At 55.6% G+C, this 57,671-nt stretch carries 42 protein-coding genes, 5 tRNA genes and 1 pseudogene (2 of these 48 cut by a window edge); 17 read left to right on the top strand and 31 right to left on the bottom strand.

Features of this window, described 5'->3' with window-relative positions:
• Both Poly41_RS20110 and Poly41_RS20115 read left to right on the top strand, forming a co-directional pair.
• Positions 1 to 668: the final stretch of a DUF1588 domain-containing protein gene (locus tag Poly41_RS20110; protein WP_146528516.1), read on the top strand. It extends 1,705 nt beyond the left edge of the window; 668 of the gene's 2,373 nt are visible here — the last part of the coding sequence; its start codon lies beyond the left edge, outside the window; its stop codon occupies positions 666 to 668.
• 91 nt (positions 669 to 759) lie between these two features.
• Positions 760 to 2,112 carry a DUF1552 domain-containing protein gene (locus Poly41_RS20115; RefSeq protein WP_146528517.1) on the top strand — a complete coding sequence of 451 codons (1,353 nt, stop codon included), beginning with the start codon at positions 760 to 762 and terminating at the stop codon, positions 2,110 to 2,112.
• Positions 2,113 to 2,257: 145 nt separating this feature from the next.
• Here Poly41_RS20115 and Poly41_RS20120 read toward each other — a convergent pair whose 3' ends face one another.
• From Poly41_RS20120 to Poly41_RS20135, 5 genes and pseudogenes are all read right to left on the bottom strand, one after another.
• Entirely contained in the window at positions 2,258 to 3,001 is a 744-nt protein-coding gene (locus Poly41_RS20120) for a hypothetical protein (RefSeq protein WP_231615799.1), read from the bottom strand.
• A 6-nt stretch (positions 3,002 to 3,007) separates the two neighbouring features.
• Positions 3,008 to 3,253 (bottom strand): annotated as a pseudogene (locus Poly41_RS35740) (M56 family metallopeptidase); the annotation flags it as partial.
• A gap of 515 nt (positions 3,254 to 3,768) precedes the next feature.
• Complete coding sequence (locus Poly41_RS20125; RefSeq protein ID WP_197231474.1) at positions 3,769 to 4,713, bottom strand: CobW family GTP-binding protein; 945 nt, start codon at positions 4,711 to 4,713, stop codon at positions 3,769 to 3,771.
• Positions 4,710 to 6,356 (bottom strand): uroporphyrinogen decarboxylase family protein, encoded by a 1,647-nt coding sequence (locus tag Poly41_RS20130; protein WP_146528520.1) that lies wholly within the window; start codon positions 6,354 to 6,356, stop codon positions 4,710 to 4,712. Before Poly41_RS20130 ends, Poly41_RS20125 begins: the two co-directional genes overlap by 4 nt.
• Before the next feature lie 46 nt (positions 6,357 to 6,402).
• Positions 6,403 to 7,461 (bottom strand): ThiF family adenylyltransferase, encoded by a 1,059-nt coding sequence (locus tag Poly41_RS20135; protein WP_146528521.1) that lies wholly within the window; start codon positions 7,459 to 7,461, stop codon positions 6,403 to 6,405.
• 19 nt (positions 7,462 to 7,480) lie between these two features.
• Between Poly41_RS20135 and epmA the strand changes: the two genes are divergently transcribed.
• Together epmA and Poly41_RS20145 are read left to right on the top strand one after the other, a co-directional pair.
• Positions 7,481 to 8,455: an EF-P lysine aminoacylase EpmA gene (gene epmA, locus Poly41_RS20140; RefSeq protein ID WP_146528522.1), complete on the top strand. Its 975-nt coding sequence runs from the start codon at positions 7,481 to 7,483 to the stop codon at positions 8,453 to 8,455.
• 111 nt (positions 8,456 to 8,566) lie between these two features.
• The gene (locus Poly41_RS20145) at positions 8,567 to 9,046 is read left to right on the top strand and encodes a hemerythrin domain-containing protein (protein WP_146528523.1); all 480 of its coding nucleotides are present in this window, start codon (positions 8,567 to 8,569) and stop codon (positions 9,044 to 9,046) included.
• Positions 9,047 to 9,074: 28 nt separating this feature from the next.
• On the opposite strand, the gene Poly41_RS20150 is transcribed toward Poly41_RS20145, so the two are convergent.
• Positions 9,075 to 10,442 (bottom strand): BNR repeat-containing protein, encoded by a 1,368-nt coding sequence (locus Poly41_RS20150; protein WP_146528524.1) that lies wholly within the window; start codon positions 10,440 to 10,442, stop codon positions 9,075 to 9,077.
• Between the two features lie 459 nt (positions 10,443 to 10,901).
• Between Poly41_RS20150 and Poly41_RS20155 the strand changes: the two genes are divergently transcribed.
• Both Poly41_RS20155 and Poly41_RS20160 read left to right on the top strand, forming a co-directional pair.
• Positions 10,902 to 11,321, top strand: coding sequence for an RNA recognition motif domain-containing protein (locus Poly41_RS20155; protein ID WP_146528525.1), 420 nt, complete (start codon positions 10,902 to 10,904; stop codon positions 11,319 to 11,321).
• A 114-nt stretch (positions 11,322 to 11,435) separates the two neighbouring features.
• A complete protein-coding gene (locus tag Poly41_RS20160) occupies positions 11,436 to 12,347 on the top strand; it encodes an aldo/keto reductase (protein ID WP_146528526.1) in 912 nt (303 codons plus the stop codon).
• Positions 12,348 to 12,470: 123 nt separating this feature from the next.
• Here Poly41_RS20160 and Poly41_RS20165 read toward each other — a convergent pair whose 3' ends face one another.
• The 4 genes from Poly41_RS20165 to Poly41_RS20190 all read right to left on the bottom strand — a co-directional run bounded on the left by Poly41_RS20165 (position 12,471) and on the right by Poly41_RS20190 (position 18,323).
• The gene (locus Poly41_RS20165; protein WP_146528527.1) at positions 12,471 to 13,739 is read right to left on the bottom strand and encodes a Kelch repeat-containing protein; all 1,269 of its coding nucleotides are present in this window, start codon (positions 13,737 to 13,739) and stop codon (positions 12,471 to 12,473) included.
• Between the two features lie 412 nt (positions 13,740 to 14,151).
• Positions 14,152 to 15,258: a hypothetical protein gene (locus Poly41_RS20170; protein ID WP_146528528.1), complete on the bottom strand. Its 1,107-nt coding sequence runs from the start codon at positions 15,256 to 15,258 to the stop codon at positions 14,152 to 14,154.
• Positions 15,259 to 15,308: 50 nt separating this feature from the next.
• Positions 15,309 to 17,930, bottom strand: a complete 2,622-nt coding sequence (locus Poly41_RS34215; RefSeq protein WP_197231476.1) for a hypothetical protein — start codon at positions 17,928 to 17,930, stop codon at positions 15,309 to 15,311.
• 3 nt (positions 17,931 to 17,933) lie between these two features.
• The gene (locus Poly41_RS20190) at positions 17,934 to 18,323 is read right to left on the bottom strand and encodes a fluoride efflux transporter FluC (RefSeq protein ID WP_146528531.1); all 390 of its coding nucleotides are present in this window, start codon (positions 18,321 to 18,323) and stop codon (positions 17,934 to 17,936) included.
• Between the two features lie 313 nt (positions 18,324 to 18,636).
• On the opposite strand from Poly41_RS20190, the gene ilvB reads away from it, so the two are divergent.
• Complete coding sequence (ilvB, locus tag Poly41_RS20195) at positions 18,637 to 20,412, top strand: biosynthetic-type acetolactate synthase large subunit (RefSeq protein WP_231615801.1); 1,776 nt, start codon at positions 18,637 to 18,639, stop codon at positions 20,410 to 20,412.
• Positions 20,413 to 20,798: 386 nt separating this feature from the next.
• Complete coding sequence (locus Poly41_RS20200) at positions 20,799 to 21,131, top strand: hypothetical protein (RefSeq protein ID WP_146528532.1); 333 nt, start codon at positions 20,799 to 20,801, stop codon at positions 21,129 to 21,131.
• 46 nt (positions 21,132 to 21,177) lie between these two features.
• Here the strand turns inward: Poly41_RS20200 and Poly41_RS20205 are convergent, their stop codons facing one another.
• Both Poly41_RS20205 and recG read right to left on the bottom strand, forming a co-directional pair.
• Positions 21,178 to 22,173 (bottom strand): adenosine kinase, encoded by a 996-nt coding sequence (locus tag Poly41_RS20205; RefSeq protein ID WP_146528533.1) that lies wholly within the window; start codon positions 22,171 to 22,173, stop codon positions 21,178 to 21,180.
• Between the two features lie 87 nt (positions 22,174 to 22,260).
• Positions 22,261 to 24,420 (bottom strand): ATP-dependent DNA helicase RecG, encoded by a 2,160-nt coding sequence (gene recG, locus Poly41_RS20210; protein ID WP_146528534.1) that lies wholly within the window; start codon positions 24,418 to 24,420, stop codon positions 22,261 to 22,263.
• A gap of 325 nt (positions 24,421 to 24,745) precedes the next feature.
• Between recG and Poly41_RS20215 the strand changes: the two genes are divergently transcribed.
• On the top strand, positions 24,746 to 26,791 hold the full coding sequence (locus Poly41_RS20215) for a M13 family metallopeptidase (protein WP_146528535.1): 2,046 nt from the start codon (positions 24,746 to 24,748) through the stop codon (positions 26,789 to 26,791).
• Positions 26,792 to 26,877: 86 nt separating this feature from the next.
• Here Poly41_RS20215 and Poly41_RS20220 read toward each other — a convergent pair whose 3' ends face one another.
• Complete coding sequence (locus tag Poly41_RS20220) at positions 26,878 to 27,210, bottom strand: hypothetical protein (protein ID WP_146528536.1); 333 nt, start codon at positions 27,208 to 27,210, stop codon at positions 26,878 to 26,880.
• Between the two features lie 315 nt (positions 27,211 to 27,525).
• Between Poly41_RS20220 and Poly41_RS20225 the strand changes: the two genes are divergently transcribed.
• On the top strand, positions 27,526 to 31,437 hold the full coding sequence (locus Poly41_RS20225) for a serine/threonine-protein kinase (protein ID WP_146528537.1): 3,912 nt from the start codon (positions 27,526 to 27,528) through the stop codon (positions 31,435 to 31,437).
• Here the strand turns inward: Poly41_RS20225 and rplK (Poly41_RS20230) are convergent.
• The gene (rplK, locus tag Poly41_RS20230) at positions 31,434 to 31,862 is read right to left on the bottom strand and encodes a 50S ribosomal protein L11 (protein ID WP_146528538.1); all 429 of its coding nucleotides are present in this window, start codon (positions 31,860 to 31,862) and stop codon (positions 31,434 to 31,436) included. The two genes, Poly41_RS20225 and rplK (Poly41_RS20230), sit on opposite strands and share 4 nt — an antisense overlap.
• Before the next feature lie 250 nt (positions 31,863 to 32,112).
• A complete protein-coding gene (locus Poly41_RS20235) occupies positions 32,113 to 32,586 on the bottom strand; it encodes a transposase (RefSeq protein WP_146528539.1) in 474 nt (157 codons plus the stop codon).
• Between the two features lie 464 nt (positions 32,587 to 33,050).
• Between Poly41_RS20235 and Poly41_RS20240 the strand changes: the two genes are divergently transcribed.
• From Poly41_RS20240 to Poly41_RS20250, 3 genes are all read left to right on the top strand, one after another.
• Entirely contained in the window at positions 33,051 to 34,004 is a 954-nt protein-coding gene (locus Poly41_RS20240) for a DUF1573 domain-containing protein (protein ID WP_197231477.1), read from the top strand.
• A gap of 671 nt (positions 34,005 to 34,675) precedes the next feature.
• Positions 34,676 to 35,671, top strand: coding sequence for a hypothetical protein (locus Poly41_RS20245; RefSeq protein WP_146528541.1), 996 nt, complete (start codon positions 34,676 to 34,678; stop codon positions 35,669 to 35,671).
• A 154-nt stretch (positions 35,672 to 35,825) separates the two neighbouring features.
• Positions 35,826 to 36,926, top strand: coding sequence for a hypothetical protein (locus Poly41_RS20250; RefSeq protein WP_146528542.1), 1,101 nt, complete (start codon positions 35,826 to 35,828; stop codon positions 36,924 to 36,926).
• Here the strand turns inward: Poly41_RS20250 and rplK (Poly41_RS20255) are convergent.
• The 15 genes from rplK (Poly41_RS20255) to Poly41_RS20325 all read right to left on the bottom strand — a co-directional run bounded on the left by rplK (Poly41_RS20255) (position 36,923) and on the right by Poly41_RS20325 (position 48,983).
• Positions 36,923 to 37,348, bottom strand: a complete 426-nt coding sequence (gene rplK / locus Poly41_RS20255; protein WP_146528543.1) for a 50S ribosomal protein L11 — start codon at positions 37,346 to 37,348, stop codon at positions 36,923 to 36,925. The genes Poly41_RS20250 and rplK (Poly41_RS20255) overlap by 4 nt on opposite strands.
• Positions 37,349 to 37,436: 88 nt before the next feature.
• The gene (gene nusG / locus Poly41_RS20260; RefSeq protein ID WP_390621456.1) at positions 37,437 to 38,111 is read right to left on the bottom strand and encodes a transcription termination/antitermination protein NusG; all 675 of its coding nucleotides are present in this window, start codon (positions 38,109 to 38,111) and stop codon (positions 37,437 to 37,439) included.
• Between the two features lie 192 nt (positions 38,112 to 38,303).
• The gene (secE, locus tag Poly41_RS20265; protein ID WP_146528544.1) at positions 38,304 to 38,747 is read right to left on the bottom strand and encodes a preprotein translocase subunit SecE; all 444 of its coding nucleotides are present in this window, start codon (positions 38,745 to 38,747) and stop codon (positions 38,304 to 38,306) included.
• 89 nt (positions 38,748 to 38,836) lie between these two features.
• Positions 38,837 to 38,909 (bottom strand) — tRNA-Trp (locus tag Poly41_RS20270).
• A gap of 131 nt (positions 38,910 to 39,040) precedes the next feature.
• Entirely contained in the window at positions 39,041 to 40,237 is a 1,197-nt protein-coding gene (gene tuf / locus Poly41_RS20275) for an elongation factor Tu (protein WP_146528545.1), read from the bottom strand.
• 423 nt (positions 40,238 to 40,660) lie between these two features.
• Positions 40,661 to 40,732 (bottom strand) — tRNA-Thr (locus Poly41_RS20280).
• An 83-nt stretch (positions 40,733 to 40,815) separates the two neighbouring features.
• Positions 40,816 to 40,886: transfer RNA gene (locus tag Poly41_RS20285), tRNA-Gly, on the bottom strand.
• A gap of 72 nt (positions 40,887 to 40,958) precedes the next feature.
• Positions 40,959 to 41,040, bottom strand: a tRNA-Tyr gene (locus Poly41_RS20290).
• Between the two features lie 223 nt (positions 41,041 to 41,263).
• Positions 41,264 to 41,336, bottom strand: a tRNA-Thr gene (locus Poly41_RS20295).
• Between the two features lie 231 nt (positions 41,337 to 41,567).
• Positions 41,568 to 42,269 (bottom strand): class I SAM-dependent methyltransferase, encoded by a 702-nt coding sequence (locus Poly41_RS20300; RefSeq protein ID WP_146528546.1) that lies wholly within the window; start codon positions 42,267 to 42,269, stop codon positions 41,568 to 41,570.
• Between the two features lie 82 nt (positions 42,270 to 42,351).
• Complete coding sequence (locus Poly41_RS20305) at positions 42,352 to 43,308, bottom strand: lysophospholipid acyltransferase family protein (protein WP_146528547.1); 957 nt, start codon at positions 43,306 to 43,308, stop codon at positions 42,352 to 42,354.
• 54 nt (positions 43,309 to 43,362) lie between these two features.
• Positions 43,363 to 45,342: a M48 family metallopeptidase gene (locus Poly41_RS20310; RefSeq protein WP_146528548.1), complete on the bottom strand. Its 1,980-nt coding sequence runs from the start codon at positions 45,340 to 45,342 to the stop codon at positions 43,363 to 43,365.
• Between the two features lie 11 nt (positions 45,343 to 45,353).
• On the bottom strand, positions 45,354 to 45,959 hold the full coding sequence (locus tag Poly41_RS20315) for a LemA family protein (RefSeq protein ID WP_197231478.1): 606 nt from the start codon (positions 45,957 to 45,959) through the stop codon (positions 45,354 to 45,356).
• 161 nt (positions 45,960 to 46,120) lie between these two features.
• Positions 46,121 to 46,945, bottom strand: coding sequence for a carbonic anhydrase (locus tag Poly41_RS20320; protein ID WP_146528549.1), 825 nt, complete (start codon positions 46,943 to 46,945; stop codon positions 46,121 to 46,123).
• A gap of 238 nt (positions 46,946 to 47,183) precedes the next feature.
• Entirely contained in the window at positions 47,184 to 48,983 is a 1,800-nt protein-coding gene (locus Poly41_RS20325) for a phosphoenolpyruvate carboxykinase (GTP) (RefSeq protein ID WP_146528550.1), read from the bottom strand.
• 228 nt (positions 48,984 to 49,211) lie between these two features.
• Here Poly41_RS20325 and uvrA point away from each other — a divergent pair, with 228 nt between their 5' ends.
• Complete coding sequence (gene uvrA, locus Poly41_RS20330) at positions 49,212 to 52,064, top strand: excinuclease ABC subunit UvrA (protein WP_146528551.1); 2,853 nt, start codon at positions 49,212 to 49,214, stop codon at positions 52,062 to 52,064.
• Between the two features lie 123 nt (positions 52,065 to 52,187).
• Entirely contained in the window at positions 52,188 to 53,087 is a 900-nt protein-coding gene (locus Poly41_RS20335) for a dienelactone hydrolase family protein (protein WP_146528552.1), read from the top strand.
• 63 nt (positions 53,088 to 53,150) lie between these two features.
• Here the strand turns inward: Poly41_RS20335 and Poly41_RS20340 are convergent, their stop codons facing one another.
• On the bottom strand, positions 53,151 to 54,188 hold the full coding sequence (locus Poly41_RS20340; protein ID WP_146528553.1) for an aldose epimerase family protein: 1,038 nt from the start codon (positions 54,186 to 54,188) through the stop codon (positions 53,151 to 53,153).
• A 186-nt stretch (positions 54,189 to 54,374) separates the two neighbouring features.
• Here Poly41_RS20340 and Poly41_RS20345 point away from each other — a divergent pair, with 186 nt between their 5' ends.
• Together Poly41_RS20345 and amrS are read left to right on the top strand one after the other, a co-directional pair.
• On the top strand, positions 54,375 to 55,439 hold the full coding sequence (locus Poly41_RS20345) for a tRNA dihydrouridine synthase (protein WP_231615803.1): 1,065 nt from the start codon (positions 54,375 to 54,377) through the stop codon (positions 55,437 to 55,439).
• 135 nt (positions 55,440 to 55,574) lie between these two features.
• Positions 55,575 to 57,671, top strand: partial view of an AmmeMemoRadiSam system radical SAM enzyme gene (gene amrS / locus Poly41_RS20350; protein WP_146528554.1) — the 5' portion only. Its footprint extends 1,062 nt past the window's final position; the window shows 2,097 of its 3,159 coding nt (coding positions 1-2,097); its start codon is at positions 55,575 to 55,577; its stop codon lies off the right edge, out of view.

The following is a 57,671-nucleotide window of genomic DNA, read 5'->3' on the forward strand; positions in this document are numbered from 1 at the left end:
CGTTTTATGGTGACGCTTGGAAGCCAGCCGAATCCGCTGGCGCGCCGCTGCGGCGAAGTGTCAGCGATGCGGACATGCACCTCGGCGTGCTGAACCATCCGCTGCTAATGAGCGGGTTGGCCTACTTCAAAACGACTTCGCCTATCCATCGCGGCGTTTTTCTGAATCGTTACATCTTAGGTCGGACCTTGCGGCCTCCCAATGCTGCGTTCGCTCCGCTGAATCCCGATTTACACCCTAATCTGACTACGCGTGAACGCGTCACGCTGCAAACCGAAGATGTGAATTGTCAAGTTTGCCACGTACGAATCAATGCGCTCGGTTTCGCCCTTGAAAACTTTGATGCCGTGGGGCGATGGCGAGCTGAGGAGAACGGGCGAGCGATCGACGCAAGTGGCAGTTACGTGACTCGCGAGAGCGAAACCGTCAATTTCGAGGGAGCCGCGGACTTGGCGAACTACTTGGCGGATAGTGCGGATTGTCACCGTGCGTTTGTGGAAGCCGCGTTTGAGTATTTTACGAAACAACCGGTGTCCGCTTACGGAGCCGAAACATTGGACCACCTGACCGATCAATTTCACCGCAGCGGGTTCAAGGTCCGCGATTTGCTTGTTCAAATTGCAGCCACCGCAGCCTCGGAACCCCTGATGGCCACCGAAGAAACCTAGAGGGCGAGTTGACTTAAACTTTAGGGCAACCGATTCCATCCCCTGTCGAACGCAGACCCGTTTTTTTAAACAAGCACCTGGAAGCACGACGATGAATACTCTCCGATCTCGCCGCGAATTTCTGAAGAAGTTGGGCGTTAGCTATGCAGCGGCGCATTTCTTGTTTGGCTTGCCGAGCTTGGGTTGGGCTGCGTCGCAATCGCGAAGAAAGCGGCTCGTTTTTCTGTTTAGCCCTAACGGTGTGATTCCCAAGCATTTTTGGCCGGAGAAGGAGGGACGCGACTACGACATCAAGCGAATCTTGGAACCGCTTGCTGGTTTCAAAGATCAAATGATGACGCTGCACGGCGTGTGTAACAAGATCCAAGGCGATGGCGATGGTCACATGCGAGGTATCGGTTGTTTGTTGACCGGCGTGGAACTGTTTCCCGGTGACATCCAAGGCGGCAGCGATACTCCCGCAGGGTGGTCGCAGGGAATCTCGATCGATCAACACATTAAGAACAAGTTGCAGGCGGATCCAAGCACCCAAACGCGGTTTGGGTCGCTTGAATTTGGTGTGATGGTTCCGGACCGTGCCGATACATGGACGCGAATGTCCTATGCCGGTCCGAATCAGCCTATGGCGCCGATCAGCGACCCTTACCAGATGTTCGACAAGCTCTACGGCCAAGCCAAGAACCGCGCACTGTTGGCCAGCGTGTTGGATGATTTGAAGGACGACTTCCGTCGCGTCGAGAGTTTGATCAGCACCGAAGATCGGCGAATCCTTGAGGAGCATGTCGAAATGGTCCGCGCCGTGGAGAAGGACCTGAAGACGGAGCTCGCTCAGTCACCGAGTGCGGACGGCGATTCGGTTAGCAGCGATCTTGGGCATGCCGTTCCCGAATTGCCGCCCAATGTGGAAACCGAAAACGACAACATGCCGCAGATTGCCAAAATGCAAATCGAGTTGTTGGTCAACAGTTTTGCCGCCGACTTCGCTCGCGTCGCGACCTATCAAATCACCAACAGCGTTGGGAATGCCAGAATGCGTTGGTTGGAGATTGACGAAGGCCACCACGGCTTGTCCCACGAACCCGACAGCAATGAGGCGGCCTATGAAAAGTTAATCAAGATCAACACTTGGTATGCCGAGCAGGTGGCTCATTTGGCACGGCGTTTGTCGGAAGTTCCCGAGCCCGACGGAAGCGGATCGCTGTTAGACAATACCACGATCGTTTGGACCAATGAGTTGGGTAAAGGCAACTCGCACACACGCGACAATATCCCCTTTGTGATGGTCGGCGGTGGGCTCGGTTGGGATACCGGCCGATCGATGAAGTATAACCGAGTCGCGCACAATCGTTTGCTAATGAGTCTGACCGAATCGATGGGATTCCCCGAAGAGAGTTTCGGCAACCCCGACTACTGCGGCGACGGGCCATTGACCGGGCTGGTCTAGGCCGATTGCCCCCTCGCTTCGCGATTCCGCACTCAATCTCCCCGTTCTGACCACGGCCTGGCGTTCGTGACGAGTGCAAATGCGTCAGAACTAAAATCAACATCGCAAGTGGTCGTCATCAGTGGCGACAACCGCCTTGGACGTTTCACTCTCGGAGTAGTTTGCGGATGAGTTCGGTGTTGTTGTGGTTGCCTACCGAGCGGTCACCTGCCGCAATGAAGTACCTCGCTCCCTGCTCCTCAATCGCCTTGTCGACGATGGTTACGATTCCCTGTTCGTAGTCCACTTCGTAGCCTACCCCCTCGTCGAGAAGACGGTCGCCGAGGATTACTTTGATCGAACCTCTTGTTAGCTCCGAGTGCAACAAGAATCGGCCTGGCGCTGTCGGCACACCGCTCACGAACACCCAAGAGTCGTCTTCGAGCGCGGGTGCCCGTAGAAAGCGGATCTTAGCAAGGGCTTCGTCATAGACGAATTCTTTTCCGCGCTTAAACCAATCGAGCTTACCTTTCAAGGAGTGTCGGCCGAGCCCGACGTTGATCGAGTCGGATTGCATCGTCTGCATCAAGGTCCAGACTCTCGGGTCGTCCGTACGGCTTGCGTTTGTCCCGACGGTTTTCCCGATGTCTGCTTGTTCGGACAACTTCGGGGGATTCCCGAGGAACTTCCGGACGAGGTCCTGATCAGGGTGATTCCCAATCGAGCCGCGCGTGGACGCTTCGTCGCCTTGGCCTGGCGTCTCCACTGGCGTGTTTGCAACCTCGACGGCTTGCGCTCGACTGAGTTGTGCGATGCCGAGGACTGAACCGAAAACTGCTGATGGAATCAAGCTCAGCACGAGTGTGGGGAAGCGGGTCCCATGATGCTTGGTCTTTTTGTCTAGAATCATCGTAAGTCTCCTCGGGAGTTCTGATGGACGTGACATTGAGAGCGCCGGGTCCATCCGAGTTGGTGCTGTCTTGGCGGCCCGCACCATCTGGCACAAACAGCTTGCGTAATCAGACGGTTTGCAACCATTCGCCATTACGGCTGCGTCGCAGGCGGTCTCTGCTTCGATGCGAAGACGGTGGGCCGCCCACCACGACAGCGGATTGAACCAATGGGCTGCCGTCGCCTTACCGGTGGCGTAGATCACATCCATGATCTGTCTCTCGCGGCGGGATAGTTCTTGTTCTTGATTCGGGGGTATGTGAGCTCCTTGCGATGACAGGGATCATGAAAACCGATGGATTGCCTGTTAATAATTAAACAGGAGGTGCCTCGCAGGGCAAGGTCATTGAGTTAAAAAGTTAACACAATGGGTGGCCGGATATTGAAGCGGGGAGGAAGCGAGCGATTCTCTAAGCCGTGTTCGCATGGACGCATTACCGTCTGGATCGAAGGACGCAGCATTTCCGACACTTCTCGGTGGACGGCCCCCTTGGAAACCGGGGCGGCCTGTCCCGGCGTTGAGACACCGACCTCTCGCAAAGGAGAGGTAACTGTACGGTAACTCCTCGAAACAGAACGACTTGAAAACTGCACGATCTTAAGAAAAGCGGGGGAGAAGGGAGTCAGAGAGGAAGGGTGCTGATACCAATGCCTTTGGAAGAGGTCGGCGGCTAACACATCGCGTCCACTCGTGCTTCATCACGCTTCGCTTGAGGATGAGCGAGTTCAACCAAGCGAAATCGATACGGTTTCTTGGTTGCGTCTTGGTGGTGGTGGTTCGAGTGACTCTGAGAAGAGGTCACTCAAGTGTTCGGCCGTGGTCTTCCATCCAATCACCGTAATTCCAAATCTCGATGCGGCTTTGGGAGCGGGTTTTTCCGAGAAAGAGTCAAACACCGATTCAACCAAAACGGGGCCGCCCCCCATATCGATGACTCCTTTGAGACGCAGTAGCTTCTCTTGAGCTTGTCCGATCGCAGCCAACAAGCGATCTCGATCGAACCTACGACCGACAATCGAACAGCTGGCCAGTTCTTGGGGAGCTGACGTGGTCGGTGCCGCATTGCAGGTTTGGTGAGTGAGGCCTTCGACGAAGGACCAGTTGACGGCAGCCTGGCTGACGCGGATTTGCTGAGCCCGCGGATTCATCTCCTTCAAAATCTTGGCCAAACGGTTCAGATGATCGTCCGAGACCAAGTCCGTTTTGTTGAGGATGATCGCGTCCGCCGACACCACCTGAGCCGTTGCGGCTTTTAGATAGGGCAAGATTTTGGTGAAGTGAACGGCATCCACCACGCACGCATTGGCTCGCACTTGAAATCGATTCTCGCCCGCCGCAGCGTCAAGCCATCGATAAAGATCACTGGTCTGTGCGACTCCCGTGGCTTCGGCGATCACCAGGTCCGGTTGAATCACGTTGGCAATCGTCTTCAACGTCTTGTCGAAATCTCCCTGAATGCAGGCGCAAAACAGGCTGCCGCGGTTCAGTTCAAAGACGCCGTCATTGGGATTCGCGAGCAGTTGCCCATCGACCCCCAGACTACCGAATTCGTTGATGATCAGTGCAGCACGTTTCGACTGAAGCTCTGGTTGTGACAACAAATGATTCAACAGCGTCGTCTTGCCGGATCCGAGGTATCCGGTCAACAGATAAACAGGGATGGTGTTCATGCTAACGTCTTGATCCATTCCTTAATGATGGCGGTTGGCGGAAGGCTTTGTGTCGATTGGACACGGTATTTGGCAGTCACGACGGCGGGTGTCTGAGACATCGGGATACCGAAACGGCGAATCTCGAATGGATCGGTCACGACCGAGACGGTCACGTCCGACCCCAGTTCGGTAATCGCTCGTTCGACACCCTGCCGAGTCTCCTCGCATGCTTCCTCGGACTCTCCCAACACGAATACCGACGCGTGTTGCTCGCGAATGCGGTCTCGCATCTTCTGGTTGATCCGCTTCTGGATCGCTGCGATCAACTCATCACGAGGTGGGATTTGCGAGACAAACGTGATTTGGCCGTCAATGCAAATCGTTGGAACATTTTTGACCATCAAGCTGGTCATGAAGACAATCTCTTCGCGATACTTGATCTTGTGTTCTCGCCACTGCACGATGCCTTCAAACTCAGGCGTGATCCGTTGGACCGCTTCGACCATGTACTGGCACGGTGCACAAGCTTCGGAATCGAGAGTGATGATGTCGACGATCACCTTCTCCGTCCTGCCGTACTCGGACATATCCAAAACGTCGTCGAGCGTTCGGGTTTCGGCCAGCGCCGCAACGGTTTCTTGACGGTAAGGATCATGGATCAGTTTACCGATCGCTTCCAGGTTCTCCGACGGCGTGTCGTAGGCGATGTCGCATCCAGGGGCGAGGACAAAACCAGTCTGTTCGCCGAGTCTTAGACATTCCATTGCGTTCTTTTCGGCGTCTTCGGGTTTTCCTAGCAACAGCACCGTGGTCAATTGCAAGTTCCCACCAAAGCTGAGTCCGTGTTGACGACACACATCGCGGACGAAATCTAGTGGAATGTTCTCATCCACACAAAGGTTGTGTGCCCCCGTTTTGCACATCGATTCGACGTTCTGCTGTGCATGGCCGCAGACGAAGAACGATCCCAGAGCATTCTTTTCGCGAATCTTGTCAAACAGGGGTTTGGTGTAGGGTGTGACAAATTCGGCGAATTGATCGGGCCCAATTTGGCTGGTCATGGGGTCGACCACCGCAATCACGTCACAACCGGCTTCGAGGTAGTACTGCGACATGGCTAGGCCAACTTCGCTACAGAAATTCAGCAGTTCTTCCACGAACTCGGGAGCATCGAACATCTTCATGAAGATATCGGTGCCCAGTAGGTGCAGCGCCAGCGTGAACGGTCCGGTCACCAACCCGTAAAGGGCAAGATCAGGATGCTCCGCACGCAATCGACGCGTGACGTCAAGCACAAGCGGTATGCGGCCGAGGTCGGGCCCAGGAACGGACAAATCGGCCAGCGACTTTCCATCCGCGAGTGGATGAGAACGGACCGAGGGTGGCGTGTCGGCAGACCACTTCAAATCGCAACCCAGTGTTTCCGCTTCGATTTGCAGGTCAAAGGCAACGGGAATTCCATCGGGCTGATAACGCTCGATCGCGGTCGACAACCCGCGATGCATCAAATCCACCGACTTCAAATAGTCCTCGGCTGAGATGCCTAGTAACGCCGCGGCATGACAACCGACAAAGGGAACCCACGGAGCACGTTGGGTTGCTTCGCCGAGGAATGCAGAGCGAATCAGCGAGATACCTTGCCCATCGTTCTTGGTGGCCATCGCGTTCGGATTCTCCTAAAAAAAGAACATCTATCGTCGAGTTGCATCAGGAACCAACGTACCGATCGTACAGTGATCTCGCTAGGCTTGGCTGATCGGTTCCTTCAATCACCGCACGGCCGTCAGCAAATAAAGTCAAGCGGATTTCGGAGGCCGATGAATCGGCTGCGGTATTTAGTCGCACGAAGAACCGGTTGACTCGCACCTCACCCTCCGACTGCCACCGTTGGGCAACTTGCTTTAGCGGAACGACGGATTTGGACGCAGGCGTGATTTGAACGGCCCGGCGTCCGCACAAGACCACCGTGGAACCCGCTGTTGAAGTGGCCCCATTCAAGAAGTCGAACTGTCGCTCCCCACACGCTCGGCAATCTTGGCTCAGCTCCGGTGCAATGGAAAGCTCCCTGAATCGGTTCTGCCAAAAATCGATGGACCAGACTTTCTCGTGAACGGCATCCCGATTGCCGGACAACCACTTCAACGCCTCCATGGCTTGTAAGCTGGCGATCGCGTGGGTCGCCGCTCCGATCACGCCAGCGGTGTCACACGTAGCCACCGATGCTGCGGCGGGCGGGTTGGGCACGAGGCAGCGGAAACAGGGCGAGCCATCGCCGCGGAACAACCGAACTTGGCCTCCCGCACCGACACAGCCGCCGTGGACCCAGGCGGTTTGCGTCTGGAGCGACCAATCATTCAGAAGGAATCGGATCGCGAAATTATCGGCTGCATCGATGACCAAATCCGATCCTTTCAACACTGGGTCGATGTTGTCGGCCGTCAAATCGACCACCACCGGTTCGATTTCGATCGAACCGTTGATGCTCGTCAATCGTTCGGCGGCGGCTTCCGCTTTGGCGATTCCATGGAGCGCGTCGGCTTCGTCGAACAGTGATTGACGTTGCAGATTGGTCCATTCCACAATGTCGCGGTCCACCAATCGCAAACGCCCCACGCCTGCCCTCGCCAATATTTCGCTCGCGACGGTGCCGAGGGCGCCGCACCCGAGTACCGCTACCGAGGATTCGCCGATACGCTGTTGGCCCGCTTGGCCAATTGGTGCGAATTGGATTTGTCGGGCGTAACGACGTTCTTTGGAATCTTCCATTAATCTTCTCAATTGACCTATGCGTGCAAACCCAGTTCCGAATCTTGAACGATTGCAAGATCGAGCGCTGTTGCTACGACAAATTCGCTCGTTCTTTGATGCTGCTGGATTCTTGGAAGTTCAACCGCCCTGTTTGGCAGCTGGCTGTGTGGTGGATCCCTACATTGATCCGATCAAGGTATCGGCCAAACAATTGGGGATCGCCGAGCCCCAGCTGGCGGGTGACTATTTTTTGCAGACGTCGCCCGAGTTGTCGATGAAACGGATGTTGGCTGCCGGAGCCCCTTCTATCTATAGCGTGGCGCCGGTTTTTCGTGCAGGGGAGCGAGGCGATCAGCACAACATCGAATTTACGATGCTGGAATGGTACGATGTTGGGGCCGATCTTGCTTCGGGGATCAAGACCCTCAGCGATTTCGCGTGTGCCGTACTCGACTACCCAGACTGCGAATGTGTGACGTACCGCGATCTGTTTCGGCGGACGCTCGGATTGGATCCCATCGAGTGCCGACTCGAACGCTTGGTCGAGATGGCTGCGTGCATCGACGATTCGCTGGCACATTCCTTTGCCTGCGACCGCGACGGGTTACTTGATCTGTTGTTCACTCAGCGGATCCAACCGATGCTGGGAATCGACAAGCCCACCATTGTCAAGAATTATCCGCTCAGTCAAGCCGCGCTCGCTCGAGGATGTAGCGATGACAGCGACTGTGCCGCTCGATTCGAGTTGTTTGCTCGCGGCGTCGAACTGGCAAATGGCTATGACGAGTTGCTCGATCCCGAGATCTTGATCGAACGCACGCGAATCAGTAATCAGCGTCGGATCGCCAGCGGCCGCGCGGCGCTTCCGGAAAACCACGCGTTGCTCGATGCAATGAGGCATGGCATGCCACCGTCCGCAGGTGTCGCCGTGGGCGTTGATCGATTGTTGATGGTCAAGACCCACGCCAACTCCATTGCGAGTGTGATCCCCTTTCCGATCGAAATTGCATAAACGGCCCAAGTTTCACGGCCTTTCGGCCTTTCGCTACAATACAGGAAGTGTCTTTCTAGCGATGAGCCGTTAAACTAAAGAGTCTCTTCACATCTAAAGCGAGCGGTTGGCATGAAACAAAACACATCTTCGACTCGGCGATTGGCCGTCAACGCGGCTTTCCTGAAGGATATCAAGGATGACAGCCATCATTTGAAAGTACTTCTGGAGAAAATCAGTCCCATGGTTTCGCATGAAAAAATTGCGAGCAACCATTGGGGTGAGATCGTCGAATTGTGGTCGGAACTGCGTGATCAACTGGCGCTTCATTTTTCGCTTGAAGAGGCATATGGGTATTTCGAAGAAGCAATCGATACGGCGCCGGAACTGAGTACGAAAGCCGAGCAATTACGCGGGCAACATACACAACTGTTCGAATCGATCCGCCGCCTTGTCGAGGCCGCCAGTGAGGCACCGGCGGATCAAGAAGAACGGATCGCAAAGCTTCTGACTCGCTACATGAGCTTCATCAAGTCGTTTCAGGTTCATGAGGAAGCGGAATTAACGCTCATTTTAGAGGCGCTCGACAGCGACCTTGGTGTTTGCGACTAACGCTCCGCTCCGCTGCGGCTGTGCCGGCCTAGGGTGATTTGACCATTTTCACGACTTCTAAAACGCTGGCGGGTGGCAGCGGCGGGGTGTGGGGTTTGTCGTGGTTCGCTCCGAGCGTTTCCCAGCGAAGGATGAATTTGGTATTCGGATCCGGTGAACGCCCCGAATCGCCAGCAAGCTGCACCGAAATGCCCTCAAATTCAATCGTCGGTTGCTGCATGGGTTCGGGGTAAGTTGCGTGGATCGAAACGGGCCGGTCGATCGGTAACAGCGAATCGGCGTCGAGAAATAGATTTCCAGTTCCATGATCTCGGTGCCAATAGCGAACCGCCAACACACCGGGTTCAACCAATTTGGGAGCGGTCGCGCGAATGCCAATGAATGGCATCGCCCCGCGACCGCCAAATGGGATCTCTTCGTTCCAGCGGGTGATCACATGCCGGTGCCACGCGCCGTTTTCAAACCTGGCAATGTAGATCTGCATGTGCTCGCTTTCATCGCGCCGGTGATACGTGATCATGGGGCGATTGTTTGGGTCGAATGAGAAATTCAATCCGCTGTTGATGATTCCTCCGCCGGGTGGAACGGGATCCACAATCAGTTCGCTCTGTCCAAGTGTCATCGGCAGCGTGATGGGATCTCCATCGGCCGTTTCCCAACGGCGCAAGTCTCGGCTCCGCGCGTGGGACAAATCATGATTCGTTGCACAATCGGGTGTGTCCCGCCAAACCCAAACGACGTGAAACCACCCGTCCGGCCCCTTTACCGGGCCAAGGGGATACGCATTTCGCATGCCTTCCCCCTCAAACAGAGGGGTGTCGAGGAATCGGCTCCAGCTTTTCGAATCCACGTCGTAGCGGTTGTAAAAGCGCCGTCCATTGCCGCTGCCGCCGCTGCGATAGTTGAACAGCAAATTGCCATCGGAGTCACTCAGGAAGTGGGGGTAGGTGCATTTTTGCTCATCGTTGCCCGTCATCGCTTGTGGCATCATCGTCGTAATGTCTCCCGGTTTTTCGGAACGGAAGTAAACCAGAGGCACACAGTGCATGTTGCCAGAGAGATGCAAATGGCCAGTCGAGTCAATCGCCATTGTGATGTAGTTGTGCGAATCCCATCCGATCTTGCTGGGTAGTGTGATGGATTGCCATTGCGTGCTGTCGAGTGCTCGGCTCGCGACGATCATCTCATGATGTTCGTTGTAGTAGGCAACGTATTGTTGGTTTTCGTTGGTCAGCAAACAAAAACCGACTCGGACCCACGACGGCACCTGATCGATCGCTACCTTTTCGGCTATTCGGTATTGCGCAGAGAGGCTCTCGCCAGCGCCGGATGACGAGACAAGCAGGAGGAGCGAGCATCCAAATGCCAAGAAACGGGCAGTCAGTGGGTACGGCATCAGAAATTGGGGGGTGAAACAGGGTGGGAAGAATCAAGGCGGAAGCGTTGTAGTTTAACAAATCCGACCGCGTGGATCGCATCATTGCGGAGCGCGTTCACCCAGATTTTTACTGCGAATCGCGTTTTTCTAGGTAAATCAGGCATTTGTGCAAGTGATTCTCGGTAGGGGCTGCGATCAGGCAATCGAGGTGACAGCAGTTTTGGGAGGGACAGGCAACCTTGGGTGTGTGTTAACAACCTGGATTCGAACCTCAATTGTGGGTGAATCCCTATTCACAGCCGGCTATTTCGTATAAGATTCTCGCTTGGTTGGTCGATTGTGCATCCGTCGCTAGCGTTCCTGGCCGACTCGCGCCGCTTCCCTCCGTCCTGTTTGGTGAGTTTCCAAGCAGGCACCTATTTTTAGTAGACCCGTGATAAGAAAGCGGGTTGTCCATCCTTGCACAGGAGTTTTGCGTTGGGCAGGAAATTGTATTGTGGGAACTTGAGCTTTGGCGTCTCAAGTTCAGATTTGGAGCAATTATTTGCTCAGTTTGGCACGGTCGAGAGTGCGCAGGTTATTACCGATCGCGACAGTGGTCGAAGCAAAGGCTTCGGTTTTGTCGAAATGGGAAGCGATGCGGAAGCTCAGGCAGCGATTACCGGATTGAACGAAGTTGAACACGAAGGACGGTCTTTGACCGTTAATGAAGCACGACCGCGCGAAGAGCGTGGCGGTGGTGGTGGCGGCGGCCGAGGTGGTCGCGGCGGCTACGGCGGTGGCGGTGGCGGCGGTGGTCGCGGCGGCTACGGCGGTGGCGGTGGCGGCGGCGGAGGTCGCGGCGGCTACGGTGGTGGTGGCGGAGGCGGCGGTCGTGACCGCGGCGATCGCTACTAAGTTTCACCGAAACGAATGAAATTGTTGAAAAGGGAATCGGCCTTGCGTCGACTCCCTTTTTTCGTGCGCCGTACGCGGTTGAACCCCACTGCCGCGTGCGTCACAATTCGCCCCATGAGACCTTCCGAACCCATCGTGCTTGGGCTCTGGCCGATCGCCGGAGTCACCACCCTTGGCGTGACGCCAACCGACGCGAACGCAACGATCGCCAAGGCGATTGAGAAAGGCGTCACCACCTTTGACACCGCGTACAGCTACGGCTACGAAGGTGACAGCGACAAACTCCTTCGGCCGTTTTTGCAGCGTGATCGTGACCGGTTCCAAGTGATTGGCAAAGTGGGCCAGCGTTGGACCGCTTCACACGAAAGGGTGGTCGACGGATCGCCCGAGCAGTTGACGGCCGATGCGGAAGAATCCCTACAACGACTTGGCATCGAGCGATTTGACCTGTTGATGCTTCACGCGGTGGATCCCAACGTGGATGTCGCCCGATCGGCTGCGGCGTTGGTGGCGCTGAAGCAGCGAGGCCTTTGCCAGGAGATAGGTGTTTGTAACGTGACCGCATCGGAGCGACGTGAGTTCGTCGCTTCGGCTCCCTGTCGCGCGATTCAAACGCCGCTGAATATGTTGCAACGTGAAGCACTTGAGCAATTGGTGCCCGATTGTCTTGCCGACCAAACGGACGTCTACGTTTACTGGACGTTGATGAAAGGCTTGTTGGCTGGCAAGATCACGCGCGACCATCAATTTGCTGAAGGCGACAGTCGTCCCAAGTATGCGGTCTTTCAGGGCGATACCCGTCGGCGTACTCATGATTTTCTGGACGCGATCCAGCCGATTGCGGACCAGCTGGGTTTGACGATCGCCCAGTTGTCGATCAGTTGGACCCTTTCACAGCCGGGAATCACGGCGGCGCTGGTCGGAGCCCATCGTCCCGAACAAATCGAGGAGACGTGTGGCGCAATGCGGCTCTCGTCGGCGACCGTCGCCCAAATCGATTCGCGGATCGCACAGCATGGCTTCTAAGGCGAGAGGCAAAAGAGCTCTTACCGTACCCCAGTTCTTAGCCGTGACGCACCGCTAGTCTCGTGTTGCAGCTCGCAGCCTGCACGACGACATCGGTTGTCCGTAGGTTCCATACCGACCGATTCACTTTTTCGATTCGCTGGATGGGGAAAAGACCTCGACGCCGCTCAACGTCCCACCGCCACGTTTTGGGCTTCCGCATGCGATGTAGATACGCCCGTTATGCACCACCGCTTGGCTGCCGTGGCGTCCTTGTTGCATGTTTGCCAATCGCGTCCAGCTTGCTGTTTCAGGGTCGAGCATCCAGCTGTTCGCGACAGCGGTTTCTGCGGTTTCGCCGCCAAAGTAGATGATCTTACCCGCGATCGCGACCACCCCGCCGGCCGCGGTGCCGATCGGCAACGGTGCGTCTTCAAGCGTCGACCAGGTCCCCGATTGAAAATCGTAAACGTCGACGGCGGTTTCGGTGGCTCCAAAAAACGCACCGAACTGCGGCGTGTGCAAACTGGTGTTGCGGCCGCCGATGCAATAGAACTTGTCACCGACAACGACCGCATGAAAGTGGTCACGAATGTGCGGCGCGTCGGGCAATCGCTTCCATTGCCCGGTGGCGGGGTCGTACTCGTCAAACCAGTTGTTCGTGCCGCTGGTGTGGCCCAAGGTGATTCCGCAGGCCATGTAGATCTTGCCGTTATAGATGGCGGTACCCGCACCACCGCGGCGTCGATCTTCAGGGATGGGATCCCCAATCGTCCAAGCGTCTGAAATCGGATCGTAGATTTGCACGTTTTCCATCGGTGGTTCTTTGGGGTATTTCCCGGTCATTGCACCGACGATGTAGATTTTGTTGTTCCAGACGACGCTTTGAAAATGGTGAATCAATGGCGTCGTGACGCTCATCGTATCCCAAACGCTGCTGTCAGGATCGAAACGATCGATTTGGCGTGATTCTCGTCCACCAATCAAGTAGAACTTGCCGTCGTGATTGACAAAGGTTGTTTCATGACGTGCCGTGGGTTTACCCTTGGTTTCCAATGTCTGCCAGCGTCCTGTTGAAACGGCCGAATTGGCATCCACAACCGCGTCGTCGTTTGCGAGCGTTCGGCGATCCCAGGTCGACACAGTGAAACCGAACACGAAGAGACAGACGACCGATACAAGGGGCCGAGAAAATCGTAGGGCGGCACGGCCGCAGCGAAGCGAGCTGCCGCTCGGAGTGGCGTTGGCCCGCTCCCGTTGGTCGCTAGAATCGTGTTGAATTAATCTCCATTTCGCCGATAACTGATGTAGGGCGGCACGGCCGCAGCGAGCGAGCCGCCGCTCGGGGACATCATCATGGCAAGAGGATAGGGACTCGTCCGATGACTGATTTTGAGTCGTTTGGGTGAACATGGATGCAACAGGGTTCCGGGGGGTGAAGAGTGTTTGCTGGTGGGCTGTCAGCACTAAATCTTAGGGTAGTGGATTTCGCCAGAAATCCGTAACTCAAATAGTCTTGGAGACTTCTGGCGAAGTCCACTACGTCCCAACTCGCAGTTTTATACTTGACAGTCCACTCGTATTCCGCCGCAGCTCAATGTTCGGGAAGGGCCGCTTCCTACCGGCCACACTCTCAAGCGATTTGGCCGGCGGGAACCGGCCCTACTCCGAACGCCTACTCGCAATTCAAGCTGAGTCGGAATACGAGCGATTGCCAATCGATGCTAACGTAGTGACAGCGACCCGGCAACGATTGAGGTCGCGGAAAGGGGATGCCCCGCCCCCGATTTGCTAAGTGGAAGGCAGGAAGGGCGAAAATGCTCGATTACCTATTTAGTTGCGGCAACTCGGCCGCCGCTTTGGGATCGGGAATCCATAGATCTTCGACTTGTTGCCCCCCGGCTTCGTGTCGCATCAGCAAATAGACGCCTCCAATGAGTGCCCAGGCAAAGGCGAAACAGCTCGCGATCGGGAGGATGGATAGAATTTGGCCAACCCAGCCAGATAGTTCAGCCGGCGCGGCCGCCAAATCAAGAACCGTCCACGAAATCAATGCGGCAGTCAATGCAACGGTGGTCGCCAACAACGCGACGACCATCAGCAGCACCCAGGCAACGGCCAAGTGGATCAGCAAGTGCAGAGGTCTGCGGTAAAGGTACTCGTACCCTCGGCTTAGCGAGTCGAGCGAATCGGGGTCTTTTTCATTTGACAAGGCGGACCAAGCGAGCGGGACCGCGACGTTGGCTCCGAAAGCCAAAAGACCGCAGGGGATGCTGAGTAGCGCAATGAAGATTGCTCCGGGGATTTGAACCGCGAGACTCTCGGGGGCCAATCGAGTGCCCCAGGCGACGGCGAAGATCATCACGGCCATCATCAACACACATGCGAACGGAACAAGTGCCGCAATCCAAGCCGACGGGGATCTCTTGACCGCCATTCGAGATGCTTCCGCGATGGGCATCATGCTACGGCCTGCCGTCAACAAGGCTCCTTGGCGGGCGAACACGAGGGCTGCTGGAGCCCAAACGAGCAGCGTCCAGAGGATGGAACCACCACATGCCAACAGACTTCGGTCTGCCAGCCCCGGATGGAACAAGGTGGTCGCATTGATCCCGCGAAAATATCCCGTCAGTTGGGTGAGCGAGTCGTTGGAGGCATGCATCAGGGATGTGGCACTTCCATCAATGGCAGCCAATTGCAACCGTTCGTGCGAAACGCAGTACGGCCCAAGCCACCAAACCATCAACGTCAAGACGCTCAGACTCACCATCGTTGGCGAACCGGCAAACCGCAGCGTCCGCACCAAACGCAACCAGCCGAACAGGTCAACCCATTCGCGCACCCGGCTGAGAATCCCGACCTCCAAATCATGGCCGGTGTGCACGGTCACTCCGTCGTGCTGGTTGGAGGTGGGAGGTGTCGTTTGACTCATTTCGATTCCTAAACGCTTCTCGTCGCGACGGGTCGGCTTCCGACCAAAATTTAGCGGAACGATACACGTTGCCATAGCCGCGGGTTGGGAATCGGTGATCTCGTCGTTGGGGTTCCCGCTGATTCGACTCGTGCCGAGACGAACCAGCTTTGGTTGGCGTGGATGGGCAAAGCCGACAAGTCGCGTCGAAGAATCGCAAGCTCGAAATCGATCGTCTGTTCCGTCTCCTTTGTCGCGACGTACCACGTCGGTTGCCACTCGGTGTGGCCGTCGACTGCATCATGCGTCTTGCCCGAGGTTGTGGTTTCCAGCTCAAATGCGGTTAGCAAGTCGAGATCGGTGTCTACGAGAATGTGCAGTCGATCGGATTGACTGAGGTCATGGTCCCGATTCGTTTTGGATTCCATCTCCGTTGGGTCGTGTTGAAGCAACGTTTTCTCGCAGCGAACGAACAGATAGACAAACTGATCGTCGTAACCCATTTGAAAGGGTGCGGCGCCGTCGACCGCTCGGCCCGTCGATTGCCAGAACGGTTCGTCGTTCGAACCGTCCAGCTTAGGACGCTCGGTCGCTTGGGCTGCGACCACACTGGCCGACGGGTTGTCTTGAAGCAAGGGGGTCCAATCGTTCGAGGACGGCGTGTTTACCAATCGGCGGTAGTTTCCCGATTCGGGGCTCACGACTTCCAACGAATCCGCATCACCTCGTTGGCGTGAAGCTTCACCCGCAATCAAGACAAGCGGGTGAAATTCCCATGCCAAATCCACTTCACGGGTTCGATTGGAAGTGGCCCCTTGTTTGCCGAGCGGCGTTGGGTTGGCCACGGCCACCTGCAAGGGGCTGATTCCTGACGCTTGCGTCACACGGTTTGCCTCGATTTGGAAGGGTGATACCGCGACCTGCTGGATCGTTGGCTCTGTGGTCGATTGACCGGCGACCGCTGCGGACATCGCGATCACGCTGCGCAATTTTTGCCACTCGCGACTGTTGAGCATGGCATCGAGCCGTAGACCGGACCATTTTCCAAACGAATGGTCGGCGAATCGATCGACGCAGTGCCGCAGCAACTGCTCTTGAAAGGAAATGGCCAGCGGGAGGGTCTTTGAATCGAAATGATCAAGTTTCTTATGGATGGACCATGCCAATCGCAACTGGTCTTGAGTCGCCGTTTGATCGAGTAGTGTCTTCAGCGACTTCGCGAATGCATCGGCTGAGGAGCTGTGGCGAATCAATTGTTCGACTCGCCTCGATTCGCTCAAGCGAGCCTGAACCACCTGCAACTCACGCCGATTCGCCCGTTGCTGCTCCAATGCGAGTTTTTGTCCTGGATCCATCGGAAGACCCGCGGTGACCGAATCACCACGACGAGAACGGTCCGCCATGTCGTAGAAATACTTCATGGAAATCATCGCCTCGGAGGAGGTTTCGGGCGCGACGTACTGAAGTGAATCCTCCCATAAATCGTTCGCCACGGCTCCGACAAGAGGCATCAGGGCGTTCGGATGAAGCGTACGGTCGCCCCCGCTTTGCCAGCTGTAACGGATTACGCGGCCAATTCCCGCTGCGACCGCAAGTTGGGTGAAGGCGTCACGAGTGCCGCTGTCGAGCGACTGATCGACAACAACGACGCTGGGCCGATGAATGGAGATCCAGTTCTTTGCTTCCACGGCAATCGCATGGCCCGCCGCATCGGCAGGATGGATCGCATCCACGGCTGCAGCGCCGAGCGCCGCAGCAGCCTGACGGGCCAGTTCCAATTCGCCACTCGATTTGGCGTCTCGCAGCAGCACACTGATCCGTTGTCCGCTTGCCAATGCTTCGGATCCTATCAAGGGCCACGGAACCGTGGCGGCGTTGCGGGCGATGATCAAGACGGCCGTGCGTCGTTGGCTTCCACGGATGGCTTCCCAGTTTCCAGATGGACGCTCGCTGCGAAGAATCACACCGTGATCGCCGACTGCGAACCAAGTGCTTGCACCGGAACCTTGTTGGACGTCAGCAACGTCACGAACCACGGTTGACGCACCCGTGGCTTGGACCCATGCCAATCGGACTGCCGAATCCGCCTCGCGAGGCAACTCAGACGGGCCGTCCAATTCACCCGTGCTGGTCCACGATCGTCCACCGTCGTGACTTTCGAACTCGCGAGATTCTGCGGCCGAGGACCAATCGCCGATGGCCACCACGGCGTTGTCTTGTTTGCGCCGGCTCAACGTGGCCAGTCGCGGTAGTTCCTTGTCGCTGCCTCGCTGCCATCGTTTGCCACCATCGTCGGACCAAATGACGACCGCTCGGCTGATTTGGGTGATTCGGTCGTATTGCCCCCCCACGGCAACCGCTTGGGTATCATTGATCCAAATCACATCGTTCAACCCACAAGCCACGCTGCTGGATTGTTGTTGCCAGGAAGTCCCGGCGTCCTCGGATCGCAACAAGACGCCATGGTCGCCAACCGCCAATCCAAGTTGGCCGTTTGGGCTAAAACCAATCGCCTGCAGCGATGCGTCTTCGCGGAGCCGCTGGCTCGGGGTGTACGAGGCGGCGGATTGCATGGCGGATTGGGCGGCCAAATTGGGCGAAAGGCAAGCCGCGGTAAGCCAAGCCGTGGTAAGCCAAACGGCGATCAGGCAGAACCTCGCCTTGGTTTTGCTTCGGAGACGTGTCGGTTTCATTGCTTAAGCCATCCATCCTTTGACCAGTACCAAAGTTCCCAGCAGAGCGGCCCATCCGAGAAAAAGATTCGCGGCGACATAGACCGATGCGGCCAGCCATCGTTGTTCGTCGGCCAGAAAGATCGATTCGGCAGCGAACGTAGAAAATGTGGTCAACGCGCCGAGAAAACCGACCCGAAGGCCCAGCAATGCCGCGGGGGAAATCGCAGCGGATGCGGCGCAGTATTCCGCTAAACCGCCGATTGCGGCGCATCCGATCACGTTGGCGATCGTCGTGCCTACCATCGCACTGCTGCCGGGGATCGCGATGGCCGTCAAGGTGATCCCATATCGGGCGACCGCTCCACATGCTCCTCCAGCCGCTACGGCTACGAGATTGGACCAAGTTGTCATTGTCTGAAACCGAATGAACCATTGCCTAAGTCGAGGTGCCAACTTACGTTAGACGCGTAGCGTCGGTCTTTTGGCTGGCGGCGTAAACGTCAATTTTCGAAACTTCCTGTTGCGGGAAGGGAAAAAACGCTAAATTTGGCTGCCGAGGGCAGTTCCCTTGGCATTGGCCCCTGTAAACTTTTCCGCGACAAAAGACCAGAGATTACCTTTGGTTTGCTACCCTTACGCCCCTTCGAGCGTGTCTACGAGATCGTTGCGACGTTTTGCTTGATATCCACCTTTCCTCTCTTTTTATTGTGTGTTAACTGAACCGATGAGTACTGCTAAAGCTGCCGCCAAAGAAACGCAAGTGATGACCGGAGCCGATATCCTGGTCAAATCGTTAGTGGATCATGGCGTCGACGTCCTTTTCGCCTACCCAGGTGGATGCAGTATGCCGATGCACCAGGCGTTGACGCGGTTCGGTGAGTCGATTCGAACGATTTTGCCTCGACACGAGCAGGGAGGCGGTTTCGCGGCTCAGGGATACGCTCGTAGCACCGGCCAGGTGGGCGTGGTGATGGCCACCAGCGGGCCAGGGGCGACCAACTTGGTGACGGCGATTGCCGATGCAAAACTCGATAGCGTCCCGATGTTGTGTATCACCGGTCAAGTGCCAACCGGGGCGATCGGTTCCGATGCGTTCCAGGAAACGCCTATGGTCGAGATTTGTCGCGGCATCACCAAACACCATTACTTGGTCACCGATATCGCTGATTTGCCGCGAATCATGAAAGAGGCGTTCTACATTGCGACCAGCGGTCGGCCAGGACCGGTTTTGGTCGACATGCCAAAAGACGTCCAGCTCAGCACGTATGAAATCGACATGGATCCGCCGATGAATTTGCCCGGCTACGATCCAGAGCCCCCGGTCGTGCCAGGCGAAACCCTTCGTCAAATTGCCGCAGCCATTAAATTGGCTCGGCGACCGATGATCTACGCCGGTGGTGGCATCATTATCGGGGGCGCCAGTGAAGATCTGCGTGAATTTATTCGTAAAACGGGGATTCCGGCTACCACGACGCTGATGGGGCTCGGAGCGATCCCACCCGAAGACGATCATTACATGTCATGGCTCGGAATGCACGGGGCCGCGTATGCCAACTATGCCGTTCGCGATTGCGATTTGTTGATCGCGTTGGGGGTTCGTTTCGACGATCGTGTGACCGGGAAAGTCGAAGCCTTTGCAAAAGATGCCAAGATCATCCACGTCGACATCGACGCTTCCGAACTGAACAAGAACAAACAAGCCCACATTGCTGTCCGCGGCGACGTCAAACAAGTGCTGACGGAACTGAATAAGGTGGTCCAAAAACCCGAGATCTCCGAGTGGCAAGCCCATTGTGACAAGATCAAGGCCGAGCATCCGTTCCGCTACGACGAGAACTTTGACGGGATTTTGCAACAGCATGCAATTAAGACGTTGAGTGACATGACGTCAAAAATGGATACCTACGTGTCGGTCGGCGTCGGCCAGCATCAAATGTGGGCCGCCCAGTTTTTTGAGTTCCGCCGTCCGCGGACCTGGCATAGCAGCAGTGGGCTTGGCACCATGGGATTTGGACTGCCGGCCGCAATGGGAGTCCAGGCTGCCCACCCCAATTCCCTCGTGATCGACATCGATGGGGACGGCAGTTTCCAGATGAACATCCAAGAGTTGGCGACCTGCTACTGCGAGGAATTGCCGGTCAAGGTTCTGCTGCTCAACAACCAGCACCTTGGCATGGTGGTTCAGTGGGAAGATCGGTTTATGGAACGCAACCGTGCCCACACCTACTTGGGGCCGATCCGCCACGAAGAAGCCGCCGGCCAAAGTACCGCAGAACGATTTACGTACGCGGAGGACCGCTATCCCGATTTCGTCCAAATTGCCAAAGGCTATGGATGTGGTGCAGCGACCGTTCGTAAAAAGGCGGACCTCGAAGCAGCGCTACGTGAAATGATCGAGCACAAAGGGCCCTTCCTGCTGGATGTCCAGGTTCCCTATCAAGAACACGTGCTGCCCATGATCCCCGGCGGAATGACCGTGGACGATATCATTTTGGAGTAACCGCTCCGTGCGCTGGGGCCGACCTGCATGCCGCCGAGGTAGCCGTCCCGCGATACACCGCCCTGCCTCCGTAAACGCTGTCGCGATATCGCTGAACCGTATCGCTGAACTGTATCGCTGAACTGTATCGCTGAACTGTGGAAACTCTCAAAATGCGCTTGGTGTGTCATCGGAATGACGGCGCCTGCGGCTTGTGTTGGTGCTGCTTCCAATGTCCAACTTCAGCCGTAAACCTTTGTTTGGTAATGAGTTACGATTGTCTTATCGGATTGTCTTCGATCTCGGTACGATTGATGCGGTTAGGGAAAGGCAGACTTGTTGCGTTAGGACCGAGCGTGTCCCGTGACGGTTTGCAGACCCTCTCTCTGATTTCAGGACCCCAACAAATGATTAAGAAACTTGTACTCTCCGCGGCCGTTGTCGTCGCATCCCTAGCGATCGGAAGCGAAGCGAAGGCTGACCACGGTTGCTATGGGCCTCGCTATTCATCCTCGTATCACAGCAGCTATCGTGCTGGCCTCTACGGTCATGGCGTGCACCCTAGCGGTTATCGCAGTGGCTACCGCGTGCCTGTTCACCATAGCTACCGAGGGCATTCGAGCTACCGAGGCTACGGCTATGGTTCGCCTTATGTTGCCCCCTATCGATCGTACTACGGTGGCAGCTTCGGCTACCCTGGTTATGGTCGTAGTGGCATCTCGTTTTCTATCGGTTTCTAATGGCCGAGAGACGCTTTCGGGTGGCGACGTCGTTTGAGAGAAAGCCTTAGCCTAACCGGCTAAGGTTTTCGATCTCTTCGGGCGTGAACTTTTTTTCCAATCGTGCTCCGAGCTGCGACACCACGCGAGCGGAGGCTTGGGATGCGAGATGACCGGCCTGACGCCAATCCATCCCGTTGGTGATCCCGTACAACAGGGCACCGGCGTACATGTCGCCGGCTCCGGTGGTGTCGATCGCCTGCGTCTTGACTCCTTCGATTGGGAACGCTTCGCCACCGTGCATGACGATCGATCCCTTCGGGCCCAACGTTAAGGCAACGTTCTCGGCATGATCGTGAATGGTCGCGGCACAGGCGATGGGGTCTTTTTCACCGGTTAGGCTCTTGGCTTCCTCTTCGTTACAGAAGAAAAGGTCGACCGGGCCCGTGATCAGATCCCATATCTCGTCGCGAATCAGGTTCACCAAAAACGGGTCCGAAGCGGTAAATGCGACCTTAATGCCATTGCTCTTGGCCAGTTCCATCGCCCGATAGGCTGCGGCTTTGGTCTTTTCGCCGGTCAAAAGGTAGCCTTCGATATAGACGTACTGGGACGCTTTGATCAATTCTTCATCGATGTCCGATTCCTCGAGCATGGCCGAGGCCCCGAGATTGGTGAGCATCGTTCGCTGCGCATCTTCGGTGATCAGAACGGCGCAGGTTCCGGTACGAAAACGGTCGGTTGGATCGACATCGATTTTGACTCCAAGGTCGCGCATGTCTTTCAAGAAGGACTCTCCCACCTCGTCGCGGCCAATCTTGCCAATGAATGCAGCGGAGCCTCCGAATTCGGCAAGGGCCACGATCGTATTGGCGGCGGACCCTCCAGCGCAACAATTCAGTGGCTGACCGTTGAGTCGATGCAGCACGGCACCTTGCTTTTCATCATCAACGAGGGTCATGATTCCCTTTTCGAATCCAAGCTCGCCTAGCATTGCGTCTTGAACTCTCGCTTGGATGTCCATCAACGCGTTGCCCACACCAAGCACATCGTAAGACGCCATTCGATTCGCTACCTTTGAGAAAGAGACAAAAGAGAAAGGGTAAGTGATGGACAGAGGATAATGGGAAAACCTTGTCGCGTTAAGCGGTCAAGCGACGTCGCCCAAGTCCAGTCGCTTGCCGTATCGCCGCATCACTTGGGCCTTCAAGCGTTCCAGCTCGGGTGAGTCAAGTTCCGGATTCTCGTCAATCATGGATTGTGCCATCGCGCGAGCTACGATCAGGATCTCGAGGTCGCGGCTAGGATCGGCGATTCGCAGCGGTGCCAATCCGCTCTGTTTGCGTCCCAACAGATCGCCTGGACCTCGCAATCGAAAATCGGCTTCCGCCAACGCGAACCCGTCTTCGGTTTCCTCAAGCAGCTTCAATCGTTCGTTTTCCGTCGGTGGTAAATCACCGTCGGTAAACAGGCAGAGGTGACCAGCGTGCGAGCCTCGCGAGATACGGCCTCGTAGTTGATGCAATTGGGCCAATCCAAACCGTTCAGCGCCAAAAATCGTCATCACGGTGGCATTGGGGACATCGATTCCGACCTCGATCACGGTGGTGCTGACCAGGACATCAAAGCGTCCTTCGGAAAACGCCCTCATTGTTTGTAGCTTGTCCTCCGATCGCATTCGTCCGTGCAGCAACCCAATCCGAAAATCTGGCAGCGTTTTCTCGCAGAGATCTTGGTACACCGTTTCGACCGACGAGACATCTTCGCTTGCTTCCTCACCCTTTTCCTCCTCGGCGTCGTTCGATGACAACACTCGAGGTGCCACCACGAAGGCTTGACGGCCTTCCTGTAACCGATCTCGTACAAACGACCACCACCGGTCTTTCCAACCATCGTGGGCCAAATAGGTGTTCACGGTCGCTCGGCCCGGTGGCTTTTCGCGGAGCGTGCTCAATTCCACATCACCGAACAACGTCATCGCCATCGATCGTGGAATCGGTGTCGCTGACATGACCAGGTAATGCGGGTCCACTCCGCCGCTTCGAAGTGCAACTCGTTGTCCTACTCCGAATTTGTGTTGTTCATCGATCACGCACAACCCGAGCTTGTTGAATTGGATGTCTCCGTACAGCAACGCCTGCGTGCCGACAAGGATGTCGATTTCTCCTGCCGCAGCTTGACGGATCGTCTTGGACCGTTGCGACTTGGTCAATGATCCGCATAGCAACCCAATTCGTACGCGACTTCCTGCGAGGATCTTGTTCAAGGTGTCAAAGTGCTGCCGAGCGAGTACCTCGGTCGGTGCCATCATCACCGCCTGATGCTCGTTGGCCACCGCGAGCATCATGGCATACACGGCGACGACGGTTTTTCCACTGCCGACATCGCCTTGCAGCAATCGGTTCATCGGGAACTGGCACGACATGTCCCCTTTGATCTCCTGGATGGCTCGCAGCTGGTCACTTGTCAATTCGAACGGAAACCGGTTCAAAATGCGTGCGTCAATCATTGCGCTGGGGGTGAGCGGTGGTGACTTCAAATCGCTCGTCAGTTTTCTCCGTCTCATCGCCAATGCGAGTTGCATCACCAGCAACTCTTGGAAGACCAAGCGTGTTCGCGCGGCTTGCATCGAAGCTTCGTTGGTTGGTTGATGAATCTGTTGCAGAGCGGTTTCGATTTCGGGGAGAGTCCCCGCAAGTTCGATTCCGGCTTCTCGCAGCTGCTGGGCCGAGGATTCACGCAACGAGAGCGGCATCACCTCGACAAACTGGCCTGCCACTGCCTCGAGCACATCCGCGACCAAAACTCGCAAGTCCTTTTGGCGAACGCCTTCGGTTAGCGAGTAGAGCGCTAACATTTTGGGTTTGGCAATATCCTCGTCGCTGTCAAACAACGTGATTTGAGGATGCACAAATTCCATTCGCAATCCCGTCAACTTGGGCGTGCCCGAGATCATCACCTTTTGGTCAACCCGCAGCTGTTCGGCTCGATAGGGTTGGTTAAAGAAGAGGATGCGCACGGCCCCGGTTTCGTTTTCAACAATGGCACCGAAAACCGACTTTCCAGGTGATCGCGATGCGAGTTCGACATCGGTAATCTTTCCGATCAGCGACGCTGGTTCACCCTCTCGTAGTTCGCCAACCGGTCTGGGTGGCGCCGGTCGCTCGTAATCACGAGGAAAGAAAAACGCGACGTCCTGAGCCGTTCTTAGTCCCAATTTCGCGAGTCGGTTCGCGCGGACGTTTCCCATGCCCGACAAGAACGGAAGGGGCGTGGACATGCGAACGGGTGGTTTCGAGTTTTCTTCCATTCTGATTCAGCGACAGCCGCATGGGGTGGGGCTAAAGCATTTTCAAGACGGACGTGCGAGCTGAACAGGGTGTCAGGAACGAATGGCATTGCCGGTTGGTCGAGCAGGACTTACGTTTCGGGTGGTCGTGCCGGACGTCAGTCTATCGTCCGCTGTTGGCCGTGTCATCCGCTCCAAGGCTTTTGGGGGCGCGGATGCGCGCGGGGATCGCTTGGAGCCGGACGATGGCCAAGAACCGGCCGGGGAGTGACATTCAGTCGAACTTGCCTACAATCGGTCTCTCATTCACGTCTGAACAAAACACGATTGCCGGAGAGAGCGACCTATGCGACGTTTCGCAGCAACCCCCTTTTGGATCTTGACCGCATTGATCGGCTCGTTTTGGGGCTCCCAATTGGCCTGTGCTCAAGATACGGCTGCATCGAAAGCGTCCGGAATTGACCGGTCGTTGTTTAGCGACCAAGTTCATCCGGGCGACAACTTCTACGAGTATGCTAACCAGAAGTGGCTCGAAAGTACCCCCATTCCCGCAGACAAATCGGATTACGGCATCTTCACGATTCTCAACGATACAACGCGAGAGCAGGTTCGCGAATTGATTGAGGAAGCGGCCGCAAAAGAGAACCAACCGGGCTCCGCAGCACAAAAAGTGGGCGACCTGTACCGCAGTGTCATGAACACCGACGCAAGGAACGCGGCCGGCATCAAGCCGATCGAAGGGCTGTTGAACGAAATCAGTGCGATTGAAACGAAGTCCGACGTTGCTCGTGTGCTCGGCAAACTCAGTCGCAGTGGTGTGTATGGCCCAATGGCTGCCTATGTTGGCGTCGATGCCAAGGACAGTGATCAATACACCGTCTATCTAACGCAGTCCGGATTGACGTTACCCGACCGCGATTACTATCTCGACGAGGAGGCTCGTTATGTCGAGCTTCGTGAGCAACTGCAAACCTTCATCGCGGACCTGCTCGGCAACTTGGGTGCTGTCGATGCGAAGGCGGTTGAAGCAATTGCGTCGATCGAACAGCAAATCGCGAAAGCTCATTGGAGCAAGACCGAGAACCGTGATCCGGAAAAAACCTACAACGCCTACACAACCGACGATCTCAAAGAGAAGTTTGGCCAATTCGATTGGCTCAGCTATGCCGATGCGGCAGGGCTGAACGCTCAGACACAATTCGTTGTCCGTCAGCCAACTTACATCGATGCATTGGCAAAACTATTCGAATCGACCGATGTCGCGGCATGGAAGTCCTACCTGCGTTTTCACGTCATCGATGCCTATGCGTCATCGCTAACCGAATCGCTGGAGCAGCGCAGCTTTGATTTCCACGGCACCGCAATCAGTGGGATCAGTGAGCAAGAACCCCTTTGGAAGCGCGCCGTCAACACGACCAGCAGCGTGTTAGGAGAATTGGTCGGACAAGTCTACGTGGAACGGCATTTTAAACCCGTGGCAAAAAAGCGAATGAATGAGCTGGTCGAAAACTTGAAACGCGCGTTCGCGAAGCGAATCGATTCACGCGATTGGATGAGCCAGGGAACCAAGAAGCAAGCACTCGAGAAATTGAATCTGTTCACGACAAAGATTGGGTATCCGGACCAGTGGAAGGACTATTCAAAGCTCAGCATCGACCCCAATCATCTGGCGGGGAACTTGATCGCATCCGCTCAATTTGAGGACCAACGCGACCTTGCAAAATTGGGGGGGCCGATTGATCGAAACGAGTGGCACATGACCCCTCAAACGATCAACGCGTATTACAATCCGACGATGAACGAGATCGTGTTTCCTGCTGCAATCCTGCAGCCTCCGTTTTTCAATCTCGCGGCTGACGATGCCGTCAACTATGGAGCGATCGGCGCAGTGATTGGCCATGAATTGAGTCACGGCTTTGACGACAAGGGCAGCAAATACGATGGACATGGCAACTTGCGGTCATGGTGGACGCCAACGGACCGCGAGGAATTCGAACGGCGAGCAGCAATCTTGTCGGAGCAGTACAGCCAGTATGAACCGGTTGCCGGTAATTACGTCAATGGCGACCTCACCCTTGGCGAGAACATCGGCGATCTCGGTGGCCTAAGCCTCGCATACGAAGCGTACCGTTTGTCGCTCGAGGGGAAGGAAGCCCCGGTGATCGACGGGCTGAACGGCGACCAACGGTTCTTTTTGGGGTGGGCACAAATTTGGCGAAGATTGTATCGCGAACAGGAGCTGCTTAAGCGATTGATCACCGACCCGCACAGCCCGAGCGAGTATCGCGTGAATGGCATCGTTCGCAATATGGATGCCTGGTATGACGCATTTGATATCAAACCAAACGATCCGCTTTTCCTAGCGCCCAAGCAGCGTGTTCGGATCTGGTAGACGAGGCAGAAGTGAGGCCGTCGCTGATGCGGGGCCAGTTCATGGTGCTGCGGGGAGGCGGTCCGTCGACGTCCAAGCGTCAAGGTTTACGCCAAGGCCGGTTGGTCCGTGTACAGTTCAAGGATTTGGCTTTGAACTTTGACCGCTCGCAAGAGGATCCAAAGCTGGTCCGGCGTAAATTGAACGGGACCGCTATTGCACATTTGATCGAGCTCATCGGCGACAGCGGCATGTTGATCGGCCGCCGCCTCGAGCCGGAAGCTGGCATTTTTCCATGCAGAAAGCAGGGCATCATCATTGGCGAGCTTTCCCTCATCTTCGGCCTGGATCAGAATCAGCAGGCTAAGGCGAGCGATTTCGATGGACTGCAATTCGGGGCGGAGTGCAGCGAGTCGTCTTGCGAGTTCGTGACAAGTCATTTGGATAGGGTACCTGGCAATCAATCCGGTCGGACTTCGATCGTCTGACCCGCTGAAGGAGGACATTGCTTTGAGAAAAGGGCAAAACAGTATGGCCGCCATGCCACGATCGTGCTGGTTTTCGAGCCTCGGACTCCCCCCCGGAGCCGAGAGGCAAGACCGAACTTCCTGTCCGAGTCACCTCAACGATTTAATAAAACCTATGTCAAGATCTCGGCCGGTGCAAAAAAGTTTTGCGGTGTTTATCGCGGTTTGGAATTCATTTTTCCAATTTCTTGTTTCAAATGCTTATAATCAACTTCACGCGTTGCATTGATGCAACATTCAAACGCCGTTCTTGAATACAAGATGCCACTACGAAACGACGATGAATTTTTTTCGGTCGACCCGTCCTCGGACACACAAGTCCGTGGACAGCGAGATCGTGATACGTTTCAATCGGGCGTCGCCTCCGATCCGATCCACCCCCTTTGGTCCGAAGGCGATCGGTTGGGCTCGTTCGTCCTCGAACGATTGTTGGGGAAAGGCTCAAGCGGTTTTGTCTATCGTGCGTATGACGAGAACACCGGGACACGCTGCGCACTCAAATTGCTGCTGCCGGCGAAGTTCGAGAATTTGATCCGCAACAAGCTCGGATTCCGGCGGATGATCTCACTGCGGCATCCCAACCTGATTCATGTCGATCGGATTCACCAACTCGGCCAGTTCATCGCCTTTTCGATGGAAGAAATCAAGGGCGTGACCTTTGCCCAGTGGACTCAGTCGGTGGCAGACGGCGTGGCAGACGGCCATGTTCTACCGCTGGCACCGGGGCAGACCGAGGGGGGGCAAGATCAAGGCGGTCCGGCCAAACATGCTGTAGAGGCTGCTCGGTCCACGGAGCTTCCCCTGGATCGAGCCTTTCAGCAATTGTTAACACTGATGCATCAGTACGCCTCGGCGCTAGCGATGATGCACTCCCATGGCTTGGTGCATCGCGACATCAAGCCTCGGAATTTGATGGTTGGATCGAATGGGAATGGTCATGTGATCGACTATGGACTCGTTGGCACCATCGACGTTGAAAGTGACCCGTCGGGTTATCGCGACTACTTGGTCGGCCCGAGGCATTACTTTGCACCCGAAACGCTTTGGGACCAGTACTACTTGCCAGCGAGTGATATTTTCAGCCTGGGGTTGGTCCTCTTGGAAGCGATTCACATTTTGGATCGAGGGCATCGAAAAGGCAACGATCCGATCCAGCAGGAATCGATCGTTCGATCCCAGGCGAATCCTCGTGACGATGAAGCGTTGATTCGAAAATCCTTTGTCGGGCTGTCGTCGAATGTGCCAGCGTTCTTGCTCGAGGCCTGTCAAGAAATGTTGCAGCGAGACCCCGGTGATCGACCGACCGCAGCCGAGTTGAGTCGGCTTGGCTCTTCGGCCGCCCCGATCGGTGTCTGGTTTGAAAATGCAATCGTCGGTCGCGAAGAAGAGCTGATGATCGCTTATGGTTGGATTGACCGCATCTTTGATGGGGAGATCGGTCGCCTTCATATCGAAGGGCCGTCAGGGATTGGCAAATCGCGTCTGTTGGACGACCTTGAGCACTACATCAAACAAAAACGCTGGGGGCAGGTTTTTCGTGCAAGGTGTCGGCGGGGCGAAAACCAGCCGCTGCAAGCCTTTGACCAAATATGCGACGCGATCGCGACGCGCTACATGAAGAATGATCGCGAAGTGATGGAGCTCGATCCAGTCAGCACGGAGATTTTACATCTCGCTTTTCCCGTTTTGAAGAAGGCAATCCGTGCCAGTTTATCGGTCGATCCTGCTGGTAAGACGTCGAAACGGCTTGATGCACTGGAGGCGGGCGTCCGGTTGACGAAAGAGTTGCGAATCATTGGCCCGCTGATCCTAATCATCGACGATGCGCAATGGGCGGACCGGGACAGTTTGAATTTTCTCGACCGTTTGCATAGTGTAAGCGGGGGGATGCTCGGAGTCATTACAGTCTCTCGTCCCGAGGGCGATCTGCAGAATTCGCCGCCAACCTTGCGTTTGCCACTTTCTGCGATCTCTGACACCGCCGCCAAGGCGTTGTTGGTCAACGCCGCGAGGCGATGCTCGGTCAGCTTGAACGATTCGATGATCCGTCAGCTGATCGACGCGGCTGCGGGGAATCCTTTTCGCTTGATCGATTTTTCGGAAGAGTTTCGGCCGGGCGGCGCTCTGCATCAGGCGGCGCAAGCCGATGGCACCGAATCAGGGTCGATCGCGGTCGATGGCATTCGCCATCTGTGGCGAATGCGGGTCAAGCGTCTTAGTGAAAGCGCGAAGACGGTCTTGTCGTACATTGCTACGGCAGACCGTCAAGTTTCGATGCGTCAATTGGGCGAATTGATCGGGGAAAAGGAGTCGATCGACGCGGCGGTCTCGGAGCTGGCGCAAGCCCGTTTGGTGCTTGACGAAGCGACCGGGGGTGAGTGCATTTCCGTGATTCACGATAGTGTAACCGACAGTTTGTTGAACACCCTGTCGGACGAGCAAAAGCGACGCTGCCACAGCGAGTGGGCCAGTTTGCTGGCACGTCAGGATGACGGAGCGAAAATGGCTGCTCGAATCGCTACCCATTTTTTTGATGCCCAGGAGCCAAGTCTCGCCGTGGCGTACGCGATCATGGCCGCAGAGAATGCCGAACGATATGTTGCCAAGACCGAGGCAGCTCGCTGGCATGCTCGCATCATCCCCTTCGTCTATGGGGCCGAACGCATCGAGCGGATTCGCCAGGCGGCCATCACTTTCGCCGAGGCGGATCGGCCGACAGAGGCAGCAGAGTATTATCAGCTGCTGGCGTCGGAAGTCGAGCAGGAAGAGAGCATCGAACATCAATTGGTTGCCACCGCCTTGTTGATGCGGAGTGGCCATTTTTCAACGGCTCAAACGCAACTGAGAAAACTGGCGAAAGCACTCGGTGCTCCACTCGTGAAACCGGCTTGGCTCAGCAAGATCATGCTGGCAAGCACACCGTTGCGACTTTGGGTTGCACGACTTCGTGATTCCGTCGGAACCTGGGGCTCCGAAACGGCGTCGACCCGGGACCGCCAACGATTGCAACTCTGTTTGTCGGTCGCTCGGCCGTTGTCAATGTTCGACAATTTGTACGCTGCGGAACTCAATGTCGCGGGTGTTCGTGATGCCGCACGATACGGAACCGAAGCACAGCGGATTTTGGCCGAAACCGGAGCAGCCGTGTTTGGATCCTATGACCGAGGAGCGGCGCGGATTCGCAGTGAGGTGTTGCTACAGGAACTATTGCCGCGTGCGGTGGAGTTGGGGAACCCGAAAGCAATCGGTGACGTCTGGGCGGGGATCGTCGTTTCCAACGCCTTGGCGTTGCGTTGGCGACGGGCCAATACGTCCGTCGCGACCTGCTTGCAGCATTACCGATCCCAGTCCGATCCACTCAGCTTCGAAATCTCGCACACACGTTGGCTCGATATTTGGGCGCAATGGAATCTGGGTCAGTGGCGTCCGATGATGGATGGATGCAACCAAATGTGTGAGGATGCCCTGCAACGCAACGACCTGTTTCAGTGGATGGTCATGAGCGGTGCCGCTGGCGCATCGGCGTGGCTGATGCGAGACCAAGTTGAACAGTGCGCCAAAATTCGAGAAGATAATGCCAAGCATGTCATGCCCGGGGTTGGCATTCAAATGTTCAACTTCACGGAATGGCTTGCTAACCTCCACTTGACGATCTACCGAGGTGACTTTGCCAAGGCATGGGATCAGTTTGAATCGCTTCGGCCAGGTCTGATGAAGCTGCCATTTAGCAGGCTGCAACTAACGCGAGTGACCGTTTTATCCACCGGAGCGTTGATCTGCCTGCATTTGCTCAAGACAGAATGCGATGAGCAATGGGCCGTGCGCGCCAGAGGTTTTCTGCAACAGCTCAAGCGAGAGCAAAATGCCTACGCCGATGTGCTGGCGTTGCTTTACGGCGGATTGCTAAGACAGCTTACTTCATCGACCCGCACCAACAAGAAAGAAGCTTGTCGTCAATTAACCCTCGCATGCCAAATGGCTAAGAGCCAACAGTTGCGGCCGTATCAATTGGCCGCTCAAGACGCAATTGACACGGTGGTCTCCGGCGAAGCCGTGGGGCATCTGGCTGACCGCATGCATCGACACGGAGTCAAGATGCCTGTTCGATTCAGCCGCTTGTATACCGTGGATCTCGACTAGCCTTCGACGATGATGCCCATGCTGCGGGCGGTGCCTTCAATCATCCGCGTTGCATGATCGAGGTTACGAGCATTGAGGTCCGCCATTTTCTTTTGGGCGATCTCTTCGCATTGGCCCCGTGTCACGGTGGCAACCTTGTCTTTGTTCGGAACGCCACTTCCCTTAGCAATGCCGGCACTCTGCTTCAGCAAGGATGCGGCTGGGGGGCTCTTGGTGATGAACTCGAAGCTGCGATCGCTATAGATGGTGACGATCACCGGGATCGGGGTACCATTGTATTCTTTGGTTCGATCGTTGAATCCCTGGACGAATTGTCCAAGGTTCACGCCGTACTTACCCAGGGGGGCTCGTGCCGCAGGGGTCAGGCCTTGTCTTGGGTGTACAGACCCAGCAAACGCTCGATTTCCTGAAGCTATCGAACCCATGCGGTCGCTTCGATCACTTTCTGAACGCTGGCGCTGTTGAGTCGCCGACTTGTTGATCGGTGTCTCGCTTTGTCCTCCCCCTGGGACATTGCCACCATCCGCTTCAGGAAGTCGCCGCTGCCCTCGACTCACGACGCTCCGTCTTGAAAGGATCTTCTGGAGCGTGAAGCCCTTCTTTCACGTACCGGCGATACGCACGAGCCGGATCCCCGCCGCCGACTGATGTTTTCCAGTGAGTGCGGAGGCGATCCTATTCAATCCAATCGACATGCTTGGATTTGCGAGCGTAGCCAGCAAAGATGCTGTGCGGCCACGACTCAGGATCTTGGGCAAGTGGTTTGCCGCCGTTGCAGGGATTCAGGTGGATATATCGGCTCAGCGTCCAGTAGTAGCCTGCGTCTTCGACGAGAAAGGCTTTGTAGCGACCTTGATAAAGGTGTCCGGTTCGCCGTTTGCGTTTGGCGTACCAATTGGCGTAGCCCGAGAGCCAATGTTGCATTCCCTTGGCCAAATTCGGTTCTGGCGTTTGGATCAGCGCATGAATTTGGTTGGGCATCCAACAGTAAGCGAGCACGATCCAACCACTCCGCTGCACCTCGTCTTTTAGCCCCTTGGTGAAACGCTCGTAGTGACCTTCATCATGAAAGAGTTTTCTTCGGCCGTCACCTCTTGTGACAACATGATCGTTTGCGCCGGAAAACGGAATGCGAGGTGGTCGCGGCATCGCGTGCTCCGTTTGGTCATGGTAAATGACTCGCCTGTCGCGAGTCTATCTTCCCCGGAACACCCAGGACAGGCTTGACCCCGATGGCCCCGGCGGCAACGAGCAACCACTTCCGGCCGACTACGGGGCCCGAGTAACCAACCCGAGACAAGAAATTTGTCCCGGATGTGGTCAAGGCGTACCGACGAACAAAAGACCGGATGGACCTTTTTCTTAACCCGAAGACTTGACAATCTTCCCCATATTCGAGACGATCTAAACCTGCGAATTAACGATCGTTTCTCTCAGCGATCATGCTACGCGAAGTTGATGAGGTTCGGGGATGGGGTTTATCACGCTTGGGTCAGTGATGTGCGCCGAGGTGGTTTCAGAATGCCGAAGGGTTTCTCTCTTTCTCTCTTTCTCTCTTTGTTTGCGTCCTCAGTGCTGGTGAACCGCTTCAAGCGATTTCTGTTACTATTGATTTGCCCACACTGGCTTTCGACGGCAAGGTCCCAAGCCGACACGTAGATATTGGAACGATTGTCAAAGGGCAACAGTACCGGGTGCGGATACCCGTTAAGAATTCAACGCCAAACGATCTAGTTGTTCATGATATCAAATCCAGTTGTGGATGCGTGTTGTTTGCATCGGCCGAGGACGACATTATTTCTCTTAAGTCTGGAGAAATGCACACCTTTGAGATGAGGCTCGTAAAGGTTGATCTCGGGCGATTTGGTGTCGACGCCGCGGTTGTTTTCAAAACTGGTCAAACGCTTTCCTTGTCAGTTCTCGGAAAAGTCGTCGACGCGTTTGCCTTTCTTCCGCCATCCATTCTGATTGACCGTTCTCAATCAGACGACAGTATCGAAATTCGCCTTTCAGCTAACGGGAAAGACAAGTTTGGAACAGGCGTCGAACTAAAACTAATGTCAACGACTGGACCCATTAGTGGTTGTAGTATTGAAGGAATCTCCGGTTCTGGGGCAAAGGTCGACCTGCTTGTTTCAGGTGACGAAGTCGGTTTCGAATCAGGGGGACGTGTCGCTTTTCTTCTCACGCCAGCCACGCAGCACGATCCAGTGGAGATTTTCTTGCCGTATGAGGTGAAGGGCAGCATTACTGTCTATCCCAAAATGGTGAGCGCGAGAGTCTCGGAGAAAACGACGCTCACTTTCTATCTGCGAACACATTCCAATGACATGCTGAGTGTGTCCGAAGGTGACGAAGTTAAGCTAAAGGTCCTTTCTGACCAGGATGAGTCATCATCAGATCTCCTTTGCAAGGTAACGGATGTCGTTGCGGTGGCAGCAAATGTACTGCGTTTGACGATTACATTGAGCACAAACTCCATGCTGGAGAAAACCGGTGTCGTAGATGCCGAGATTGGTTTTGAGGATGACCGGCGATGTCGTATCAAAATCGCCGTTCCTCACTGATCGTTTCTTGTTTCTTTAAGGTAGATTCAGATGTTTCGTAATGTGTTTTTCGGGTTGATCATTGTCCATTGTGCGTGTGTATTTGGGGATACATATTGTTGGGAGGACCCTACAGAACCAGTTTCGTGTTGGACACCTGGGCTGCATGCCACCTGCGATGGATCGGTGTGTTCTAACAATGAATGCCCTGACACTGAGTATGGAGAGGACCGTTTTAGTGTTGAAGAGGGCGATGGTTACCCTGATCCAGATGACCAATCTGGTGCACAGTGGTATGCCAGTCTTTCGACGGGTACTGACGACACGGGATGGGGCCGGATACCACATTCCTACCAGTGTTACCGAAAAGTGTTCTGCACGTGTATAGTGCCGAGCGAAGGGTATCCCAACGATAATTACGTACGGTGCGTTCGAGGCACTGAAAAAGGTGCATGGAAGGGTGTTGCCTTTAATGAAGCTGATCAGAATTGGCCATGCGATACGTTAGGCCCAATGCCTTAAACAGTGTCCATTGATTGATCGACGATCGAACAGGGTGATTCTGGGTTGAGCTAAAAGGCGGGAGGTCATGCGGAAAGCTGTGTTCGTTTGGCTGTCCGCGTGAACGCCCCCGAACTTGATCGTTTTCCACACAAACAGGAATAGCAGTCGTGTACAGAGTGACGTGTCTCATGATCGTTCTTTTGTCAGGCTTTCACGGTGTTTCGGCTGACGATACCATGCACAGAGAAGAGCGGGATAAAGAAATCCACCCTCTTCAAGATCGAGTTTTCGAATACGCTCAGAACTACATACTGGCTGCTGAAGAAATCAACAAAGACTACGCTTGTTGGGTCGATTGTGAACTACATGGCGTGGGTCCGCATAGGCCCGGCCCCGTCTCGGAAAAACAGTCCTCGATATTTGCTGCGAATCGAGAGAATGACTGGAAGTTTTGGGCAAGGACATCCAATGACAGCCTCGATGTTAGGATACCGTATTGGGAGCAGGTACTATCAACAGGAAAGCACAAGAGAATGCGGCGGGGAATCACTTCGCACATGAATGTCCGTAATACAGAAGAAGACCAGGAAGTGAAACCAACCGTCCCGTATCGTTCGCCCTTCTATTTGTCTCTTGTACGCTACTCTACGTTTTCAAGGCATCCAGTTGATGAGGAATATGTATCGCGAATGCTGTTTGAAGTCTGCGAATTAATTGATGCGAATTATGACAAAAAATCTCGAGATATGATTGCGACTTGGCGACGTCAATTTGATGGTTTTTCTAGTGAATTCACCATTCGCTTTGGAAAAGAAAATGGCTACCTACCGTCTCGATCCGTCTATACGCTTGTGAATAAAGAATCGCGTCGCGTTTTTTCCCTCTGCGAAACTGAATGGGATTGGAATGGCTCACACCGCGTTCCGGTATCCTATCGCGTTATGGATGAAGACGCTTCCGGAAAAACGCATTACGAGTACGAATTCTCGCTTGAATGGAAAATTGGAGACGATAACCCAGATAGGTACCCGGAAAGCTCCGTTCATGATTGGCGTCTGGGATATTGCAAACTATTTGAGCGAAAGTGCTACGACCAGGATCAGGTGGATGCAGACCAACGTGCGTTGAGAGATTTTATGTTCAGTGAGAAACTCCGTCCACATGACGAGAAAAGCTCCGACTGATTAGCTGCCCAAATGGAATCACCAATAACAGCTGCTGCATTCTTCTCGGGAAGGCGAGACACTTAGGTTGAAGTGGCGCCAGTCATCAACCTTTTGGCCATGATAGATCGCCAAGTAGCCACACGACGTTGAAGCGGTCGCTCGGCCGTTGTCAATGTTCGACAACTTGTACGCTGCAGAACTCAATGTCGCGGGTGTTCGTGATGCCGCACGATACGGAACCGAAGCACAGCGGATTTTGGCCGAAACCGGAGCAGCCGTGTTTGGATCCTATGACCGAGGAGCGGCGCGGATTCGTAGTGAGGTGTTGCTACAGGAACTATTGCCGCGTGCGGTGGAGTTGGGGAACCCGAAAGCAATCGGTGACGTCTGGGCGGGGATCGTCGTTTCCAACGCCTTGGCGTTGCGTTGGCGACGGGCCAATACGTCCGTCGCGACCTGCTTGCAGCATTACCGATCCCAGTCCGATCCACTCAGCTTCGAAATCTCGCACACACGTTGGCTCGATATTTGGGCGCAATGGAATCTGGGTCAGTGGCGTCCGATGATGGATGGATGCAACCAAATGTGTGAGGATGCCCTGCAACGCAACGACCTGTTTCAGTGGATGGTCATGAGCGGTGCCGCTGGCGCATCGGCGTGGCTGATGCGAGACCAAGTTGAACAGTGCGCCAAAATTCGAGAAGATAATGCCAAGCATGTCATGCCCGGGGTTGGCATTCAAATGTTCAACTTCACGGAATGGCTTGCTAACCTCCACTTGACGATCTACCGAGGTGACTTTGCCAAGGCATGGGATCAGTTTGAATCGCTTCGGCCAGGTCTGATGAAGCTGCCATTTAGCAGGCTGCAACTAACGCGAGTGACCGTTTTATCCACCGGAGCGTTGATCTGCCTGCATTTGCTCAAGACAGAATGCGATGAGCAATGGGCCGTGCGCGCCAGAGGTTTTCTGCAACAGCTCAAGCGAGAGCAAAATGCCTACGCCGATGTGCTGGCGTTGCTTTACGGCGGATTGCTAAGACAGCTTACTTCATCGACCCGCACCAACAAGAAAGAAGCTTGTCGTCAATTAACCCTCGCATGCCAAATGGCTAAGAGCCAACAGTTGCGGCCGTATCAATTGGCCGCTCAAGACGCAATTGACACGGTGGTCTCCGGCGAAGCCGTGGGGCATCTGGCTGACCGCATGCATCGACACGGAGTCAAGATGCCTGTTCGATTCAGCCGCTTGTATACCGTGGATCTCGACTAGCCTTCGACGATGATGCCCATGCTGCGGGCGGTGCCTTCAATCATCCGCGTTGCATGATCGAGGTTACGAGCATTGAGGTCTGCCATTTTCTTTTGGGCGATCTCTTCGCATTGGCCCCGTGTCACGGTGGCAACCTTGTCTTTGTTCGGAACGCCACTTCCCTTAGCAATGCCGGCACTCTGCTTCAGCAAGGATGCGGCTGGGGGGCTCTTGGTGACGAATTCGAAACTGCGATCGCTATAGATGGTGACGATCACCGGGATCGGGGTACCATTGTATTCTTTGGTTCGATCGTTGAATCCTTGAACGAATTGCCCAAGATTCACACCGTACTTTCCCAATGAAGTTCCGACGGGCGGCGCGGGGGTAGCTTGGCCGCCAGGAACTTGAAACTTTGCGACCCCGGTTACTTGTTTTGCCATCTTTTTATTTCGTTATTTGATTCGGTATAGGGTTGAATGATTAGGGAAGGAAGCTGCGAGCGAACCGCTGACAGCCGACAACGAGCCGTTACAGCGGTTCGACTTGCCAGTGATCGAGTTCCATCGGAACACTTCGTCCAAAAATGTTGATGATGACGGTAATGCGGCCATTCGCTTCGTCCACCGAATCGACGTCGCCCTCTTGGTTCTCGAAATTGCCTTCCTTGACGCGGACTCGGTCTCCGACCTTGAAAGGGATGGCGGTTTTGATCGGTGCTTCTTCCTCGTCATCCAGTTCCGGCTTATTCACAAACCGCTCGATATCCGCAGGCTCCATCGGCATCGGCTTCCCGGCCGCTCCGGTAAAGTCGCTGATGCCACCAGTTTCCCGAACCAAGAACCAAGTGTCATCATTGATGATCATGTTGGCCATGATGTAACCCGGTAGCAATTTTCGCTTGGTGACCCGGCGTTTTCCATCACGAGTGAAGGTCGCTACATCTTCGCTTGGCACGATGATCTCACCGAAGAACTCTTGCATGCCCTCCATCAGGACCCGTTTTCGAAGCGCGTCGGCAATGGAATCTTCGCGGTTGAACGCGACCTTCAAGATGTACCAATCCATCTTTGCTTCGGTCTCTTCTACCGTATCGACTTTCGGCTTCGAGATCTTTGGCTTGGGTGCAGGGGGTGGGGGCGCAGGGGCGGAGGCCTGTTCCGTGTCGACATCGTCTGCACCGCCAGCAGCGACCGTTTCGGTCATCTCGACCGTCGCGTCCTCTTGATCCTGCGAGTCGGCCGCAGCCTTGTCGGCATCGTTTTCCATCGTCTCAAGATCGTCTTTCGTAGGATCGGCTTCGTTCACGGTTTTCCAGCTTCGTTCACGGTAATACGTTAGGAGGGAGCAAAGAGCCGACCGCAGCGTTCGGGCGTCGGCAAAGCTTTAGGGACGTTGTTAGCTTGTCACGCCGATGAAATTAAAGATGAACTGCCAGAGGATGTCGAAGCTGAACAATGCGATGGCAAGGAAAAAAATCGTGAAGATGACGACGATCGAAGCTCGAATCAGCTCATCCTTACTCGGCCAGGTGACCTTGTTCATTTCCGCTTCGACGGCAATCAGAAAATCAGCGAATTGTGGCCAGTTGACCAAACGGTACCCGACCCAAGCTCCGATCGCGAGCAGCAACCCCGAGGCAACCGGGGCAACGTAGGATCCGGTGGGAAAATAACCGCGCAGTGTCGCATACAAGCTCCAACTACCCAGGGCGACGATCACCCAGATGGCTAAGCATGTCAATTGTCGAACGATCCGTCCCTGGTTTGGCTTGTAAACCGAGGTATGGAACAATTCGCTCGTAAGTGGGGCACTGTTTGTCCCCGCAATGTCTCGTGACACCGTTTGCTCCTAAAAGTGATCCCTGGCGACTGCAAGACTGCAAGTCCTTTGCAGCGGTAAACTTCGATGCATGATTTTTGTGGTCAAAGCAGGGGCGGAGGGACTTGAACTCTCAACCGCTGGTTTTGGAAACCAGTGCTCTGCCAATTGAGCTACACCCCTGAGTGATTTCTGATCGATCGAGTGATTTCTCGAACTTCGCGAAATCGTAACGAATCTGCTACAAAAAGCCAATGGCCAACAGAGGCATAAAACCCCGCTGGCCATCGGTTTTTGTCATTTGCAAAGTGGGTTTAGGAAAGAATCTTCGTAACAACACCACTGCCGACGGTACGGCCACCTTCGCGAATCGCGAAACGAACACCATCGTCCATCGCGATCGGCTTGTGAAGTTCGACTTCGACCTTGACGTTATCGCCGGGCATGCACATTTCAGCGTCAACCAAGTTGGCTGTGCCCGTGACGTCGGTCGTTCGGAAGTAGAACTGAGGACGGTAACCGCTAAAGAACGGCGTGTGACGGCCGCCTTCGTCCTTGCTCAAGCAGTAGACTTCTGCTTCAAACTTGGTGTGCGGCGTGATCGAGCCTGGCTTTGCCAAGCATTGACCGCGTTGAATGTCTTCACGCTTGACGCCACGAAGCAGGCAACCAACGTTGTCTCCGGCACGCCCCTCGCCCATTTCCTTGCGGAACATTTCGACGCCGGTGCAGGTGGTCTTTACAGGTGCATCGGCGAGTCCGACGATTGCGACTTCGTCGCCAACCTTGACCATGCCACGCTCGATACGACCGGTCGCAACCGTTCCGCGACCTTCGATCGAGAAAACGTCTTCGATTGCCATCAAGAACGGCTTGTCATCCTCACGAACAGGCTCGGGAATCGCCGAATCGAGTGCGTCCATCAATTCGCTGATGCACTTACTCTTTTCTTCGTCGGCTGGGGCGTTGTACGCAGGGAGCGCCGAACCACGGACGACAGGAACATCGTCGCCGGGGAAACCGTACTTGCTGAGCAGGTCACGCGCTTCGAGTTCGACCAACTCGAGCAATTCTTCGTCGTCGACCAAATCGCACTTGTTCAAAAAAACCACGATGTAAGGAACGCCTACTTGGCGAGCCAACAGGACGTGTTCCTTGGTTTGCGGCATCGGACCATCCGCAGCCGAAACCACCAAAATCGCACCGTCCATTTGGGCGGCACCGGTGATCATATTCTTGATAAAGTCAGCATGGCCCGGGCAGTCAATGTGGGCATAGTGACGATTCTCGGTTTCATACTCAACGTGAGCAACCGCAATTGTTACCGTCTTGGTCGAGTCACGCACGGTACCGCCCTTGGCGATCTCTGCATAACCCTTTGCTTTCGCTAGGCCCTTGGCAGCTTGCACTGCGAGGATAGCACCAGTCGTGGTCGTTTTGCCGTGGTCAATGTGGCCAATAGTGCCGACGTTGACGTGGGGCTTTGTCCGTTGGAAAGTTTCCTTAGCCATTGTTCTAAATCACCTACACTCGACCAACACGTAACTGATTCAGGGCAAACATGCCCGTCCACAGCCTGAAATCTCCGCGACCGCGTTCACACCCACGGTGACTCGCCGATCTTTCAGCCGCATGGCCACTCGTTCAACAAAGAAATCGAAACGAAATGGAAAATCTTCGGTGCTCCACCGCGGAGCACCCGTCATACCTACAATTCATAAGGCATTTCTGCCGTCGGCTGCAAAACAACCAATGCCCGGCGTCACCTCGCCAGCGTTGCCAGCCGCCCTTTTGGCGGTTGGACTGCCACAAAGCTTCCGTAGTTGTTGCGAAAAGTGCCGTCGCTTGCAATTGCCGAAACGGAAAAAACAGCGTTTCATCACCAGATTTTTCTTTCCCGACTCAGCAAACGGGTTCGAGCCGTCACCGACGAGAGCTGCTGATGGGATTTGAACCCATGACCTCATCCTTACCAAGGAGGCGCTCTACCACTGAGCTACAGCAGCAGAAAAGCCCTCGGCGAACAGCCATCAGCGATCAGCTTTCAAAAGCTAGCCGCTGATCGCTGTTCGCTTTCAGCTTTTCCAAAAGCGGGTGAAGGGAATCGAACCCTCGTATTCAGCTTGGAAGGCTGCTGCTCTACCATTGAGCTACACCCGCCTAAGAAGTGAAGGAAGAAGGAGGAAGTTCGAAATTCCCGACTTCATACTTCTCACTTCAAACTTCCGGCAGTGGGGGCTACAGGATTCGAACCTGTGTAGGCGTAGCCAACGGATTTACAGTCCGTCTCCTTTAACCACTCGGACAAACCCCCGAATCTTCTTCTCAACTTTGCTTCTCGACCGAACTTATCAAACTCGTTCGAGTCGCATTGTCGAACCCCACACGCAAACTGCCAAGTGGGGGCAAACTTGTTTTCTGTTCGGCTTCCTCGTCTCCGTCTTTCCTCGTCTCCGTCTTTCGCTGGTTCCAACGACAATTCGTCTTCGTTGACCGCGAGGCCCCCACCGAAGCGGGGACGCTGTGGGCAAGACGAAAGCCAGCGGAGGGATTCGAACCCACGACCGGCTGATTACAAATCAGCTGCTCTGCCAACTGAGCTACGCTGGCGGTCACTTCGTCCACCATCTCACCCCAATACGATTGGGTTCAACGATTTGGAAGGGCAGAGTGTAGCGATCCCTCGACATCAGGCAAGGCGAAAATGCCGTTCCATGTGCTGAATCGGGCCAAATCGTTCGATTTTTTTCGATTTGCCGCCGGCTTCACCCGCGACCCACCTTGTCCATCCACCCTGCTCGCCAAAAGACACCCGGCGAAGGTGCGATGTTCGCGAATCGGCTACCGCCGCGGGAACGCGGCCGGTTCGCCGTACCATGCTGGGAATGCGCCCATCCGCACCGCCAAAAGCACCGCCTTGCCGTGAAGATGCTCTGGCCCATGGGTGTAGTCCCATTCTAGACGCTCCTCGTACCTCAGCACCCTCAATCGACTGCTGGGGTCGCATGCCATCATCGCCAACTGGTTCGGTGAAAAGTAGTTGACCACGGCTCCTGCCGTTTCGCTGACCGGCGCTTCGCTAAACACGCCCGGCGGCTGGTCGCTCCCCGGATCCTCGATCGTGTGGACCTGAACATAAAGCATGCCATTGGCCGTCAGTGCCTCGGTCATCCTGCGCCACAAAACCGCGGAATCTTCGGGCGAAATGTGATCCAGCACCGTGGTTGCTACAATCACGTCAAAAGAATCCGCAGGCAACTCGACGTCCCGAACATCAATCTCGTGCGTCTCCACACGATCGCGAACTCCGGCCCTGACCGCACGTTGCAGCACGCGCTCGAGTCCTCGGTTGCTCAAATCAACCGACAACACGTGGTAGCCCGCCAAGGCTAACGCGATCGAATCACGGCCCGCCCCCGCACCAAGATCCAATGCCTTGCCACCGCCACCGACTTGATCCAAATAGGCCGAAAGCGAGGCTGAGGGTTCTTCGCCATAGGCGACGTCTTCGCGGTCATAAGGTTCGTAAAAAGGGTCCGTCACGGTCGTTGGGCTCCAAGGGTTTCTTTGCGTTATGCAGTTTAGATTGTACCAGAACCGTTTCGGTCGCGGCGATGTAACGCCGCTACGCGGCCAGCCGTCGTGCAACCCGCTCCGGAGGCTCTCGCCAACGCCGATGCAGCCACCAATATTGTTCGAGTGACATGCCGACGGCGATCGCGAGGTTGTCGTTGTACCATTGAGTCAAGGTCGTGACCGACGCACAGATGCCATCGGGATCGTTCAACGGGTCGGCCACCGCAACGCACCCCGCCTCAAACCGCATCGGCTGGCCTCCGGTCCGGATCGTGTAGCTGACCATCATCGGAGCATTCGACCCCAGCGTAAATAACGCCAACGCTTTATGGCTCGACGCAGGAACCCCGAGGAAATTGACCCAACACCCCTTTGGCCCTGCATGTTGGTCCGCCAAAAGCGATAAGGCCCCGCCCGACCGCAAATGCCGATCGATCAGCGGCGCACAGCCTTCCTTGTCGACCATTTGCTGACCTTTCGCGCCGCGAAAACGTTGGACCCAGCGATCCAAGAAAGCATTGTCCAATTTTCGAGCAATCGTGGTCGTGCTAAACCCCATCAACCCAAGCACGTAGCCACCGATTTCAAAATTCCCAAAATGCCCGGTGACGCTAACTGTCGGGCGCTCGCTCAGTAAGTGGCCAAGCACCAATTGGTTGTCTCGGAACGTGACATATTGACTCCAATTCGTAAGGTGCAGTCGACGTTGTGCCCATGCGATCTCGCACACCATCAACAGCAGGTGCCGCCACATTTTCCGCGACAAGTGGTCACGGGCTTCGCTCGATGCATTGGGAAACACCTTGCGGAGATTTTCGTCCGTCTCCGAATGCCGGATTTTGAGTGGGCCCGCTGCCAAGGCGGCTACGCCATCGGCCAACGATTGTCCCATGTCCAGCGGTAACGTCTGGATCACCGCGACCAACAGCCGGACCACCGCATATGCAGCAAAATCGACCGCTAATCCCGCCCATTTCTTCAGCGAATCTCGCACTGTGCCCATCATTCGTTCTTCCCAAACAATCCCTTGACGCCGGCGCAGTGTAGCGGAAATCCCAGTTCAGCGAGAAGGCAGATCTCGTTCAATCAGCGGCGGAACAGGGCAATCGAGCAAATCAGCGATCCCACGCAACAATTCCGCTTCACGGATCCGCACTTTCCCGTCGGCACATACGGTCGCAGCACATCCATCGACCACTTTCCCCCTCAGCCGCTCGGTCACACGAGGGAACACTTTCAATGCGTCGTCAAGAGTCTTCAGCGTGCATTCGGACTCGGGCAGCAGATCCATCGATAAACCCACTCGCCGAGCGCCAGCAGCAAATGCCATTTGGACGTCTTGTGTCGATTCATGGCCAACTCGCGCAAGCGTTGAAAGTAACACCGAGACTTCAGGCGTTAACCGCTGCAGCCCATAGTAGTAGACAACCGGGCTTTGGACGGGGCCAAAATGCGGTCTCAGGTTCCGGCGTAGCACCTGCGCGAGCGTCCATTCGAACACCGAGATTTTCGAATCGGCTCTCGCTAACGCATCAAACGATTGCATGAACGCCACATATTGAGGCTTGGACATTGCTGCCAACGACGGTAGCGTGACATCGATCACGGGCAGGTAAGCCTTATCGGGTAGCCGGTCGGTCAACTGGCTCAATCGCTGGGTCAACTGAACCAGCGAGGGTTCGATCTTTTGGTTGAGCGTCGCCATCTGCTGAGAGCGAATCGTCGGCTCGCGATCGAGCAACAGCGCGAACACGACGGCACGTGCGGCATACGGATCTCGAGCGGCTTCGAGCAACTTCGGATCAAGTTCGTCAAGTAATCCGGCGGCATAGCGACGATGGAACATCTCGGGCGTTCCGATTTGGTCGGCTGCATGATTGACCACATGCAGCGGGGCGTCATCCGTCGGTCGCGAGTCAACCCTTGCGTCACCCGCAAATCCAGCAGCGCCCGCCGAGACGTCCGATCTCGATACATCCCCCACGGCTCGGCTGATGCTTGGAAAAACGCCATCCCAGCCGGGATCGATCGCCATGATCCGTTTTGGCAATGGCGGATGCGTGGCCATCAAGCCGGTCAAACCCTCAAAAACGCCTTGTGCAAAATACATGTGACTGGCGACCGTTGCGTTGGGGTGTTTCAGTTTTCCGTGCGAGTGCAGCCCGCCGATCTTCTTGAGCGCTCCTGCGATTCCGCCCGGGTTCCGCGTGAATTGCACGGCCGACGCGTCGGCTAGGTACTCACGCTGCCTCGACACGGCTGCTTTGATCAGCCCGCCCAGTAGCGAGCCAAGTGAGCCGATGATGATCAGCGCAAAGGCGAAGCCCAGCAAATAGATCGGGGCCCCCCCACGCCCACGGCTGGAGCGACTTCCGCCGCCGCCGTAAGCGAACACGCGAAACAACAATTTGCCGATCAAGGCCAGCAGCAAAATGCCATGCAGGATTCCTATCAGACGAATGCTCATCCGCATATCGCCATTGAGGATATGGCTGAATTCGTGCGCGATCACACCTTGCAATTGTTCGCGATTGAGGTGCTCGATGGCACCACGCGTCACGCCGATCACCGCGTCGCTTGACGAATAGCCGGCTGCGAACGCATTGATCCCGGGCTCGTCGAGCACGAAAACGGGCGGGACGGGTGTGCCCGAAGCGATCGCCATTTCCTCGACGATGTTCAGCAGGCGACGTTCGGCCAAATCGCCGGTGCTGGGAAACGCCCGCTTGCCGCCAACGCTTTCCGCAACACTCATCCCGCCCCCGTGGCGAAGAGCGAGCACCTTGTAAAGTGTCCCCGAAAGGATCAACAATGCCGCGAACACCGCGGCCGAACTGCCAAGCTTCAAGGCCTGTCCCTGCTGAACCGCTATCCCCACCAGCTCACGGGATTGCTTTGCCGAACCCAACAGATTGGCCAAGAACGTGACAGCGAAAAAGGTGGCAGCCACGATGCTGATCGTTGCGATGATAAACATCGCGATCAGCCACACGGTGTTTTTCCGGGCCTTCGCTTGCCGTTCGAAGAAATGGGTGCTCATCGACCGTTTCCTCAGCTAAAGGAAACCTTTGGAGCCTGGGTTAAATTCTCGTCATCAAATTGCAGTAACTCACGATCCTGAGTGTGCCCAAAGGTGTTGGCAAAGATCACCGGTGGGAAGGTTTGTCGGTAAGTGTTGTATTGGGTAACCGAATCATTGTAGGCCTGACGAGAAAAACTGATCTTGTTTTCGGTCGTCGTAATTTCCTCGGTCAATTGGGCCATGTTCTGGTTTGCCTTCAGATCGGGGTAGGCCTCGGCAAGGGCAAACAAACGCCCCAATGCGCCCGAGAGTCCCTTTTCTGCGCCGGCCAAGGCCGCCATCGCAGCAGGGTCGCTCGGGTCCGCCGCCGCGCTGGTCAGTCCGCCCACCGCTTGGTTGCGAGCGTTGATGACCGCTTCGAGCGTTTCACGCTCATGACTCATGTAGCCCTTGACCGTTTCCACGAGGTTGGGGATCAGATCATGACGTCGTTTTAGCTGCACCTCGATCTGGGAAAACGCATTGTCGACGCGGTTGCGAAGTGTCACCAATCGATTGAAAATCTGCACGCCGTAAAGCAGAAGCAACAGCCCCATCGCAAGCAGAACAACAACGATACCGATAATCAGAGTCATGACCAGTTTCCTCAGGGGTGCAAGGGTGGAAGGTGCCCTGATTGTAGCAACTTCTTTTGCGTTGCATGGCCCCGGCGAGTTCCGCTATCCCAAAAGCCAGACGGGGTGATGCACTAGCTGGACTTTAATTTGAGGGTTGCCACGTTCTATTGCGAAGCGGGTTACTCAAAGAAATCGACGGTGCCACTTTTCATGTTGTAAACGGCTCCCACGAACTTCGCCTTCATCAGCTCCGGATCGGCATGCTCAGCAGCCAAATAACGCAGACGCTTGACCGCAGCGACCACGTTGGCTCGGACAGCAGCAGAAACACGTTCTTTCGGGTCGGCAGGGTGCTTGTGATCCGACAACGTGACCTCGATCATTTTTAGCACCGCCTGCAACTCCATCGGCTCATGCGAACGCGTCTCGGCAGATTCCAAGGCGGCCGTGATCGCGCCGCATCCCTCGTGACCCATCACGACGACTAATTGGGTATCCAAGTGCCTGACTGCGTATTCGATGCTCGCGGTCACGTCCGTTGCAACCAGGTTTCCGGCATTGCGAATCACAAAAAGATCACCGAAGCCTTGGTCAAAAATCAATTCTGGCGGCACGCGTGAATCGGCACATCCGACGATCACGGCAAACGGATGTTGGCCTTTCATCAGTGCGCTACGGCGAGACATGCTTTCGTGATCATGCATCGACGCTTCGGCCGCAAAGCGTTTGTTGCCTTCGGCCAAACGATCGAGGGCATCGGTTGCGGAGACCGCGGCGCTGACCATCGCATGGGGCTTCTCGGTCTCGGGCGCTAGCTCGGTCGCAGCGGCCGGTTCGGTGGCGGTCGCGGCGGGTGGTTCGGTTGCGTGGGCGTGAAACTCGGTGCTCATGAGCGGAGCAACCAGCACTGCGGTGAAGGCCGCAACCCCAACACCAACATTCCATCGACCGACCACGCGTCGGAGCGAGCAAACGTGGGAATCCTCAATCGTGGTGCAGTACATCGTCTCTTCGTTTTGTATCTTCGTTAGGGGAGTGGATAGCTAACCGCCGGGCGGCTGCCGCTACTTCAAACTTAAGCCGAAGCAGCGGACGAAGTTTACCTTCGCGGCTTGGATTGGCAAAGGCAATTTGGGGGCGTGTGCAAATTCCTCATAATCGTGATGAGTGACACGGAACCCAAAAAAACCTCCGTGCGGTGAACACGGAGGTTTCATTTTGTATCCCTTGGTCCAAGGAAAACTACGCGTTCAATTTCTTCTCGAGCGAATCGAGGAAGACGGCCAATTCCTTCGGCAACTTGTCGCCAAACTTCGGATAATGGTTCGCCTTAATGTCCGCGACTTCCTTCTTCCAGCCGTCGAGGTCGACGCTAAGCAGTTCGTCCATGTCCTCTTGGGTGACACCTTCGGGCAAGCTGAGTTCGCCCTTGGCTGGCATCTTTCCGATCGGCGTGTCGACCGTCTTTGCTTTGCCGTCACAGCGATTGAAGATGTACTCGAGAACTCGGGAATTCTCGCCGAAGCCAGGCCAGAGCCATTGTCCATCGTCGGTCTTGCGGAACCAGTTGACGAAGAAGACCTTTGGCAGCTGAACACCGTCCTGCTTGCCAAGATCAATCCAGTGCTGGAAGTATTCGCCCATGTTGTAGCCACAGAACGGCAGCATCGCCATCGGGTCGCGGCGAATCGTTCCGGCCTTCAAGTCCAACGCCGCAGCGGTGACTTCCGATCCGACGATCGAACCCATGAACGTGCCATGCGCCCAGCTGTCGGCTTCGTGAACCAGCGGAATCACCGAGGGGCGACGACCGCCGAACAAGAACGCGTCGATCGGAACTCCCTTGGGATCCTCCCAATTCGATGCGATCGAAGGGCAATTGGATGCCTTGGCGGTGAAACGCGAGTTCGGGTGAGACGAAGGGCCTTCGCTCTTGCCTTGTTCCCATTCATTCCCTTTCCAATCGATCAGCTTGCCTGGTGCGGGATATCCGATGTCTTCCCACCACACGTCGCCATCTTCGGTCAACGCAACGTTCGTGAAGATCGTATCTTTCTTGATCGACTCCATGGCGTTGGGGTTCGAATCCATTGACGTCCCTGGGGCCACTCCAAAGAAACCGGCTTCGGGGTTGATTGCGTAGAGCTTGCCGTCGTCGCCGAACTTCATCCATGCGATGTCATCGCCAACGGTTTCGACTTTCCAACCGGGAATCGTCGGAACGAGCATGGCCAAGTTGGTCTTACCGCATGCACTTGGGAACGCCGCTGCGACGTGCTTTTCAACGCCTTCGGGGTTGGTCAGCTTCAAGATCAGCATATGCTCGGCCATCCAGCCTTCGTCGCGAGCTTGTGCCGATGCGATCCGCAGTGCCAAGCACTTTTTGCCGAGCAATGCGTTTCCGCCGTAGCCCGATCCGTAGGACCAGATCAGCCGCTCCTCGGGGAAGTGAGCGATGTACTTCTTATCCAGTGGGGCACAGGGCCAAAGACCACCATCGTCTTCGCCTTCGGCCAGCGGCTTGCCGATCGAATGCAGGCAAGGAATGTACTCGCCATCCGCTCCCAAAGCATCAAGAACCTTGGTTCCGACGCGAGTCATGGTGTGCATGTTCATGACAACGTAAGGGCTGTCGGTGATTTCAACACCGATTTTCGAAATGTTGGATCCAACCGGGCCCATCGAGAAAGGAATCACGTACATCGTACGGCCTTTCATGCATCCCTTGTACAATTCCTTCATCGTCGCCTTCAGCTCAGCGGGGTCGATCCAGTTGTTGGTCGGCCCAGCAGCTTCCTTGGTCTTGCTGGCGATGTACGTTCGGTTTTCGACCCGAGCCACATCGCTCGGATCGCTGCGGAACAACAGGCTGTTGGGGCGTTTCTTCAAACGAGTGGCCAAACCCGCATCGACCATGATGTCGGCCATCTTCTGATACTCGGCTTCAGATCCGTCACACCAAACGACCGCGTCGGGGGTCATCATTTCGGCGCATTCGTTGACCCAATCAATAAGCTTCTGATTCTTGGTCGGTAAATTCATCTCTACTCCTGTAAGGGGTTTGACTAGTTGCCAGTGGGTGCTTGGCTGTAGGTAGTGGGTTAACCAGACTGTAGGGGAACTCTCCACACGGCCTGTCCCGCTGAGCCCATATCCTAGGGGTGTTTCACTGGCTCGCCAACGGTACCTCGCGATCTTGGCAGTACAATGAATCGACGATAGCCTAAAATCCGCCGTTATTGACTTTTTCCTCTTCCGTAAGAGAATTCCTTGAGCCGAGACACCATTTCCGTACGTGGTTGTCGCGTCCACAATCTTCAAGATATTGACGTCGATCTTCCCCGTGGCAGATTGATCGCATTTTGCGGGGTGTCGGGGAGCGGCAAAACGTCGCTGGCAATCGATACGCTCTATGCGGAAGGGCAGCGGGCTTACATCGAGAGCTTTTCTGCGTACACCCGCCAATTCCTCGCGCGGCTCGATAAACCCGATTGCGACTTAATCGAGGGGATACCGCCCGCAATCGCGGTTACGCGTGCTGGCGGCCCTCGCACGAACCGCAGCACCGTGGGAACGGCAACCGAGATTGCCGATCACTTGCGATTGCTGTTCGCAAAGGTCGGACAACTCTTCTGTTACCGTTGCGGAGAACCGGTCGTCAGCGACGATCCAGCGGTCGTCGCGGAAGAAATCGGCCGCGGGCCCGAAGCGACGCGGGTGATGGTTGGATTTACCGTCCACTTGCCCAGCCGCAAAGCGGCCAGCGAGATCCTGCTGGGGTTGCAGCAAGAAGGCTATTTGCGGCTGGTGGCCGGCAATCAAACCTTCCACCTGTCCGACAGCGACCGCGCGACACTCGCACGAATGGTTGGCAAGAAGGGAATCGATTGCATCGTGGTGGTCGACCGGATCGCATCCGATGCCGAGCTCGGCCGAGTGACCGAATCGCTCGAAACTGCCATGAACGAAGGGCACGGTCGCGCGGTGGTCCTGTCGCAGGCCCGCTCCGTGGGGCCAGCCGATGCGGTCTCCCCCGCTGCGGGACGGTGTGTCGACAACACGATCGAAATCGATGGTAACCCTTGGCTTCGTCGCACGATCAGCCGCGAAAAGCGTTGCGACGCTTGCGATATCGACTATCCGGATGCCGTGCCACGGTTGTTCAACTTCAACAACCCCCTCGGTGCGTGTCCCATTTGTGAAGGCTTTGGTGACGTTGTCGATGTCGACATGGACTTGGTCGTTCCCGACAAAACCGTGTCGCTGGCCGAAGGAGCGATTGCGCCGTGGAATACGCCTTCGTACGAACACGAGAAGTTTGAGCTTTTGGCCCTCGCGGATGACTACGACATCCCGACCGATGTACCTTTCTCGTCTCTCACCAAAAAACAACTGAAGTGGATACAACAGGGTGTCCCGGAGCGAAACTTTGGTGGGCTGGATGGTTTTTTTGCTTGGCTTGATCGAAAAAAATACAAGATGCACCTTCGCATCTTCGCGTCACGTTACCGTAGCTATCGGCCCTGCCCCGAGTGCCATGGAAAACGCTTCAATCCAATGGCGTTAGCCTATCGCATCAACGCAAAGAACGTCGCCGATTGTCTGGCGATGCAAACCGACCAGGCGGATCTTTTTTTCGCAAACCTGCCACTACCGCAGCGTGATGCTCAAATTGCATCCGAGCCACTGACTCAGATTCGTGACCGGATCGGCTACCTCCAAGCGGTCGGGCTCGGCTATCTGCAACTTGACCGAACCCTGCGCACACTTTCCGGTGGCGAAACGCAGCGTGTCGCACTCACCGCCGCACTCGGCAGCAGTTTGGTCAACATGCTTTACGTGCTCGACGAACCGACGGCGGGTTTACACCCAGCCGATGTCGATACGTTGGTCCATGCCATTGTGGGGCTTCGGGATCGAGGAAACACGGTGATCGTCGTGGAGCATGATGAAACCTTGATTCGTATGGCAGATCAAGCGATCGAAATCGGGCCCACGGCGGGGCGCTTGGGCGGTAAGGTCATCTTCCAAGGAACGCCCAAGCAAATGTTGAAAGATAAAAACAGCATCACGGGCCAATTCCTGAGCGGCAAGCGAGGCTGGACGCTACGGGACCGCAAACCCAGGAAACCTCGCGGCTTCCTGTCGCTCGAAGGAGCCAGCGGGCACAACTTGAAGGAGGTTTCCGTTGAGTTCCCGCTCGGGGTGCTTTGTCTTGTTACGGGGGTCTCTGGCAGTGGCAAAAGCTCGCTCGTCCAGGACACTCTCTATGGTGCGATTCGTTCACGAAAGACGAATTCACTCACCGCCGTGTTACCATTCCAAAGCATCAAAGGATTGAGCCAAGTGGATGAGTGCATGCTGATTGACCAATCGGCAATCAGCAAGAGCGCTCGAAGCTGTCCCGTCACCTATGTGAAAGCGTTCGATGCGATTCGCAAGGTATTTGCCGACACAGTGGACGCCAGGACGAGAAACTACGGTGCCGGTCACTTCAGCTTCAATAGTGCAAAAGGCCAATGTAGTGAATGTGAGGGCTCGGGTGTCTTGCAGATCGACATGCAATTTCTCGCTGACGTGACGATGCGTTGTCCGTCGTGCCAGGGCTCACGCTTTCGCGATGAGATTTTGAAAGTCCGCTATCGGGACCGTACGATCGACGACGTGCTGAACATGACCGTCCGTGAAGCCGCATCGTTTTTTCGTGGTGAAGGGAAAGTGCAAGAGCGTTTGAAGCGATTGATCGATGTCGGACTGGAATACATCACACTCGGGCAGCCGGGAACCACGCTTTCCAGTGGTGAGGGTCAACGTTTGAAGCTGGCAGCGTTTCTGGCGTCCGCCTCACGAAGACGCACCCTGTTTATCCTTGATGAACCAACCACCGGATTGCACTTTGCCGATATCGTTCGGCTGGTCGATTGCTTTGACGCCCTGCTGGCCGATGGCCACTCCCTTATCGTGGTGGAGCACAACGCCATGTTGATGCAAGCGGCCGATTACTTGATTGACCTTGGCCCCGGCGCGGCGCAAAACGGAGGCAATGTGGTCGCAACCGGAACACCGGCTGAAGTGATGAACTGCGAAGAAAGCGTGACCGGTAAAATGCTGGCGCGGCGTTAGGATTTGCCGGAAACCGCCCGGCACAGCGCCATTCATCACGGTTCTCGCCTGTTCCGGTACAATGATGCAACTGCTGTCACAAAACCGTTTCGGACCACCCCGAAGAACTGGAGTCTAGAAAAGATGAAACGTCACCAATCTGCCCCGTTCGATCAACGCGTTCTTGACCTCTACGATGACTACGCACACGGACGTTTGTCACGCCGCGACTATGTCAAACGATTGGCCGCCTTTGCGGTCGGTGGGCTAACGGTCGAATCGCTCGAACAGAGTTTGGCCCCCAACTATGCGCTCGCCGAACAGGTCTCACCGAGTGATCCGCGAATCAAGACCAAGACCCTTTCCTATGCCTCGCCGAAGGGTGCTGGCCAAATGAGCGGATTGATGGCTTGGCCAAACGAGGAGAACGGAAAGCGATTCCCGGCGGTCCTCGTCGTTCACGAAAACCGGGGACTCAACCCCTACATTGGCGATGTCGCACGGCGATTGGCCGTTGCCGGATTCCTAGCCTTTGCCCCTGACGCGTTGACGCCTCTGGGCGGCTACCCCGGCAACGACGATGAGGGCCGTGCGATGCAAGCGAAACGAGATGGCGAAGAGATGGTCCATGACTTTATCGCCGCTGCCGAGCTGTTGAAGACACACCCGTTGTCCACCGGAAGGGTCGGAGCGGTCGGTTTCTGCTATGGCGGCGGAATGGTGCTGACGTTGGCGGTGCGAATTCCTGATACCGTCGCTGCGGTGGTTCCCTTCTACGGACGCCAGGTGGATGCCGCCGATGTCCCCAAAATCAAGGCGCCGCTCTTGATCCAAAATGCCGAACTGGACGGCCGCATCATGGCCGGCGCCGCTGCCTTCGAAGCTGCTTTGAAGGAGCACGAGAAGTCGTTCGAGTCGCACGTTTACAAGGGTGTCAATCACGGATTCCACAATGACACGACGCCTCGCTACGACGAGAAGGCGGCCGAGTTGGCTTGGAAACGAACCATCGACTTCTTCAAACAGCAGCTCGCCAAATCGTAGGATCGAGCGAGAAACAGGTTGGGAATGAAAGGACCCTGCCTGTCACGAAACATTGCGTTCAAATCACTCGACCGAGAAACGGTGCACGGTCACTTCGTTCAATGTTTCACCTGGCTTCAACAGGGTCGTGGGAAAAGTGGGAACGTTCGGTGCATTTTGAAAATGCTGCGTCTCTAAGCAAAACGCGTCGTGGCCGCCTGCACCAGCGGATCGTTCGTTGCCTGGCAAATAGTTTGCCGTATAAAGCTGGACGCCAGGCTGGGTGGTTTCGATTTCTAACACGCGGCCCGAATCAGGATCGACCACGCGTGCGGCGGGTCGGAGCGTTCCAATCTCACCTTGGATTGCGTAGCAGTCGTCGTACCCGCCCGTCGCCGACAGCTGGTCGATTCGAGAAGCAAACGACATCGGGCTGCGAAAGTCCCAGGGGGTGCCCTCGACGTCTCGGAACTTCCCGCCGGGAATTTTGTCTTCGTCAACATCGAGAATCTTGTCAGCGTGAAGGGTCGCGACGTGATCCATCGCCGTTCCGGTGCCGACACCGCCCAGGTTCCAGTAACTGTGGTTCGTCAAATTCACATGAGTCTTGGCGTCGGTCGTGGCGGTGAAAGCGATGGTCAATTCGTTGTTGTCGTTCCAGCCATAGTCGGTCGTCACCGACACGGTCCCCGGATAGCCTTCTTGGCCATCGGGGCTCACTAGCGTAAACCGTACGCCGATTGCATCGTCGGTCTGGTAGCTTTCACCTTCCCAAAACTGATAGGTAAAGTTCTTTTTTCCGCCATGAATGTGATGTTTGCCGCTATTTTTGGTCACTTCGTACTTTTTGCCGTCAATCGTGAACGACGCATTGCCGATCCGATTGCAAAACCGCCCCACGGTGCTTCCAAGAAACGGGTGACCGCTGAGATAGCGATCAAGCGTAGGGAACATCAAGTTGACATTTGCCATGTTTCCATCGCGATCGGGCACGTTGACATCCAACAGGCTCGCCCCCCAATTCATCACCGAGACGCTGTTGCCGAGCGAGTTGGTCAGAATGTACCGAGTGACTTCGCGGCCCACTTCGGTTTTGCCAAAGGGTTGGGTGGTAATGTTCATCGAGGAGGAATCTTTCGCTTCAGTACACGAATGAGAAATGAAAAATATCGCGACCAGCGCGGAAACCAGTGACGATCCGAGGCTGCGAGAACTTAACATTCGAACGCTTTTTGGGGTATGAGGGTGATGGTGGTTGCCAGCGAAGAGCCGCGCAGCAATCATCAAGGTAGGAGCACGTCATCTCAAATGCAACCATCGCCAACCCGCTCGCTCGAAATCGGCACTGTGTCGATCGGATTTCCGGTCGTCCAGGCTGCGCTATCGGGATACAGCGACCTGCCGATGCGGGTCATTGCGCGTCGCCATCAGGCTAGCTACACGGTTTGCGAGGTCATGCTCGACCAGTTCTTGCTGGCGCTGAGCAAACGCCAAAAGACGAAGCACTTTCTCGATATCCACCCCGATGAGTCGCCGGTGGGGGGGCAATTGATGGGGGCAGAGCCGGAGCAGTTTTCCGCTGGCGCGATGAAATTGGTCGAAGCGGGATTCAACATTATCGACGTCAATTTTGGCTGTCCTGTTAAAAAGGTGCTCGGCCGATGTCGCGGTGGCTTCCACTTGTCACAGCCCTCTGTTGCCATTGAAATCTTGCGGCGAACCCGTGATGTGGTACCCGATTCCATTCCCGTAACCGTCAAAATGCGCCGTGGAATGGATGATTCGTCGGAGTCCCGGGACGCATTTTTCGAGATTCTCGATGGAGCCCGGGATGCGGGACTGGCGGCAGCGACCATCCACGGACGAACCGTCCAACAACGTTATGTCGGCCCGAGCCGGTGGGGCTTTCTTGCCGAGGTGAAGCAGCATGTTGGCGATTCGATCAAGATCCTAGGCAGTGGCGATTTGTTTTCGGCCGAGGATTGCGGGCGGATGATCGAACAAACCGGTGTGGACGGCGTGACGGTCGCTCGCGGCGCAATCGGCAATCCGTGGATCTTTGCCCAAGCCTCCGCACTTGCGGCTGGCAAGCCGTTGCCGCCACCACCGACGCTTGGTGAACAAGCCGAAGTGATGCGCGAGCATTTTTCCTTGTGCGAACAAACCTACACCGTGGATCGTGCTCCGCTGTTGATGCGAAAGTTCTTTATCAAATACTCTCAAAGCCATCCGGAACACGAGGTGGTCAGGTTGGATTTCGCCCATTTGCGGACGCGAGCCGAATTCGAAACCGTGATCAAGCGGCACTACCAAGCCGATCGAGCTGGCCGCTATGTACCAAGGCATTACTACCGATCGCAGGCGGAAGAATAGGTGCCAGTCCGCCCGCGCAAGCCAAAACCACACTGCGTCCGGCGTTCGCACTACAATGGATCTCAGAGACACGCGACAGCTGCGGCAGACCACTCACAAGCTTTCAGTGGAACGCATTCATCACGGAGTGATGCCATGATCACGGGCTTACCTCAGGTTTCGAATCCCTCGTTCGCGGACTACCCCGGTCGCTACTGGACGTCTCAGTCGGATGGACGCATTCACTGCAGGCTGTGTCCTCGCGAATGTCGCTTGAAGCCCGGGGACCGCGGTTTCTGTTTTGTGCGAGTCAATCGCGATGGCCAAATGGTTCTCGACACCTATGGTCGGAGCACTGGGTTTTGTATCGATCCGATCGAAAAGAAGCCACTGAATCATTTCTATCCGGGAACTCCGGTGTTAAGCTTCGGCACGGCCGGGTGCAACCTCGGATGCAAGTTCTGCCAAAACTGGGATTCTTCGAAAAGCCGAGAAGTCGATCGGGCGAGTGCGGCTGCATCGCCAGACGAAATCGCTGCCGCTGCTGCGGAACACGGATGTCGCAGCGTCGCGTTTACGTACAATGATCCCGTCATTTGGGCGGAGTATGCCATCGATACCGCCGTGTCGTGCCATGCCCTGGGTCTGAAAACGGTTGCCGTCACGGCGGGATACATCACACCCGAGGCTCGTGGCGATTTTTACGAGGTCATGGACGCAGCCAATATCGATTTAAAAGGCTTCAGCGAAGCGTTCTACTATCGGCTCACCGGCGCACACCTGGATCCCGTTCTTGATACGATCCGCTATGTTTGCCGCGAGACCGATTGTTGGGTCGAATTGACGAACTTGATCATTCCCCACGCAAACGATTCGTTGGATGAATTGCGGCAGATGTGCGATTGGATTTTGGAGAATGTGGGTGACAGCGTTCCCATTCACTTTACGGCGTTCCATCCTGATTATCGACTGAACGATCGGCCACGGACATCGCTAGAGACATTGGTCAGGGCATACGACTTGGCTCGACAAACGGGACTCAAGTACGTTTATGTCGGTAACGTTCATGACGTCCAGCGGCAAAGCACCTCGTGTCCGTCGTGTGGCGAAATGCTGATTCGCCGTGATTGGCACCAAATCGAAAGCTACACGCTGGACCAGAACCGATGCGGGAAGTGCCAGTTCACGATCGCCGGCTTCTTCGACGACCGGCCTGGATCATGGGGCCAGCGTCGTTTACCGATCCAAATCAACCGCATCGTCAATCTTACCGACCAACTCGAGCCCGAGGATCAAGGCATGGAGACCAAAGCGAACGAAACGGCTTCGGCACCAAGCGACGATTTGTTCTTCACCACCGATGAACGGATCCGGATCCACCGGGTCGCATGTCGGTTGGTCACTGCTGCGGTTTTTAACGAGACCATTGATGTTCGCGACGATCTTGGCGATTTGGCAGATCGGCCGATTGCAGGCATCTTTGTGACGCTTCGTCGCGGCGAGACGTTGCGAGGATGCTGTGGTTCGCTGGGATCCCAAGTGCCACTCGGCCATGCCATCGTCGAGGCTGCAAACCGTACCGCAAAACACGACCCCCGAATGGCCCCGATCGCGGCGGTCGAATTACCTCACTTGACCGTTTCATTTTCGATTCTGGGTCCGTCACGACCGATTGGTGCGAAAGGCGCAGCACGCGCCGATGCGATTGAGATTGGTAAACAGGGGCTGCGAATTCGCATGGGCAAGCAAGCGGGTTTATTGTTGCCCGTGGTTGCAACCGAACGCAACTGGAATGCGGAGCAATTCCTAGACGCCGTTTGCACGAAAGCCGGATTACCGCCAGCGAGTTGGCAGAGTCGTGACGCAAGGATTGACGTCTTCGATGGAATCGAGTTTGGCGGTCCTTACATCAACGAGGAGGATCGCCCGTGCCAAGACGCTTCTGTTCTCAATCCAACCGAAGTGCAACGTTTAGCGGATTGGGTCGAAGCGAATTTGGTCGCACTGCATACCGGAGCGACTCCATGCTACTATGCCAGTGATGTCAACGACGTTTCGGTGCTCGGAATCGTTTTGGAAGTGGTTCACAAACAGTGGCCAAAATCGAAGAGTTGGACGCAGTTTTCCCTGAGGGACCTCCTTCCGCTTCAATCAACGCTTTTCCAAATGACTCAAAACGCTGCACGATCGCTGGTGGCGGAAGCGACCGATGATGGTTGGCACGTTCGATTGGCGATTCTGAGTTCCGCCATT

The organism is Novipirellula artificiosorum (genome assembly GCF_007860135.1).
GTDB lineage: Bacteria > Planctomycetota > Planctomycetia > Pirellulales > Pirellulaceae > Novipirellula_A > Novipirellula_A artificiosorum.

Coding starts and splice junctions, on each gene's coding strand:
- Poly41_RS20115 (WP_146528517.1), top strand. CDS start 760: ATGAATACTCTCCGATCTCGCCGCGAATTTCTGAAGAAGTTGGGCGTT.
- Poly41_RS20120 (WP_231615799.1), bottom strand. CDS start 3,001: ATGATTCTAGACAAAAAGACCAAGCATCATGGGACCCGCTTCCCCACA.
- Poly41_RS20125 (WP_197231474.1), bottom strand. CDS start 4,713: ATGAACACCATCCCTGTTTATCTGTTGACCGGATACCTCGGATCCGGC.
- Poly41_RS20130 (WP_146528520.1), bottom strand. CDS start 6,356: ATGGCCACCAAGAACGATGGGCAAGGTATCTCGCTGATTCGCTCTGCA.
- Poly41_RS20135 (WP_146528521.1), bottom strand. CDS start 7,461: ATGGAAGATTCCAAAGAACGTCGTTACGCCCGACAAATCCAATTCGCA.
- epmA (WP_146528522.1), top strand. CDS start 7,481: ATGCGTGCAAACCCAGTTCCGAATCTTGAACGATTGCAAGATCGAGCG.
- Poly41_RS20145 (WP_146528523.1), top strand. CDS start 8,567: ATGAAACAAAACACATCTTCGACTCGGCGATTGGCCGTCAACGCGGCT.
- Poly41_RS20150 (WP_146528524.1), bottom strand. CDS start 10,442: ATGCCGTACCCACTGACTGCCCGTTTCTTGGCATTTGGATGCTCGCTC.
- Poly41_RS20160 (WP_146528526.1), top strand. CDS start 11,436: ATGAGACCTTCCGAACCCATCGTGCTTGGGCTCTGGCCGATCGCCGGA.
- Poly41_RS20165 (WP_146528527.1), bottom strand. CDS start 13,739: ATGTTCACCCAAACGACTCAAAATCAGTCATCGGACGAGTCCCTATCC.
- Poly41_RS20170 (WP_146528528.1), bottom strand. CDS start 15,258: ATGAGTCAAACGACACCTCCCACCTCCAACCAGCACGACGGAGTGACC.
- Poly41_RS34215 (WP_197231476.1), bottom strand. CDS start 17,930: ATGAAACCGACACGTCTCCGAAGCAAAACCAAGGCGAGGTTCTGCCTG.
- Poly41_RS20190 (WP_146528531.1), bottom strand. CDS start 18,323: ATGACAACTTGGTCCAATCTCGTAGCCGTAGCGGCTGGAGGAGCATGT.
- ilvB (WP_231615801.1), top strand. CDS start 18,637: ATGAGTACTGCTAAAGCTGCCGCCAAAGAAACGCAAGTGATGACCGGA.
- Poly41_RS20200 (WP_146528532.1), top strand. CDS start 20,799: ATGATTAAGAAACTTGTACTCTCCGCGGCCGTTGTCGTCGCATCCCTA.
- Poly41_RS20205 (WP_146528533.1), bottom strand. CDS start 22,173: ATGGCGTCTTACGATGTGCTTGGTGTGGGCAACGCGTTGATGGACATC.
- recG (WP_146528534.1), bottom strand. CDS start 24,420: ATGGAAGAAAACTCGAAACCACCCGTTCGCATGTCCACGCCCCTTCCG.
- Poly41_RS20215 (WP_146528535.1), top strand. CDS start 24,746: ATGCGACGTTTCGCAGCAACCCCCTTTTGGATCTTGACCGCATTGATC.
- Poly41_RS20220 (WP_146528536.1), bottom strand. CDS start 27,210: ATGACTTGTCACGAACTCGCAAGACGACTCGCTGCACTCCGCCCCGAA.
- Poly41_RS20225 (WP_146528537.1), top strand. CDS start 27,526: ATGCAACATTCAAACGCCGTTCTTGAATACAAGATGCCACTACGAAAC.
- rplK (WP_146528538.1), bottom strand. CDS start 31,862: ATGGGTTCGATAGCTTCAGGAAATCGAGCGTTTGCTGGGTCTGTACAC.
- Poly41_RS20235 (WP_146528539.1), bottom strand. CDS start 32,586: ATGCCGCGACCACCTCGCATTCCGTTTTCCGGCGCAAACGATCATGTT.
- Poly41_RS20245 (WP_146528541.1), top strand. CDS start 34,676: ATGATCGTTCTTTTGTCAGGCTTTCACGGTGTTTCGGCTGACGATACC.
- Poly41_RS20250 (WP_146528542.1), top strand. CDS start 35,826: ATGTTCGACAACTTGTACGCTGCAGAACTCAATGTCGCGGGTGTTCGT.
- rplK (WP_146528543.1), bottom strand. CDS start 37,348: ATGGCAAAACAAGTAACCGGGGTCGCAAAGTTTCAAGTTCCTGGCGGC.
- nusG (WP_390621456.1), bottom strand. CDS start 38,111: ATGACCGAAACGGTCGCTGCTGGCGGTGCAGACGATGTCGACACGGAA.
- tuf (WP_146528545.1), bottom strand. CDS start 40,237: ATGGCTAAGGAAACTTTCCAACGGACAAAGCCCCACGTCAACGTCGGC.
- Poly41_RS20305 (WP_146528547.1), bottom strand. CDS start 43,308: ATGATGGGCACAGTGCGAGATTCGCTGAAGAAATGGGCGGGATTAGCG.
- Poly41_RS20310 (WP_146528548.1), bottom strand. CDS start 45,342: ATGAGCACCCATTTCTTCGAACGGCAAGCGAAGGCCCGGAAAAACACC.
- Poly41_RS20315 (WP_197231478.1), bottom strand. CDS start 45,959: ATGACTCTGATTATCGGTATCGTTGTTGTTCTGCTTGCGATGGGGCTG.
- Poly41_RS20320 (WP_146528549.1), bottom strand. CDS start 46,945: ATGTACTGCACCACGATTGAGGATTCCCACGTTTGCTCGCTCCGACGC.
- Poly41_RS20325 (WP_146528550.1), bottom strand. CDS start 48,983: ATGAATTTACCGACCAAGAATCAGAAGCTTATTGATTGGGTCAACGAA.
- Poly41_RS20335 (WP_146528552.1), top strand. CDS start 52,188: ATGAAACGTCACCAATCTGCCCCGTTCGATCAACGCGTTCTTGACCTC.
- Poly41_RS20340 (WP_146528553.1), bottom strand. CDS start 54,188: ATGAACATTACCACCCAACCCTTTGGCAAAACCGAAGTGGGCCGCGAA.
- Poly41_RS20345 (WP_231615803.1), top strand. CDS start 54,375: ATGCAACCATCGCCAACCCGCTCGCTCGAAATCGGCACTGTGTCGATC.